Consider the following 48,779-nt stretch of genomic DNA (forward strand, 5'->3'; position numbering starts at 1 on the left):
TGATTTGGATCAATCAAATCAAATCTTCCGGATGAAAACAATGGGCCATGAGCTACTACCGCCTGCTTGCACTCCCTCAGTTCCCCCGCAACCGGGTAAGTCCGGAGTTGGCCCTTGCCTGCAAATAGCTTGATTGTCAGTGTCTGGTCTTCCGGGTCCGCCCTGGAGATGGACGCAATCCTTGACGGCTTTGCCAAGGCCTCGGGGCAACGTTATGGGCAATTGGCTATCGTTTGTCCAGTTTAAAAGACAATTTCACGCACCATGGCATCCACCAGCCGACGTGCAGCGCCCTGATGGGATTGCGCAAAGCGCTTGGCGGACTGGCGGGCAGTTGCCAAGGTGTCGTCACAGAGTAACTCACCCAGGCCGGCAACCGCCTGGCCCAGGTCTGACACCCGCAGCGCCGCACCGGCTGCAAGCGCCTGCTCGGCCGCCTCCAAAAAGTTAAAGGTGTGCGGCCCCATCACCACCGGGCAGCCGCAGGCAGCGGCTTCGATCAGGTTTTGCCCGCCCAGCGGCTCGAAGCTGCCGCCCAGCAGTGCCACATCAGCCAGGCCGTAATACAGCGCCATTTCCCCCAGCGAGTCGCCGAGCCAGAACAACGGCTTCCCGGCGGCCGCTGCAACCGGCCCGCCCTGCCCCCAGCCGCTGCGCCGCTGCACGGCAAATCCATGCGACTCGATGAGCGCGGCCACTTCGTCAAAGCGCTGCGGGTGGCGCGGCACGATCAGCCACTGCACTTCTTCCGTGTCAGACATGGCGAGACCATCAGGCCATCGCGGCGAGGGCGCCGCTCCCGCAGACTCCCCAACCTTTGCAGGTGGCCCGCCCGCGGGCTGATCGCGCCTGGCTTGTCTCAAAATCTCCAGCAACGCCTGCTCTTCGCCTTCGCGCGAACTGGCAAACATGACCACGGGCTTGACCAGTTGCGCCCGCCAGGCTTTGCCGGCGGCGAGTTGGCCCGCGTCAGGGGCAGCATCAAATTTGAGGTTGCCCATCACACCCTGAACCCTGGCACCCAATGACTGCAGCCGCTGCGCGTCCAGCGCAGTTTGCGCCCAGACCGCGCGGAGCGCAGCGAAAGTCGGTCGCGCCAGCCAGCCCAGGCGCTGTGCCCGCCTCAATGATTTTTCGCTGAGCCGCGCATTGACCAGCACCAGCGGAACCCCCATTTGCTGGCAACCCGCCACCAGATTGGGCCACACCTCGGTTTCCACCAAAATGCCAAGGTTGGGCTTGAAATGGCTCAGAAAGCGCTGCACAACCGCCGGTGTGTCCCACGGCTGCCAGGCCTGCAGGTCGCCCTCTTTCAAAAGCGTCAAACCCTCTGCTCGGCCGGTTGCCGTGCCATGGGTGAGCAACAGGCGCATTTGCGGCAACTGTTCACGCAATGCGGCAAGCAGCACCGCTGCGGCGCGGGTCTCGCCCAGTGACACCGCGTGAAGCCAGACCGTGGGACCATCATGCGTTGGCACTGGATGGGTGTAGCGGCCAAAGCGCTCGTCAATGAAGTGACCGTAAACCGGTTCCAGCACGCTGCGCCGCCGCAATTTGCGTTTGAGCAGCGGCTGCACCAGCCACATCAGGCAGGAATAAAGCCAGCGCGTCATGCCTTGGCCGCGTTTGACAGCACGCTCAGCCAGGCCTGCCAGACAGCCTCGACCCCTGGGTAGGGATGGGCAAAGACGCTGCACTGGCGTGGGGAATGTCGGGATGTTGTGGGGGCTGCCCCACAAACATCAAGGCCTGACTCTGCCAGCGGGCCGGTGCGCCAGGAGGTGTCAAAGTTGTAAACCTGCACATGCGGCAAATCCAGCGCCACGGCGATATGGCTCAGCCCGCTGTCCACGCCGACCACACCGGTGCAAGTGGCCAGCGCATCGGTGAGCGCATCCAGTGACATGGCGGGCCAGACACGGGCGTGCGCCAGGCCCTGGGCAATGTGTTGCGCGGCTTGCAGTTCAGCCGGGCTGCCGTGCGGCAAGGCCACGCCAAAACCGGCATTGTTGAGCCGCTGCGCCAGCGCGCGCCAGTGCGCCAGCGGCCATTCTTTGTCTGCGCGTGAGGTGCCGTGCACCAGCGCCACCACGCCATGCAGATTCCGCTCAAGAGCCGGCGCTTTCACGGCCATTTGATCTTGCTGCGGCACGAGACCAAAAACCAGTTCATCGGGCAGTTGGTAGTGCAGCGCCTGGGCACACAGCTCGCGCGAGCGCGTCACGGCATGGATGTGCGCCGGCAGCGTGATGGCGACATCGGCCACCCAGCGGGCAGGCGCTTCAAAGCTGGAGCCTTCGGTCTGGTTGGCCAGGCCAAACCGCTTGCCGCCCGGGCTTAAACGGGCCAGCCAGCAGACCAGCGCCGATTTGGTCAGGCCCTGCAAATCAATCACCGCGTCGTATGGCTCCTGCTGAAGTTCGGCCTTGAACACGCTCCATGCATGACGCGTTGGCGGACTCAATGGGGATTTGCGCCAGCGCCGAAGCTCACAGGCAATCACACGACGCACCCCGGTGCAGCGCCGCACCAGTGGCGCAAAGCCGCGCTCCACCACCCAATCAATCTGTGCCTCTGGCAACGCGCGCAAAATGTCTTGCACAGCCGGCATGGCGTGCACCACGTCGCCAAGCGATGACAGCTTGACGATCAAAATCTTCAATGCGTGGCCTCGTCGGTCACAGCACCGGGCAGCACCTGGCGCAACAGCGCCATCATGTCGGCCTGGATGCGCGTCAAGGCTTCAGGGGTGTGGCCCTCAAAGCGCAGCACCAGCACCGGCGTGGTGTTGGACGCGCGAATCAGCCCGAAACCATCGGGCCAGTCCACCCGCAAACCGTCGATGGTGTTGAGCGTGGCCGGCGCGGCAAAGTTGACCGCGGCCACCAACTGCGCCACCAACAGCGGGGGCTGGCCCTCGGCGCATTTCACGTTGAGTTCGGGCGTGGAGAAGCTGGTGGGCAAGGCGTTGAGCACCGCGTTGGCATCGGGGGATTGGCTCAAAATTTCGAGCAGGCGGCAACCGGCGTAGGTGCCATCGTCAAAGCCATACCAGCGCTCCTTGAAGAAAATGTGGCCGCTCATCTCGCCCCCCAGCGGCGAGTTGATTTCTTTCATCTTGGCCTTGATCAGCGAATGGCCAGTCTTGAACATCATCGGCACGCCACCGGCCGCCTCGATCGTCGGGGCCAGTTGCTGCGAACATTTCACGTCAAACACAATCGTGCCGCCCGGCGCGCGCTGCAACACATCTCGGGCAAACAGCATCATCTGGCGATCCGGGTAGATGGTGTTGCCCTCTTTGGTGACAATGCCAAGCCGGTCACCGTCGCCGTCAAAAGCCAGGCCGAGTTCGGCATCGCCTTGTTCAAGCGCGGCCATGAGGTCGCGCAGGTTTTCGGGTTTGCTTGGGTCGGGGTGGTGATTGGGGAAATTGCCGTCGACCTCGCTGAACAGTTCAGTCACCTCGCAGCCGATGGCGCGCAGAATGCCCGGCGCCGACGCACCCGCAATACCGTTGCCGCAATCGACCACAATTTTCAGCGGCCGCGCCAGCTTGATGTCGCCCACAATCCGCGCCTGGTAAGCCGCCAGCACGTCGACGCTGCGAATCTGGCCACCGGCTCGCAGTTCCCAGCTTTCGGATTCCATCATGCGACGCAGCGCCTGAATCTCGTCACCGTAAATGGCGCGACCGGCCAGCACCATCTTGAAGCCGTTGTAGTCTTTGGGGTTATGGCTGCCGGTGACCTGAATCCCGCTGGCGCACAAGGTGTTGGCGGCAAAGTAGAGCATGGGCGTGGTGGCCAGACCAATATCGATCACCTCCACACCAGCAGCCGCCAAGCCACGCATCAGGGCGGCGCTCAGGCTAGGGCCGCTCAAGCGGCCATCACGCCCCACGGCCACCGCCATTTGACCTTCGCGCAACGCCACCGTGCCAAAGGCTTTGCCCAGCGCTTCGGCCACCGCCACATCAATGGTGTCGGGCACCACGCCACGAATGTCATAGGCTTTGAAAATGGAAGGTGTGAGTTGCATGGCGTTCGCCTGTGTGGGTCATTGGGCCTGGAGTGGCGTGAATTGTAGGCGGCCTCAGGCGGGAGGCTGCGACTGCAGCGTGTTCCCGGCCAGGCATGGGCGACCCGTTTGAAAGCGCTTCTAGGCTTATCATTCGGGACTGTTTTAAAGCCCGAGACCCATGGGCAAGGAGCTTGAATCATGATGAAATATCCGACCGCGGCTGTGACTGCAGCGCTCGACAGCCCGCTGGGCAGCATCCGCCTGGCAGCCGGGCCCAACGGCCTCTTTGGTGTGTGGTTCGAGGAGCAGGACGATAGTCCGGACGCCAGCCACTGGGCGCACGACCCTGACCATGCTGTGCTGGCGCAAGCTGCGCGCCAATTGAACGACTATTTCGCCGGAAAACGCAGTCAGTTTGACCTGCCGCTGGACCTCAGCGCAGGCACCTCGCTTCAGCAAGCGGTGTGGCGAGCGCTGCTTGACATCCCGTTTGGGCAAACCTGCAGCTATGGGAAGGTGAGTACAGCAATCGGCAAACCGTCGGCGGTGCGCGCGGTGGGTGGTGCCATAGGGCGCAACCCCTTGAGCATCGTGGTGCCCTGCCACCGGGTGATCGGCGCCAAGGGTGCACTCACAGGCTATTCGGGCGGCATGCAACGAAAAGTGGCCCTGCTGCAGCTTGAAGGCGCGCTTTGAATTCACCTCACCCGACAAAATCCTGGCTGCCTGAGTTTGTGCTGCTGGGGGCACTGTGGGGCGCCTCATTTTTATTCATGCGTTTGGGCGCAGCCGAATTTGGCGCGCTGCCCACCGCCGGCATGCGTGTCGCCATTGCCGCGCTGTTCTTGTTGCCCTTGCTGCTGCTTCGCGGCCAATGGCAGGCCTTGTCAAAGCACTGGAAAAAGATCTTTGTGCTGGGCATGCTTAATTCAGGCATCCCGTTTGCCCTTTATTCCTATGCCTTGCTGTCAATCACCACCGGCCTGTCGTCGCTGCTAAACGCCACTGTGCCGCTGTTTGGCGCCCTGATTGCCTGGCTCTGGCTAAAGGACCGGCCCCAGGGCATGAAGGTACTGGGCTTGCTGGTGGGCTTTGCCGGTGTCGCCATGCTGGCTTGGGGCAAGGCCAGTTTCAAGCCCGATGCCTCTGGCCAGGTGACCGGCTGGGCGGTGCTGGCCTGCCTGGGAGCCTGCCTGTGTTATGGCATATCGGCCAGTTTCACCAAACGCTATTTGAGCGGCGTGCCGTCGCTGGTGATTGCCGCCGGCAGCCAGATGGGGGCCACCCTGGGGCTGGCGCTGCCCACCCTGTGGTTGTGGCCAAGCCAGGCGCCCAGCGCCACCGCCTGGCTGGCACTGCTGGCCGTGGGCGTGTTGTGCACCGGCGTGGCCTATGTGCTGTTTTTCCGCCTGATCGACAAGGTTGGCGCGGCAGGCTCGCTGACGGTCACATTTTTGATTCCGGTCTTCGCGGTGCTTTACGGCGTGGTGTTTCTGGGCGAGTCCGTCACTGCCTGGATGCTTATCTGCGGCACCATCATTTTGTGCGGCACGGCTCTGTCGATGGGATTGCTGAAACACCTCTTTCAGAAGGTGCCAGCGGTTTGACCATGGGGCAGCCCACAAAGCAAAAAGCCCTGCAACTCATTGAATTGCAAGGCTTTTAAACTGGCGGAGCGGACGGGACTCGAACCCGCGACCCCCGGCGTGACAGGCCGGTATTCTAACCAACTGAACTACCACTCCTGGTAGCTAACGTTTACTCTTGCGAGCCAAGTCGTCTGTCTTTGCAGACAAACCGTTACCGACTTGCGCCATTCTACTTTTCAGTAAACTGGCGACCCCACGGGGATTCGAACCCCGGTACCTACCGTGAAAGGGTAGTGTCCTAGGCCTCTAGACGATGGGGTCATAACCTTTGGACTTCCGTCATTCTTGAAAACTTTGGTGGAGGTAAGCGGGATCGAACCGCTGACCTCTTGCATGCCATGCAAGCGCTCTCCCAGCTGAGCTATACCCCCGAATCCACAACTGCTTTGTTAAGAGCAGCGTTTGTTCCCAAGCCACAAATTATAGCGTTATTTTTAGGCCCGTTTTAAGCGGCTGATGACTTTTTCACGATCAAAAAGTGCCAGCAGCAGATCCAGTGATGGTGTATGCGCGTTACCGACCACCAACACCCGCACCGGCATGGCCAACTGCGGCATTTTCAGGCCGCAAGCTGTCAGCACTTCCTTGATGGCGGCACCAATGCCTGCCTTGTCCCAGGCACAAGTGGCCAGCTTGTCGGCCAGCATCGCCAGCGCAGGCTTGGCCGCCTCGGTCACATGCAAGGCCAGGTCGGATTCTGCGGCCTGCACGTCGGCATAAAAAACTGCCGCCCAGTCAGCCAGAGCCACGGTGGTGTCGCAGCGGTCCTTGAACAGCGCACAGATCCCGGTCAAGCGCGCATCGGCTTCGATACCGCGCTTTTGCAGTTGCGCCTGCACCAGCGGCGCCAGCACCTCGTCGGCGGTGATCTTGATGTGTTGGGCGTTGACCCAGCGCAACTTGGCTTCGTCAAACTGCGCGGCGCTCTTGCCCAGGTGGTCCAGGTTGAACCATTCCAGAAACTGGGCACGGCTGAAAATTTCGTCGTCGCCATGGCTCCAACCCAGGCGCGCCAGGTAATTCACCATGGCGTCGGGCAGGTAACCTTCTTCGCGGTACTGCGTCACCGGCTTGGCGCCGTTGCGCTTGCTCATTTTTTCGCCCTGTTCATTGAGCACGGTGGGCAAATGGGCGTACACCGGCGGCTCTTTGCCCAGGGCCTTGAAGATGTTGATCTGGCGCGGCGTGTTGTTGACGTGGTCATCGCCGCGAATCACATGGGTAATGGCCATGTCGATGTCGTCCACCACCACGCAGAAGTTGTAGGTGGGCGTGCCGTCCGGGCGCGCAATGACCAGGTCGTCGAGTTCGTCGTTGCTGATCTCGATGCGGCCCTTGACCTTGTCGTCCCAAACCACCGAGCCGCCTTGCGGGTTTTTGAAACGCAGCACCGGTTGCACGCCCTCGGGAACCGGTGGCAGGGTCTTGCCCGGCGCGGGCCGCCAGGTGCCGTCGTAGCGCGGTTTTTCCTTGGCGGCCGTCTGGGCCTCCCGCAGGGCATCAAGTTCGGCCATGCTCATGTAACACGGGTAAACATGGCCTGCGGCCACCATGTCGGCCAGCACCGCCTTGTAGCGGTCCATGCGCAGCATCTGGTAGAACGGGCCTTCGTCGTAAGTCAAGCCGAGCCAACTCATGCTCTCGATGATCACATCGACGGCGGCCTGGGTGGAACGCTCCAGGTCGGTGTCCTCGATGCGCAAGATGAAGTCGCCCCCGGTCGAGCGGGCAAAGGCCCACGGGTACAAGGCCGAGCGGATGTTGCCCAGGTGAATGAAGCCGGTGGGCGACGGGGCGAAGCGGGTGCGGGTTTTGGTCATGAAAGGGTGTCGAGTTGTTGCAGGCCGCGTGTCAGGTCAGCTTTGATGTCGTCAAGATATTCCAGACCGACAGCGATGCGGATCAGGCCCTGGCCAATGCCGGCCGCCTGGCGCTGCACTTCGGTCAGGCGGCCATGCGATGTGGTGGCGGGGTGGGCGATGGTGGTTTTGGTGTCACCCAAATTGGTGGTGACCGAGCACACCAGCGTGCTGTCGATCACATGAAACGCGCGCCTGCGGCCTTGCTCGGCGTCGCGGGCGCGCACGTCAAACGACACCACGGCGCCGCCCAGGCCGCTTTGCTGGCGCATCGCCAGTTCGTGTTGCGGGTGCGAGGCCAGGCCGGGGTAATAGACCTGCGCCACGTTGGGTTGCTGTTGCAGCCATTGGGCCAGGATGAGCGCGCTGTCGCACTGGGCGCGCATGCGAATCGCCAGTGTCTCCATGCCCTTGGTGACCACCCACGCGTTAAAGGGCGACAGCACCATGCCGGCGGTGCGGTTGATCGGCCAGAACACGTCGTTGACATACTTGTGCGAGCAGCAAATGGCACCGGCCACCACCCTGCCCTGGCCGTCCAGGTATTTGGTGCCGGAGTGAATCACAAAGTCGGCGCCGAATTCAATCGGGCGCTGCAGCGCGGGGGTGCAAAAACAGTTGTCCACCGCCAGCAGCGCACCAGCCGCATGCGCCAGCTCGGCCAGCGCGGCGATGTCGCAAATGTCGGTGAGCGGGTTGGTGGGGGTTTCGGCAAAGAAAAGCTTGGTATTGGGCTTGAGCGCCGCGCGCCATTGCGCCACATCTGTTTGGGAAACAAATGTGGTTTCCACGCCAAACTTGGCAAACTCAATCGCAAAAAGGCGCAGCGTTGAGCCAAACACCGACTGCGAGCACACCACATGGTCACCGGCACGCAACAGGCCCATGCCCAGCAAGAGCACGGCGGACATGCCGCTCGAGGTGGCCATCGCGGCTTCGGTGCCCTCAAGCGCCGCCAGCCGCTGCTCCATGCCGGTCACCGTGGGATTGCCAACGCGGGTGTAGGTGTAGCCGTCTTCCTCGTTGGCAAACCGCTTGCGGGCGGTCTCGGCGTCGGGCTGCACAAAGCTGCTGGTGAGGTAAAGCGCTTCCGAGTTTTCACCGTACTGACTGGGTTCAATGCCGGCACGCACTGCCAGCGTGTCGCGGTGCAGGTTATCAGGGAGTTGTCTAGCGGTCATGGTCAGTCTTCATGGTTGGGCAGGGCCAGCCGGGAGGTGTCCTCCTGGTTTTCATCACCACCGACACGGCTGGCGTTGAGCCGCTCGATGTCTTCCAGCGTGATGTCCCCGGTTACGTAAACGCCATCAAAGCAGGACGCATCAAAATCCTTGATGTCGGGATTGAGCGAACCAATGGCTTTTTTCATGCCATCCACATCCTGGTAGATCAGGGCATCACAACCAATGATCTGGCGGATTTGCTCCACCGTGCGGTTGTGCGCCACCAGCTCGTCCGAGGTGGGCATGTCGATGCCATAGACATTGGGATAGCGCACGGGCGGCGCCGCGCTGGCCATGTAAACCTTGTTGGCACCGGCATCGCGCGCCATTTGCACGATTTCCTTGGACGTGGTGCCGCGCACGATGGAATCGTCCACCAGCAGCACGTTGCGGCCCTTGAACTCGCTGGCGATCACGTTGAGCTTTTGACGCACCGACTTTTTGCGCACCGACTGTCCCGGCATGATGAAGGTGCGCCCCACATAGCGGTTTTTGACAAAACCCTCGCGGTAGGGCAGGCCCAGCAACTGGGCCAGTTGAGCCGCACTGGGGCGGCTGGACTCGGGAATTGGAATGACCACGTCGATCTCGTTGGGCGGCACCGTCGAGATCACGCGCTTGGCCAGGGTTTCGCCCAGATTCAAGCGGGCCTGGTAAACCGAAATGTTATCCATCACCGAGTCGGGACGCGCCAGATAGACGAACTCAAAAATACAGGGGTTCAGCACCGGATGATCGGCGCATTGCCGGGCGTGCACCTGGCCTTGCAAATCTATGAACACCGCCTCGCCCGGCTGGATATTGCGATCAAACTTGTGGTTGGTGCCCTCCATGGCGACTGATTCGCTGGCCAGCATCACGGTGCCGTCAGACACGCCCATGCACAGCGGGCGAATGCCAAACGGATCGCGAAACGCCAGCACGCCATGGCCCGCAATCATGGCGATCACGGCGTACGAGCCCTTGATGCGCCGATGCACCTTGCGCACCGCCTCAAACACATCGTTCGGGCTCAAAGGCAGACCCCGGGTGGTCTCGCCAATTTCGTGCGCCAGCACATTGAGCAGCACCTCGGAGTCGCTCTCGGTGTTGATGTGTCGATGGTCGGTGCTGAACAGCTCCGCCTTGAGGGCGTGGGCGTTGGTCAGGTTGCCGTTGTGCACCAGCACGATGCCAAACGGCGCGTTGACATAAAAAGGTTGCGCCTCCTCTTCGCTGAAGGCGTTGCCCGCCGTCGGGTAGCGCACCTGGCCCAGGCCGCAATTGCCCGGCAGGGAGCGCATGTTGCGGGTGCGAAACGCGTCGCGCACCATGCCCTTGGCCTTGTGCATGAAGAACTTGCGCTCCTGCTGCGTCACGATGCCCGCGGCGTCCTGGCCGCGGTGCTGCAACAGCAGCAACGCGTCGTAAATCAGCTGATTGACCGGCGCGTTACTGACCACACCAACGATTCCACACATAGAGTTATCCTAACTTTTCAACGACTCGCTCAAGCGGGCAAATACTTCACCAATTCACTTGGCAAGGCGGGCTTTATGTTCTGCATGACGCTCAGGGACAGGGCCACGCCGACGGACTCATGCCAGGCGGGGCTGGACTTGAAGGGTGTCATGGCGGCCAGCACAGTGCCCAACAGCAGCAGCAAGACGCCCCGAAGCGCGCCAAAACCCGCCCCCAACACCCGATCCACCGGCCGCAAACCCACCGACGACATCAGCTTCTTCAGCAGCGCGGCCAGCAGGCCGCCCAACATCACCGTGGCAATAAACACCAGCAAAAAACCAGCGCCGTAACGCACCATCTCGCTGGAGCCGCTCATTGGGAGATAGTTCGCCACATCCAGCGCCAGCCACTGCGCCAGCACAAAGGCAGCAATCCAGCTCAGCACGGACAAAACCTCAAAGACCAGGCCACGCCAGGCACCCAGCAAGACCGAAAGCAACAATACTGTCGCAAAAATCCAGTCCAGCGCAGCCATGGTCATGCGCCACCGGTCACAGCGTCAGCAAGACGGCGGGCAAACTCAGCTTTTTGATTTTTTCTGCTGCTTTTTCAGCGTCTGCCCTGTCTGCGAATGGCCCGACCCGCACGCGAATGCGCTTGCCGTCTTTGGTCTCGGCCACGTGGGTATACGTCTTGAGACCGGCACGCTCAACCTTCAAACGCACTTCCTGCGCCCGCGCGGCGTCGGCAAAAGCGCCCACCTGCACCACAAAGCGGCCTTCGGTGGCGACCGGCTGCGCATCGGCCGCCTTGCCGTCGAGCAGCGCCCTGGCTTTGTCAGCGTCGCTGGGTTTCGCCGTGATGGCACTCGCCGCTGGCTTGACTGCTTGCGCACCCGCATTTTTGGCAGGCAACGGCGCGGACTCTGCCGGTGCCTGTGCACTGCCGAGATCAGGTTTTATTTCTGCTTTTGGCGGCTCTGCCGACTCTGTGATCACCACAGACTGTGGTGCCGACGCCGCCGGTGCGGGAGCCGCCGCACTGGGCGCAGGCGAGTCTGACAACACCATTGGCGGCGCTTTGTTTTTGTCGGGAATGTCAATCGGGGTGTCCACCGCGATGGGGCGGGGTTGCTTGTCAAACAACAGCGGAAAGCCAATAACACCAATCAACACCAGCACGCTGGCCCCGATCAGGCGATGTTTGGCGCGCTGGCGCATGCGCTCCACAGTCTCAGGCTGAACCGACGCGCTCGGGGCGGGATCGCCTTTTTTGCGAAACTTGAAAAAGTCCATGCAGATAAGTGTGTGAATCAGGAGTTGGGCAAATGCTTGGCCTGCAATTGGGGCACGCCGTCTTTGAGCACACCGCCCACAGTCAAGAACGATCCGAAAACCACAATTCTATCAGCGGGGTCTGCCACGGCGAGCGCGGCCTGCAGGGCCGACTCGGGATCGACACAGACCTCGGCAGAACAGTCCTTGCGCGTGTTTGCGGCTTGCCATTGCGCCATCAAATCGGTGGCGCGGGCGGCCCGCTCGGTTGGCAAATTGGTGAAATACCACTTGTCCACAATCGGATTGAGACGCGCCAGCACTGCGGCAATGTCCTTGTCCGCCATGGCACCAAACACCGCGTGCGTGGTCGGAAAAAACCCCATGGCGTCCAGGTTGGCGGCCAGCGCCGCCGCCGCATGCGGGTTGTGCGCCACATCAAGCACCAGGTTCGGCTGGCCCGGCACAATCTGAAAGCGCCCTGGCAAATCGACAAAGGCAAAGCCGTTGCGCACGGCCTGGGCGGTGATCGGCAGGCGCTCGCGCAAGGCCGTCAGCGCCGCCAGCACACCAGCCGCGTTGACCAACTGGTTGGCGCCACGCAGCGCCGGGTAGGCCATGCCGCTGTAGCGCCGCCCACGTCCGGCCCAGCCCCACTGCTGCTTGTCGCCGGTCACATTGAAGTCGACCCCCACGCGCCACAGGTCGGCACCCACTTCCAGCGCACGGTCAAGCACGGTCTGAGGCGGCAGCGGGTCGCTCACCACCACCGGTTTGCCGGTGCGCATGATGCCGGCCTTCTCATAACCAATGGCCTCGCGGGTTTTGCCAAGCAGCGCCGTGTGGTCCAGATCAATGCTGGTAATGATGGCGCAGTCAGCATCAATGATGTTGACCGCGTCGAGCCGGCCACCCAGACCGACTTCCAGGATCACGACTTCCAGCTTGCTGTTACGCATCACATCCAGAATGGCCAGCGTGGTGAATTCAAAATAGGTCAATGAGATGACATCATGGTCCTGCACCCGGGCAATTTCCACCCGACTCAGCGCAGCCACCAGGTCGGCCGCCTTGACCGCCTCGCCATTCAAACGCAGGCGCTCCTCAAAGTTCACCAGATGTGGCGAGGTGTAGGTCCCGGTGCGGTAGCCCGCCTGCATCAGTATGGACTCCAGCATGGCACAGGTCGAACCCTTGCCGTTGGTTCCCGCCACGGTGATCACCGGGCAATTGAAAGCAATACCCATGCGCCGGGCCACAGTGTGGACGCGGTCCAGACCCATGTCGATGGTGGAGGGATGCAGGCGTTCGCAGTGGTCGAGCCAGTCTTGCAGGGTTTGAGGCGTTGATGTCGTCATGCGCCGAATTGTCCACCAGACACACCACAGCAGGCACACGCCGCCGCTTTAATTCCCGCCAATGGCATGATAGGGGCCATGAATACCCCCATCATCACTGTTTATGGCATTGCAAACTGCGACTCGGTCAAAAAAGCGCGCAGCTGGCTCACCGAGCATGGCCTGGCCCATGCGTTCCATGATTTCAAGAAGCAAGGCGTTCCCACCGCGCAATTGCCGGGTTGGCTGAGCGCTGCAGGCTGGGAACTGTTGCTCAACCGCAAGGGCACCACCTGGCGCAAACTCGACGAAGCCGCGCGACTGGCCGTCGTGGACGCGCCTTCGGCCACGACGCTGATGCTGGCCCAGCCCAGCGTGATCAAACGACCCGTCGTGGTGTGGCCCAACGGCCAGGTCAGCGTGGGCTTTGATGCGGCGGTATTTGCCGCCCGCGCGGTGCCTTAAAACCCAAAATGCGGTCATGGTGAGCAATGCGCGGCGAGCCGTGCCCTTGGCAACATGACCACTCCCCTAAAATCGTTGTTTTTCACCGATCAAAAGCACCTTCAGCATGACCACCACTCAAATTGACGGCGTGTCCGTCACCGCGCAAGCGAGCGTTTACTTCGACGGCAAGTGCGTCAGCCACAGCATCACGTTTGCCGATGGCACAAAAAAAACAGTCGGCGTGATTTTGCCCGCCACCCTGACCTTCAACACCGGCGCCCCCGAGGTCATGGAATGTGTGGCCGGCAGCTGCGAATACAGGCTGGCTGGCACCGAGGCGTGGATCACATCCGGCCCCGGTGAAAACTTCAGCATTCCCGGCAATGCCCAATTCGACATTCGCGTCACCGAGCCCTACCACTACATCTGCCACTTCGGTTGAACCCCATGAGCGCCACCATCCTTCAAAACATTCCCGCCGGCCAAAAGGTCGGCATCGCCTTCTCCGGCGGCCTCGACACCAGCGCCGCGCTGCACTGGATGAAACTCAAGGGCGCCCTGCCCTACGCCTACACCGCCAACCTGGGCCAGCCCGACGAGACCGATTACGACGAGATTCCGCGCAAGGCGATGGAATACGGCGCAGAAAAGGCCCGCCTGATCGACTGCCGTAGCCAACTGGCAGCCGAGGGCCTGGCGGCGCTGCAAAGCGGCGCCTTTCACATCAGCACCGCCGGCGTGACCTACTTCAACACCACGCCCATCGGCCGCGCCGTGACCGGCACCATGCTGGTGGCGGCGATGAAAGAAGACGACGTCAACATCTGGGGCGACGGCAGCACCTTCAAGGGCAACGACATCGAGCGCTTTTACCGCTACGGCCTGCTCACCAACCCGTCTCTCAAGATTTACAAGCCCTGGCTGGACCAAGCCTTCATTGACGAACTCGGCGGCCGCGCGGAAATGTCGGCGTTCATGACCGAGCATGGTTTTGGCTACAAGATGAGTGCCGAAAAAGCCTACAGCACTGATTCCAACATGCTCGGCGCCACGCACGAGGCCAAGGACCTGGAAAACCTGAACTGCGGCATGCGCATCGTCAACCCGATCATGGGCGTGCCGTTCTGGCGTGACGACTGCGTCGTGAAAGCCGAAGAGGTAACGGTGCGCTTTGAAGAAGGCCGCCCGGTGGCCTTGAACGGCATCGAATACCCCGACCTGGTCAGCCTGATCCTGGAAGCCAACCGCATTGGCGGGCGCCACGGCCTGGGCATGAGCGACCAGATCGAGAACCGCATCATCGAGGCCAAGAGCCGGGGCATCTACGAGGCTCCCGGGCTGGCGCTGCTGTTCATCGCCTACGAGCGCTTGGTGACCGGCATCCACAACGAAGACACCATCGAGCAGTACCGCGACAACGGCCGCAAACTGGGCCGCCTGCTGTACCAGGGCCGCTGGTTCGATTCACAAGCCATCATGCTGAGGGAGACCGCACAGCGCTGGGTGGCGCGCGCCGTGACTGGCGAAGTGACGCTGGAACTGCGCCGCGGCAATGATTATTCGCTGCTCAACACCGAGTCAAGCAACCTGACCTATGCGCCCGAGCGCCTGAGCATGGAAAAGGTGGAAGACGCGCCGTTTTCTCCCGCTGACCGCATTGGCCAGCTGACCATGCGCAACCTCGACATCGTGGACACCCGCGCCAAACTGGGCATTTATGCCAAGTCCGGCCTGCTGTCACTGGGCGGCGGTGGCGACCTGCTCAGCCTTACCAGCGAGAGCAAACGCTGATAAGTCAGGCGTTTTCCCCGCGGACGAAAGCCCATCGCGGCGAGGGCGCCGCTCCTACAACGGGTCAGGTACATCTTGCAGGAGGCCCGCCTCGGGCCGATGGCTGCCTAACGCCCGAGGTATTGCCGGGCAATGGGGCGCACGGCCGATGCCTTGATGCCGAGCGAATCGAGGCCCGGGTGCTTGCCAGTGGCGACGTTGTCGACCTTCATTGATTCCAGGTTGTCCAGGCTCATCATTGGCTCGCCCGGGGCCATGCCCATCACGGTGGCCTGAAGCCGCGCTGCCCACGCCGGCAGCGGAATCACCAACCGGCCCATGCCGCCGCCCGTACCGCTGAGTTGTGCGGATATCTGTACCAACTGCTTCAGGGTCAGCACCTCCGGGCCAAAGGCCTCGATCACGCGCGGCGACGGCTGCGCGCTGGCACCGGACAGGCAGCGCACCACAGCCATAGCCAAGTCTTCCACCCACACTGGCTGAAATTTGGCATCGGCGCCCGCCAGCGGCACCATCGGCAGCACCTTTTGCAGCTTGGCAAACATGTTCAAAAATTTGTCACCTTCACCAAAAACCACGCTGGGTCGCAGGATGCTTAGATCGAACCCGGCCTGCGCTGCGTCCCCGGCGCTGCCGCCCATGGCCGCCTGCACCAGCACCGCCTCGCCCTCCCCCTTGCTGCGCAGGTACATGGACGGCGCCAGCGTGGGCTGCAGAGAATCTGCGCCCAGGGCACTGATGTGCACCACCTGACCAACACCCGCGGCCAGACAGGCGTGCGCAATTTTTCGCGGCAAGGCCACGTGCGCGTGCTCGAAAGCCGCCTGCGTGCCGTGCAATATGGCAACCAGATTCACCAGCGCGTCATGCCCGGCCACTGCCTGCGTCAGGGCGGCCTCGTCATGCACGTCAATCTGCCGCACCGTGAGGCGGGGCAAATGCATGACGGCTTTGGCATTGATGGCCCGCCGCGTTGGTACGGTTACCTGCCAGCCCTCGCGCGCCAATTTTTCACACAGATGGGTACCAACAAAGCCGGTACCGCCTAAAACAATGATTTTTTTCATAAATTGATGATGCGTTAAAAGTGAAAAAGCGCTGCCCTGGGACCGATTAAATGATAACCGGCTCGGTTTGAAGCAGAATGCCAAAGCGTTCGTACACGCTGGTCTGGATCGCTTTGGCCAGTGTCATGACCTCACCGCCCGTGGCACCCGAGCCATCCACGCCACTGCCACGATTAACCAGCACCAGCGCCTGTTTTTCATAAACTCCGGCCTGCCCGACCGACTTGCCACGCCAGCCGCAGGCATCGATCAGCCAGCCCGCAGCCAGTTTGACCGATCCATCGGCCAGCACATAGTGCACCACCTTGGGGTCGCGGGCAATGATGTCGGCACATTGCTCGGGGCTTACGGTGGGATTCTTGAAGAAACTGCCGGCGTTGCCGGTCACGTCGGGGTCGGGCAGTTTGGCGCGGCGAATGGCGCACACCCAGTCATACAACTGGCGGGCTGTGGGCTGGGTGACACCTTGCTCAGCCATTTTCTTGTCAATGTCGGCATACCCCAGCACCGGCTTCCAGGGCTTGGGCAGGGCAAAACGCACGCGCAAAATCAGCGCCCGGTCCTTCAGACCCACGGCCTGATGACCCACCGTGGCGTCTGAAGCGCTGGTGTGCTTGAACACCGAGTCGCGGTAGCCAAACGCGCATTGCGCCGCATTCAGGGTGAATATCTGCCCGGTCTGCAGATCAATGGCATCCAGCGAATCAAAGCGGTCCTGCAGTTCAACCCCGTAGGCGCCAATGTTTTGCACCGGTGAGGCACCCACGGTGCCCGGAATCAGGGCCATGTTTTCCAGCCCGGGGTAGCCCGATTCCAGCGTCCAGGTGACAAAGTCATGCCAGTCTTCACCGGCGCCGGCCTCCACGATAAAGGCCTTTGCGGTTTCTTGTGCCAGGCGCCGGCCCATCACCTCGACTTTCAGCACCAGCGGCTTCACATCTCCGGTGAGCACGATGTTGCTGCCGCCACCGAGCACAAATTTCGGGCTCGCGGCCCATTTGGGATCTGCCAGCAAAGCCTGCACATCGGATTCACCGCTGATGCGCACCAGGGCATGGGCCTTGGCCACGATGTGGAAGGTGTTAAAAGGCTGAAGGGGAACGTTTTTCTGGACTAACATGGCGGGATTGTCGAACATTTAGCGAGAACCCCTATGCCCTCTTTTGATACCGTTTGCGAAGCCAGCATGGTCGATGTGAAACACGCCATTGAAAACACCACCAAGGAAATCACCACCCGCTTTGACTTCAAGGGCACGCCGGCTGCCATCGAGCTCAAGGACAAGGAGATCACGCTGATTGGCGACGCTGACTTCCAGCTCAGCCAGATCGAGGACATCCTGCGCAACAAGCTCACCAAACGCAACGTGGACGTGCGTTTTCTGGACAAGGGTGATGTGCAAAAAATGGGGGGTGACAAGGTCAAGCAGGTCATCAAGGTGCGTGACGGCATCGAGACCGAGTTGGGCAAGAAAATCCAGCGCATCATCAAGGACAGCAAGATCAAGGTGCAGGCCGCCATCCAGGACGGCAAATTGCGTGTGAGCGGCACCAAGCGCGACGACCTGCAGGCCGCCATGGCGCTGATGCGCAAGGAAATCACCGACATTCCGCTGAGCTTTGACAACTTTCGCGATTGAGCACGCCTGCCTTGCCTGCGCGGCCCGTTCACCATGAGTTTTATCCTCAAGTCTGAAGACGAATACGAAGACCTGCTGGGCCTTTGGTCCGACCTTGAGTCAGGCCTGGCCATGCTTCTGAGCTACCCGTTCAAGGTGCAGGAGTTTTCAGCCCGCGTTGAGCAATACGACCGCTGGATGCAAAACCTGATCCAGTACGACACCGACGTTGCGCTGTACCTGCTGTTCCAGTTGGCCTCACACTCGCCCGCGGGCTACAGCCCTTCCCACGCGCTGGTGTGCGCCGTGTTGTGCCATCTGGTCGCGCAGGAGGTTCAACTGCCGCAGCACGAGCGCGACAGCCTGGTGCACGCCGCGCTGACCATGAACATTGCCATGACCAAACTGCAGGACCAGTTGGCCATCCAGAGCGGTCGGCCAACCCCTGAGCAGGAGGTCGCCTTGCAGGCCCACGAGGCAGCCGGGGCTCAGTTGTTGCGCGACCTGGACGTGCAAAATGCGCTCTGGCTGCAAACGGTGCAAGAGCATCACCAGGTTCAGCCCTTCAGCCAGAATTTGTTGAGCCTGCCGCCGCCCCGGCGCCTGGCACACATGCTGAATGTGGTTGACCGCTATGCCGCCATGATCAGCCCCCGGCTGTCACGCGAGGGTCGCAGCGCATCCGAGTCGGCCAAAAGCATCCTGAAAATTGGCAATACCCAGAACAACCAGGTGGGCGAAACACTGGTGCATGTCGTCGGCCTGTTTCCACCGGGCACATTTGTGCAGCTTGACGACGCCAGCATTGGCGTGGTGCTGCGCCGCAGCCAGCAGGACAACCGTCCCGACGTGGCCATTGTGCTCAGCGACAAAGGCTTGCTGATGCGCCCGCCCGCCCTGCATTCAAGCGCCAGCGGCAAACCGGTCATCAGCGCCGCCCTGCCCGCGTCAATGGTTCAGGAGCGTGTCAACCACCACCTGATCCTGCAACTGGGCACACGATCCATCTGAACATGCATGAACCGCGTCTGAATCGCGCCCTGCGCGACATGCTCAGGCGCCAGCGCGTGGCCAGCCTGGGCACCCTCAGCGCCAAGGGCGAGCCATTTGTGTCGATGGTGCCATTTGCCATTGACCCCAAGGCTGCCTGCCTGGTCATTCACGTGAGCCTGCTGGCGCCGCACACGCGCAACTTGCTCACCAACCCCGCGGTATCGCTGATGGTGATGCAGCCCGAAACCGCGGATGAGCCGGTGCACGCCCTGCCGCGCGTTTCCATGGATGGCACAGCCGCGCGGCTGCAGCCCGAGAGCCCCGGCTGGCAGGACGCGCGCCAAGCCTATCTGGCGCGCTTTCCGGAGGCCGAGGCCATGACGCAGCTGGGTGATTTCAGCTTTGTCGCCATCTACCCCAAGGCGGCGCGCCAGGTGGCTGGCTTTGGCGCAGCCCGGCCGCTGGAAGCCGACGAACTGGCCAGTCTGCTAAGGCCTTTGTGAAGGGGCCGCGGGCTTTTCCTGGCCGTTGTTGATGAACGCCACCATCATGCGCGCCACCGCCACGCCGTCGTGCCCCAGGGCCAGTCCCTGGGTGCAGGACTGGTACTTTTCCTCACCCAATTGGGTGCGACGCTTGTTGAGCAAAAAAGCGCTGTAGTCTTCGACAAACTCGGGGTGAGGCTGCACGCAAAACACGTGGTCATCCACCGCAAAGGCCGCCACCGGGCAAAAGTCGCTGGTGGCCAGCAGCCTGGCGCCACTGGGCAAGTCAAACACCTGGTCCTGATGGCTGGCCAGCAAGGCCACCTCGTGGCGGCCCTGCGCCTGCGGTAAATCAGCTGCCAGCCATTGGTACTGCATGCGTCCAGCGCCCCAACCCTGCGGCGCGCGCGCCACTTTCGAACCCAGGCAGAGGGCAATCAACTGGTGGCCAAAACAAACGCCAATGAGTTTCTTTTTGGTCCTCAACAGCGCCTCCACCTGTTCCCTGAGCTTGAGCACCCAGGGCTCCTGAGAGAAAGAATCAGCCTTGCTGCCGGTGAGCAGCACTGCGTCGTAGCCATCAAACGAGTCCGGGTACTCGCCCCTGACGGTGTTGAAAATGTCAAATGTGCCCTCGGCCCCGGCCTGGCGCAACAGGCGCTCGAACATGGCGCCATAGCCGATGTAGGTTGACTCAACCGCGGGGTCCAGAAAATCATTATCAAGAATACAGAGCTTCATGGCTGGTCACCTTTGGGGTGAGATTTTTGATCGGACCGAGGCGGGTGCCGGTGGCCGTGCTTGGCGGGCCCATGCGCTGGCGCGTGCGTAACCAAGCCAGCGTCCGCCTTTTTACCCAGCCTCGATTCAGTTCCCTTGATTAGCCGGTTGATGTTCTCGGCATGCCGGTAGAGCAAAAACAGCGACATCACCGCCACACTCAATGCCACACTCTTGCTCATCATCCACAGCCCGCCATTGCCCAGCACGTACACCACCGGGGCCAACAGTGCTGCCGTGATGGAAGCCAGCGAAGAAAAACGAAAGACAGCCGCCATCAGCAGCCAGATCAGGGCCACGGCCAGCCCCAGCCAGCCGCTGAAACCCAGCAACACGCCCAATGCCGTCGCCACGCCCTTGCCACCGGCAAATTTGAAAAACACCGGAAACACATGGCCCAAAAATGCGGCCAGGCCCACCAGCGCCATGGTTCCGTCGCCCAGCCCGTAAGCCGAGCCGTACCACTTGACCAGCATCACCGGCAACCAGCCCTTGGCCGCATCGAGCAACAGCGTGAGGATGGCGGCCGCCTTGCTGCCAGAACGCAGCACATTGGTGGCGCCCGGATTTTTACTGCCAAAAGTGCGCGGGTCACTCAAGCCCATGGCGCGGCTGACAATGACCGCAAAAGACAGCGACCCGACCAGGTAGCCGGCCAACACCGCCAACAGCGGCAAAAAACTCTGCATGGATTCCAAATCAACTCCTGGATGCCCAAAGGCTTGGGCGCAATGGCGCTATTTTGCCAGTGTCAGGTCAACACCTCGGCCAGCGCGCACTGCACCGGTTTGGCAGCCAGCAAGGTCACGCACACTTGCGGATCAATTCCCACCAAATAACCGCGCCGTCCGCCGTTGATCAAGATTTTGGGCAACGCCAAAATGGTGGACTCAACATACACCGCCATGGCGCGCCGTGTGCCAAATGGCGATGTGCCACCCACCAGATAGCCGCTGTGCCGGTTGGCCACCTCGGGCGCGCAGGGCTCCACCGACTTGGCGCCGATCTGGCGCGCCAGGTTTTTAGTCGACACTTTCCGGTTGCCGTGCATCAACACCACCAGCGGCTTGGCGTCCTGGTCTTGCATGATGAGGGTTTTGACCACATGAAAAGGATCCCAGCCCAGTTCGGCCGAGCTGTGCAGCGCACCGCCATGCTCCAGATACTCGTAAGGGTGCTCGCTGAAGGCGACCTGATGGCGCTTTAAAAGCTGGGTTGCCGGGGTTTCGCTGACGTGCTCTTTTTTGGCCATACGTTTTTTCCAGCCAGGTGACTGGGTTTACTTCAACTCGTACTCAAAGGTACTCACCACCCGCAACCGCTTCAGGCGCGAGCTGCCGTTGTCAAAATCATTGCCATCGTCGCCGGTGATGCGAATCACGCCTTGATTGGCATTTTTCAGCGGACCAAGTTCGGCGCCCGCTTCGGCAGCAAACTTGGTCGCCTGCTCACGGGCGTTGCGTGTGGCCTCAGCCAGCAGCGGCGCCTTGACGTCGTTAAAGCCGCGCAACTGAAAGCGCGGACCGCTTTGCCCGTTGCCCTCGCCGCCCAACTGCACGCCAGCCTGAATCAATGGATCAACCGCGCGCGCCGCAGCTTCGACATCGGTCACCCGCGCCGACTTCACCAGCACCTGGCCGGTGCCGTTGAAGCGCAACGGCTGATTGCCCTGCGCGTACTCGCGCGCAAAGAGGTCTTGCACCTGCAGCGGCCTGGCCTCCACCTCTGCATCGGCGAAACCGCGGGTTTTCAGGAACGCCATCACCTTGTCGCGGTCTGCCGACAGCGCCTGCTGCACGCCGCCAAAGTCGCTGCCCGCGCGGCGAAAGGACAGTGTCCAGACCGCAAAGTCGCTCTGTACTTCCATTTCGGCCAAGCCCTTGACCGTGACCGAACGGTCCGACATGCGAAAGCGCTCCAGGCCATGACCCACGGCAAAACCGGCGATGGCAATGCCCAGGCCCACCAAAAATGCGGCCATCAGCCGAGGGAAAAATTGGTTCATGAGGTGCTTCCTATTCAGGTCATTCACGCGCGAAGGCCCGCCCTACTGCGCCGGGTCGCGCAATTCCCAGCGAATGGCGTCAATCTGGGCCAACAGGTCTTTTGAAAGCAGCGTGCCCCAGGCGTTCAGACACTCGTCAAGCTGCGCCACCGATGTGACACCAATGATGGTGCTGGCCACTTGCCACTTGGTGTAGCAAAAGGCCAGTGCCAACTGCAGCGGTGTCAGGCCGTGCGCTCGGGCCAATGCACTGTAGCGTTTGGCCGCAGCCAGCGCCTCTGGGCGACCCCAGCGCTGCTTGCGTGAAGACTCAAACTTGGTCAACCGGGCCTGTGCCGGTGCGCCGTGGCCGGTCAAACCTGTGCTGTCATATTTTCCCGTCAGCAAACCAAACGACAACGGCGAATAAGCCAGCAGCGACACGCCCAAGTGATGCAAGGTTTCATCCAACGCGTTTTCGACACTGCGGTTGAGCAAGCTGTAGCAGTTTTGCACCGTGGCAACGCGCGGCAGACCATACTGCTCAGCCAGCCGCACAAATTCGTGCACCCCATACGGCGTCTCGTTCGACAAGCCCACGGCGCGCACCTTGCCGGCTTGAACCAGCTTGTGCAAAGCCTCCAGCTGGGCGTGAATGGATGTGCCTTCGTCCGCTTTGGGTTGGTAATAAATGCCGCCAAACGCGGGCACGCTACGCACCGGCCAATGAATCTGGTACAGGTCAATCACATCGATCTGCAAACGCTTCAAGCTGCCGTCACAGGCTTGCAGAATGTCGTCGACGGTCAAATCCGGGCTGCCACCGCGAATCCACGGCATGTTGCGCGACGGGCCCGCCACCTTGGTCGCCAGCACCAGTTTTTGCCGGGCGCCCGGGCGCTTGCTGAGCCACTTGCCAATGATTTTCTCAGTGGCGTTGAAGGTTTCGGCACGCGGTGGTACCGCATACATTTCGGCGGTGTCGATAAAGTTGACACCACGCTCGAGCGAACGGTCCAGGATGTCAAAGGCCGTGGCCTCGTCGACCTGCTCGCCAAAGGTCATGGTGCCCAGGCAAATTGGGGTCACTTGCAGGTCGCTCTGACCCAGTTGAATGCTTTTCATGTTGCTTCGATTGCGATCAGGCAGCCGCCTTGGCAGCACGGCGCACAGAGGAGCCAACCTTGACCTGTGCCGTGCCCTCAATCACCGCTGCCCCATTGACGCTGCAAATGGTTTGCAGCAGCACGCGGCAGCGCGCCTCGTTAATTTCAAGCACCTGCACGGTGGCATTAACCGTGTCACCAGGGCGCACCGGGTTAAGAAACTTCAAGCTTTGCTCCAGGTAAACCGTGCCCGGCCCTGGCAGGCGGTTGGCCAATACCGCCGAAATCAGGCTGGCAGACAACATGCCGTGGGCAATGCGGCCCTTGAAAGGCGTGCTGGCAGCATATTCTTCATTCAGGTGAACCGCGTTGACGTCGCCCGAGACGCCCGCAAAAATCAGAATGTCGGCCTCCGTGATGGTCTTGGCAAAGGTGCCGGTCATGCCGACTTGCAGGTCTTCGATGTCGTAGCCGCTTTGTTCATTCATGGTGTTTTCTATCTTTTCATGCCGTGTAAATTTGGGTCAAAAGCTTGGCTGCGCGCATCAGTATCGGCCAGGTGTCAAGCAACGTGGCCAGTGGCAAGCGCCTGAGCCCGCGCCTCTTCCTGCAAGCGCAGCACGCGGCGCTGCACCTTGCCGGTGGTGGTCATGGGCAGGGCATCCAGAAACTCGATCTCCTTGGGGTATTCATAGGGCGCCAGTTTGTCCCTGACGTGGGTTTGCAGTTGCTCCACGAGTTCAGCCTCAAATTGCGCCTGCGTTCCCGGGTAGCTCGCGCGGGCAGCCAGAAAATCTGGCGCCAGCACCACAAAGGCCTTGACCACCGCGCCGCGTGCGGCGTCGGGCTTGGGCACCACTGCCACGTTGGCCACGGCCGGGTGCTTGACCAGGCAGTTCTCGATCTCACCCGGGCCGATGCGGTAACCCGCTGACTTGAACACGTCGTCACTGCGGCCCTGGTACCAAAGATAACCCTGGGCATCCCGGCTGGCCAGGTCGCCGGTGCGGCACCAGTCCCCGGTGAACTTGGCCAGCGTGGAGGCTGCGTTCTTCCAGTAGCCCAGAAAGAAAATGGGGTCGGGCTGACCGTGGATGTCATGGCGATTGACCGCCACGTCACCCGCCACGCCCTCGGCACACTCGTTGCCGTAATCATCGATCACCGCCAGCCGGTGGCCGGGGTAGCCCATGCCCATGCTGCCGGGCTTGGGTGGCCATAGGGCAGCGCAGTTGCCCACGATGTAGTTGATCTCGGTCTGGCCAAACATTTCATTGACCGTCACGCCCAATTGCGCCTGGCAGTAGTCAAACACCGCGTCCCCCACCTCCTCGCCGGCGCTCATGATGGCTTGCAGCTTCAGGTCAAACTGCTGATTGACCGTCTGGCTGGCGCTGCCCGGGAAGGCCTTCATCATGGCCTTGAGCGCGGTCGGGAACAAAAAGGTGTGCGTGACACGGCAGTCGCGCAGCAGTTCCAGCGCGGCTTGCGGGCTGAAGCGGCCATTGAACGCCACGATCGGGCGGCCAAAATAAAGAGAGGGCAACAGCGCGTCCATCAGACCGCCGGTCCAGGCCCAGTCAGCCGGACTCCAGAAGATGGCTTGCGAGCCAGTTGGCACAAGGTCGGGGTTGGTCAACCCGCGCAAGCGCTCAACGGGTTCGGCTTGCGCGGCCATCTCAAAGCCGAACCAGTTCTGGCTGCATAGAAAACCGGTCAGGTTGCCGATCAGCGCCTGGTGCGGTAGCAACGCACCCTTGGGGTTTCCGGTGGTGCCGCTGGTGTAAATCAAGATTGCCGGGGCGTCGGAGCGTGTGGCCACCATGGCAAACTTGTTGCTGGCAGCCCCAAGCGCCTTGGCATAGGTTGTATCAGCCAGGTGTTGCGTCGCCATGTCGAGCCCCACCCCCAACACCTTGCGCAAAGCCGGGCATTGGGTACGAACTGCCTGCACATTGGCCAGCGTCTGTGCGTCGCCAATGGCCACCACCGCGGCGCTGTCCTGCAGCCGAAACGCCAGCGCCTCCGGGCCGAATAATTGCGACAGCGGCATCGCGACGGCGCCCATTTGCAGCACTGCGATGTAGGCCACGGCGGTTTCGAATCGCTGCGGCATCACGATGGCAACCCGGTCACCCGGCTGCACGCCCATGCCGACCAGCGCGTTGGACAGGCGATTGGCCCGCTCTTGCAGTTTGGAAAAAGAGTGGGATGTGCTTTCAGCCCCGGGCTGGCAGGTCTGGACAGCGATGTTGTTTGCGGTGTTTGGCTGCGCTGCCCAGCGCGCGCAACAGGCTTGCGCCATGTTGAAATGCACCGGCACCTGCCAGGCAAACGCGCCGTGCAATCTGGCGTAGGTGTTTGGGAAATCCCAGGCGCACACCACGCCACCGGACTTTGGCCCAGCTGCTTTGTCGCTGTATTGACTGACTGTCATGGCGATGACTCCTTATGATCCGTCAAATGTACCCAATCCAGAGAATTTCCCATAGCGAGTTTGCCCCTATTCGCGGTCTCAATTACCACGTGCGGCGCTGGGGCCATCCCGCTGCAGGCAAAACGCCGCTGGTGCTGCTGCACGGCTGGATGGACGTGGCAGCCAGCTTCCAGTTTGTGGTCGATGCCCTGGCCGGCCAGCACTTTATCATCGCCCCGGACTGGCGCGGCTTTGGCCTGACCCGGTCTGGCGGCGCCGACGCGTTCTGGTTCCCCGATTACCTGGCCGACCTTGACGCGCTGCTGGACCACTACGCACCGGGCCAGGGCGTTGATCTGGTCGGCCACAGCATGGGCGGCAACGTGGCCATGATCTACGCCGGGGTGCGGCCCGAGCGGGTGCGCCGGCTGGTCAATCTGGAAGGCTTTGGCATGCCAGCCACCCGGCCGGAACACGCGCCTGGCCGGTATGCGCAGTGGATGGACGAGGTCAGGCGGCTGCGCGGCGGTGCGCTGCACCTGAAAACCTACGATTCCCGCGAGGCTGTGGCGCGCCGTCTGATGAAAACCAACGCCCGCCTGGGCGCCGACAAGGCACACTGGCTGGCCGGCCACTGGGCGGCCGAGTTGACTCCCGGCCAGTGGTCCATTCTGGGCGAAGCGGCCCACAAGGTCACCAGTGCCCAGCTTTACCGGGTTGATGAGGTGCTGGCCATCTTCCGCAATATCAAGGCCCCGACGTTGATGGTGGAGGCCGAGGACGACAGCATGGCACATTGGTGGAAGGGGAAATTCACCCATGCAGAGCACCGCGAGCGCATGAACTCGGTGGCCAATCTTGAGATTGTGCAAGTGCCTGACTGCGGCCACATGCTGCACCATGACCAGCCGCAGGCCGTGGCCGCCTTGATTGAAGGCTTTCTTTAACCCAGCCAGACTGGCTCAGCCATAAAAATCAGTGGCGTTTAAGTTTTGGCAGTGGTAGGCTATTTGCCGGGAACATATTCCAGTCATTACCCGAGGAGGTCATACATGAAGAATGCATTGACATCACGCCCCTGTCACCCCCCAAACACTTGGGCCAGACCTTTGGCTGCGGCGGCCGTGCTTGCGTGCTGCGGGGTAGCATCAGCCCAAAACCAGGTGGTCAAGCCGCCTGTGGCGCAGTATTGGATGGATGTGGCAACGATCTCCATGGCAGGCATGGACGACCTGCCCGACATGGGCGCCCTGGGCGGATTGCTGGGTGGCATGGCCGGTATGCCTGGCTTGGGCGGCGTCAGTTTTGGCGCCACCCGCGGCATGATGCCCGGCCGCTGGCTGGACCTGGCGGTTCAATCACAACGCAAGCCTGCCGGGCCCGAGGCTGTTCAGGCCATTCCGAGCGGTCAGGGCATGGGCCCGAGCCTGACGCTATTGCCCGTCAAGGCGCAAGCCGAGCGGCCAGGCCAGCGCGGTGGCAGCGTGGACGAAGTGCCTGAGCAACCCAAAGGCCGCATTCTGTTTTACTGGGGCTGCAGCGACAGCGTGCGCCCCGGCCAGCCGCGCATTCTGGACTTTGCCAAAGCTGGCGTTGAGGATTACGGTAAGTTCATGATGGGCCGCGCCACGCGCGACACCGGCGCCAAGGCCATTCCCGGGCACGCGGTCTGGCCCAACGAGACACACCGCCAGAAAGTACCGCCGCAAGCCTCCCTGGTTGGACAGCACGCACTGACCGGCGACGGGTTGCCTGCCAGCCTGCAATTTGCCGTTGGCCAGCAGCAGGATTTCATGCCCAAACTGGCCCTGATCAGCCAGGGTGGCGGGGCTGGCGCCACGAGGCTCAGCTGGCAAAGTCTGCCCACCGCGCAAGCCTATTTTTTGAACGCCATGAGCGGCAGCGACAACGCGGGCGCCACCGAGATGGTGATCTGGAGTTCATCCGAGGTGCCTGAGCCGGGCTGGGGCCTGATGGACTACGCCAGCAACGCCAATGTGGACAAGTGGCTCAGGGAAAAGGTCCTGCTGCCCGCCAACAAGACCGATTGCGCCATTCCAGCCGGAATTTTTGCCAAAGCCGAAGGCGCCATGTTGCGCGGCATTGCCTATGGCCAGGAACTCAACCTGGCGCATCCACCCCGCCCCGCCGACAAGCGCATTGCCTGGGAACCGGAGTGGGCGGCCAAGATTCGCGTCAAAGCCATGACCATGGTCATGCTGGGTGAAGAAGCTGCCGCAGCGGGATCTGGCAGGCCTGCCCGCAGCCAGACAGAAGAGGCGGCACCCGCTGACTCGGGCAACAAACCGCCCATCGGCATTCCCGGCCTGCCAGACGTGGGCAAAGCCCTCAAAGGCCTGTTTGGGGGCTGAGTTGGCCCAATGATGAAGGAGATGCTGACGACGTGAGAAAATGCCGGGTTATTTGACAATTCATCAAAATCAGGACCCGCATCATGGAAGCAGAACGCATCAACGCCCTTGGCACCCAATTGGCCGATTTGACCGCCCGTACCCTTGAATTACGGGGGTATCTTTGACTACGATGCCAAGTTTGAACGCCTGAGAACCGTCAACGCCTCGCTCGAAGACCCCAGCGTCTGGAACGACCCCAAGCGCGCCCAGGAGTTGGGCCGGGAGAAAAAAGCGCTCGACGGCGTGGTGGTGACCATCAGCGAATTAGAGAGCGAACTCGCGGACAACACCGAACTGTTCGAGATGAGCAAGGAAGAAGGCGATGAGGCCGGCCTGCATCACATTGAAGAAGAAGTCGCCAAGCTCGAAGACATCGTCAAGGGCCTGGAGTTCCGCCGCATGTTCAACAACCCGGCCGATCCGCTGAACTGTTTTGTTGACATCCAGTCTGGCGCGGGCGGCACCGAGGCCTGCGACTGGGCCAGCATGCTGCTGCGCCAGTACCTGCGCTACTGCGAGCGCAAGGGCTTCAAGACCGAGATCGAAGACGAAACGCCGGGCGACACCGCCGGCATCAAGGGCGCGTCGTTCAAGGTGGAGGGCGAATATGCCTTTGGCCTGCTGCGCACCGAGACTGGCGTACACCGGCTGGTGCGCAAAAGCCCGTTTGACTCGTCGGGTGGCCGCCACACCAGCTTTGCCAGCGTGTTTGTCTACCCCGAGATTGACGACTCGATCGAGATCAATATCAACCCCTCCGACGTGCGCACCGACACCTACCGTGCCAGCGGCGCCGGTGGCCAGCACATCAACAAGACCGACTCGGCGGTGCGCCTGACCCATCTGCCCACCGGCATTGTGGTGCAGTGCCAGGACGGTCGCAGCCAGCACGGCAACCGCGACATCGCCTGGAAGCGCCTGCGCTCCAAGCTGTACGACTTCGAATTGCGCAAGCAGCAAGAAGAGCAGCAAAAGCTCGAAGACGGCAAAACCGACGTGGGTTGGGGCCACCAGATTCGCAGCTATGTGCTCGACAACAGCCGCATCAAGGACCTGCGAACCAACTACGAGACCTCAGCCACGCAGAAGGTGCTGGACGGTGATTTGGACCAATTCATTGAAGCCTCCTTGAAGCAGGGCGTTTGATGGCTGCTGCCAAAATCCCGGGCCGTGTCGAAGCCCTGATCTTCGACATGGACGGCACCATGATCGACTCGATGGGTTACCACGCCCAAAGCTGGGAGATCTTTGCCCGCCAGCACGGCCTGAGCATTGAGATTGACGACCTGATGCGCCGCACCACCGGGCGCACCGGGGCCGAGTGCATGCGCGAACTGTTTCAGCGCGACCTGGCCAACGACGAGGCCTGGGCCCTGATAGCCAAAAAAGAGCAGATTTACCGCGAGCTGTTCGGCCCGGTGTTTGCCGAGGTGGCGGGCTTCAAGGCGTTTTATGCGCAAGCCCTGGCTCTCAACTTGAAGCTGGGCGTGGGCACAGCCGGTGACCAGCACAACATTGCTTTCGCCATGTCGCACCTGGAATTGACACCTGCGCCGCAGGCGATTGTGGGTGGTGATGAAGGGCTGCCGGGCAAACCCGAACCTGCCATTTTTCTCGAAGTCGCCCGCCGGATGAACGCCAGGGCTGCGGGCTGCATCGTTTTTGAAGACGCCCCGTTTGGCATTGAAGCGGCGCGTCGCGCCGGCATGCAGGCGGTCGCCATCTGCAGCGCCCATTCAGCCGACCAACTGGCAGGCCCCCACGTGATCGCCGCAGCGCGCGATTACCATGAACTCTTAAATTCGAATTTCCTGGAGACTCTGCATGTTGCCACTTCGTGACGCAAACGCCCCCGCCGCGGTCATTCGCCGCGCCGACTACACCCCTCCGGCCTATTGGATCGATACCGTTCATCTGAACTTTGACCTTGATCCCGTCAAGACGCGCGTGCTCAACAAAATGACACTGCGCCGCAACCCCGACGTGCCGGCCCAGGCGCTGCGCCTGGACGGCGACGAGCTGAATCTGGCGCGCGTGCTCGTCAATGGCGCAGGCACCTCGTTCAAGATGGACGCAGGCCAGCTGGTGCTGGAAAACCTGCCCGATTCCGAAAGCTTTGAACTCGAGATTTTCACCACCTGCGCTCCCGCCAAGAACACCAAACTGATGGGCTTGTACGTCAGCAACGAGTCGTTTTTTACCCAATGCGAGGCCGAGGGTTTCCGGCGCATCACTTATTTTCTGGACCGCCCCGACGTGATGGCCAGCTTTACCGTGACGCTGCGTGCCGACAAAGCCAAGTACCCGGTCTTGCTCTCCAACGGCAACCTGCTTGAGAGCGGCCTGCTGGACGACGGGCGCCACTTTGCCACCTGGGTCGACCCGCACAAAAAGCCCTGCTACCTGTTCGCACTGGTGGCGGGCACGCTGGTGTGCCGCGAGCAGCGCATCACCTCGCGCGCCGGCACAGACCACCTGCTGCAGGTCTACGTGCGCCCCGGCGACATGGACAAGACCGAGCACGCCATGAACTCGCTGGTCAACTCGGTCATTTGGGACGAAGCCCGCTTTGGCCTGCCGCTGGACCTGGAGCGTTTCATGATTGTGGCCACCAGCGACTTCAACATGGGCGCCATGGAAAACAAGGGCCTCAACGTCTTCAACACCAAGTACGTGCTGGCCAACCAGGCCACCGCCACCGATGTCGACTTTGCCAACATCGAGAGCGTGGTCGGCCATGAGTATTTTCACAACTGGACCGGCAACCGCATCACCTGCCGCGACTGGTTCCAGCTCAGCCTGAAGGAAGGCTTGACGGTGTTCCGCGACCAGGAATTCAGCATGGACCTGTGTGCTGACGCGTCAGCCCGCGCCGTCAAGCGCATTGAAGACGTGCGCGTGCTGCGCACGGCGCAGTTCCCCGAAGACGCCGGCCCGATGGCGCACCCGGTGCGGCCCGACAGCTACATCGAGATCAACAACTTCTACACCGTCACCATCTACGAAAAAGGCGCCGAGGTGGTGCGCATGATGCAAACCCTGGTCGGGCGCGAAGGTTTTGCCTTGGGGCTGACGCTGTACTTTGCCCGCCACGATGGCAGCGCCGTGACCTGTGATGACTTTGCGCAGGCCATTGCCGATGCCAACCCCGAATCTTCGCTTGCCAAACTGTTGCCACAATTCAAGCGCTGGTACAGCCAGGCCGGCACGCCCCGACTGGCAGCCACCACACACTATGACGCTGCCGCACACACCTATACCCTGAACTTTGTTCAAAGCTGCCCCGCCTCGCCGGGCCAGGATGCGAAGGAGCCGTTTGTGATTCCGGTCAGCTTGGGGTTGGTTGGCGCCCATGGCGGTGCCGCCCTGCCCATGAAATTGCAAGGCAGTTCAGTTGCTGCCGGTGGCAGCCACCTGTTCGTCATGACGCAGGCCAAGGAGTCGATCACGTTTGAGGACGTCACGGAAGAACCGGTGCCATCGATCCTGCGCGGTTTCAGCGCCCCGGTGATCATCGACTTTGACTACACCGACGCCCAGTTGCTCACGCTGCTGGCCAACGACCCCGATCCGTTCAACCGCTGGGAAGCCGGCCAGCGCCTGGCCTTGCGCAGCGCCATCCAATCCGTCAAGGCGGCAGGGCCTGCGGCGAGCAGCCTCGATGCGGCTTTGGTTTCGGCCATGCGATCGGTGCTGCGCCACCCCACGCTGGACGCCGCGTTCAAGGAACTGGTGCTGACACTACCGTCAGAGACCTACATCGCCGAGCAGCTCGACGTGGTTGATCCGCAGCGCATCCACGCGGTGCGTGAAGCCATGCGTGAGCAACTGGCGAGCGCGCTTTTGACCGACTGGCAGTGGGCCTATGAGGCGCATTGCCAAAACGGCGGCTACCGCCCCGACACCCTGTCCAGCGGCCGCCGCGCGCTGGCGGGCCTGGCCTTGTCGATGCTGTGCCTGGCAGCCCGCGCGTCAGCCGATGCAGTGTGGCCCGGCAAAGCCTACCAGCGCTTCAAGGATGCCGACAACATGACCGACCGCTTCAATGCCCTGAGCGCCCTGGTGCACACCGGCCATGCGCTGGCCACACCCGCGCTGGCACGTTTTCACAGCCTGTTCAAGTCAGAAGAACTGGTGCTGGACAAATGGTTTGCGCTGCAGGCGGGCTGCACCGACCGCGGCGGCCAGGTGCTGCCGGCAGTGCGCCAGTTGCTCAAGCACCCAGACTTCCACATTCGCAACCCGAATCGCGCGCGCAGCGTGATCTTCAGCTATTGCAGTGCCAACCCGGGCGCGTTTCACCGTGCCGACGCAGCGGGTTATGTATTTTGGGCTGACCAGGTGCTGGCGCTTGATGCCATCAACCCGCAAGTGGCCGCGCGCCTGGCACGCGCGCTGGACCGCTGGAAGAAATTGGTCGAGCCCTACCGCAACGCCGCCTGCGAAGCCCTCAAGCGCGTCGCGGCCAAATCTGACTTGAGCAACGACGTGCGCGAAGTGGTCAACCGCGCTTTGGCAGATTAACATCGGCCTGTTGTTGCAGGCCACGGTCCGAAATCCACGCAACCAACCATTATTGGAAATTTTGTCATGCCGAAAAGAATATTCCTGACACGCTACCTGGTCGAACAGCAACGCCTGGAAGGCCATATTCCGCCCGAGTTGCGCCTGCTGCTTGAGGTGGTGGCGCGCGCCTGCAAACGCATCAGCCAGGCCGTCAACAAGGGCGCTCTGGGCGACGTGATGGGTAGCGCCGAGAGTGAAAACGTGCAGGGCGAAATGCAGAAAAAGCTCGACATCATCGCCAATGAGGTGCTGATCGAAGCCAACGAGTGGGGTGGTCACCTGGCCGCCATGGCCAGCGAGGAAATGGAGGGCATCTACGTGGTGCCCAACCGCTACCCGCAAGGTGAATACCTGCTGATGTTTGACCCGCTGGACGGCTCCAGCAACATTGATGTCAACGTCAGCATTGGCACCATCTTCAGCGTGCTGGTCAAACCCGAAGGCGCGGGCGTGTCGGAGCAGGACTTCTTGCAGCCCGGCACCAAGCAGGTTGCCGCCGGCTACTGCGTGTATGGGCCGCAAACCACGCTGGTGCTTACCGTGGGCGATGGTGTGGCGGTGTTCACACTGGACCGCGAGCAGGGCTCTTTCATCCTGACCGAAGAAGACCTGCGCGTGCCCGAAGACACCAAAGAATTTGCCATCAACATGAGCAATGAGCGCCACTGGGCCACACCCGTGACGCGCTACATTGACGAATGCCTGCAAGGCAAGGACGGCGTGCGGGGCAAAGACTTCAACATGCGCTGGGTCGGCAGCATGGTGGCCGACGTGCACCGCATCCTGACCCGCGGAGGCGTCTTTTTGTACCCATGGGACAAGCGCGAACCCGACAAAGCCGGCAAGCTGCGCCTGATGTACGAAGCCAACCCCATGAGCTGGCTGATCGAGCAGGCCGGCGGCATGGCTACCAACGGCAAGCAGCGCATCATGGAGATCACCCCCACCAAACTGCACGAGCGTGTGAGCGTTTTCATGGGCTCCAAAAACGAGGTGGAACGCGTCACCCGCTACCACAGCGAGCCCTAAGCCGACCGCTATAATCGCGGTCTTTCCAAGCCGGTGTAGCTCAGTCGGTAGAGCAGCTCATTCGTAATGAGAAGGTCGGGTGTTCGATTCATCTCTCCGGCACCAAATGCAGCATTGAAAGCCCGCTATTTAAACGATAGTGGGCTTTTTCTTTGGTGTCGCCATGGCGCCACTGTGCAGCCAGCGCCGGCAGACAGGCAAAAAAGCCCTGCGGGTAGCGCTACAACGTGGCGCCTGGCTTGTTTACCGCGACCGTAGCACCATCTGGTTCTTGTTGATGGTGATGTCGAATTTCGACAGGAACGACTGGCCCAGCAAAACGTCATTTTCGTCACCGCCGCTGATGCCCACGCCCACCCTGACGTTGGTCAGGCTCACCGGGCCAATGGACACATCTACACCGTCCACCACGCGCCCGCGCCGGTCGCCATTGGCTGTTTTGAAGGTGGTTGGCACACCGCCACGGATGAGGGCTTTGTGGGCGAAGGTTTCGCTCACGCTGACCAGCGAAGCCCCGGTATCGACCATGAATTTGGCTTCCCGGCCGTTGATGGCTCCGGTTGTGTAGAAATGTCCGTCATGCGACCGACTGATCACCAGATCGCCGTTGGCGAGCACCTGGACTTGCCTGGGCTTGAGGTAATGCGTCATGCCCATGTAGAGCAGGCCCATCACAACAAACCAAAATACCATCATCGGGATCAGCCCGGTTTTGGTCGGCGACACGGCTTTCGCACCCAGGTTTTGGCGCGAGAAACCAGCAAATTTGCCGCGTGTTTCGTCTATCTGGCGCTGCTTTTCCCGCTCCCGCTGTGCTTCGCGATACCAGTCCCTGTCTTCAACGCCCATGATTCAGTCGATTCCGATAAGTAGTGTGTCCGAACTTTTTTGACTATAGTGGATTTCACACTGCAAATGTCCTGTGGGGTTGAGGTAACAAATGGCAACACGGCCGGCGTCACGGCGCCGGGCGCTCCGGCCCCTGCCTGCCATCAGCGCGCGCCGACAGGTAGGCATACAGGTCCAGAATGTGGGCATTCACGCGGGGCTCGCCTTGCCACACGGGCATGGTGAGCGCCCCCTGCTTGCGCTGCAGGATTTGCTCAATCAGTTCGGCGCGCTCGGCGCTGTCGCCGCCAGCCTTGGCCACCGGAAGACTCCAGTCGTAGCGCGTCAGCACCAGGTTTATGAACTGACGCGCGCTGATCTCGCGCACTCTGGGCAACAGGTCGGGAGCGGCCACCGTGCCAGACGCAGCGGGGCCATGGCAGCCCGAGCACCGGTCCTGAAAGACACGCCAGCCGGTATAGACCGAACCAGGAGGTTGTGACTGCCGTGCCAGTTCTTCGGCGGCCCTCGTGTTTTCCACCTCCAAAGCGCAACCGCCCAGCAGCGAGGCCGACGCGAAGGCCACGCCGCACAACAGGTTCGTTGAAATCATTTTCATGGCCATCACCTTTTTTGTCTGTTCAAGATCGGGTCGATTTTGTGCCGCCTACCTTCTGCTCAATTGAGATTTCTCATTCCTGGCGCAATTGGTCCGGCCTAGCATGTGCCGAAACCCTTCATGAAGGCACACACCATGAACCCAAAACAACTGCTGTTCCACGACGATGCCCGCGCCAAAATTCGCAGCGGCGTGGAGGCGCTGGCCGAGGCCGTCAAGGTGACGCTGGGGCCGCGCGGGCGCACCGTGATTCTGGAGCGCGACTTTGGCCCGCCACAAATCGTGAACTCGGGCGTGCTGGTGGCCAAGTCGATCGAGCTTGAAGACCGCTTTGAGAACATGGGCGCGCAGTTGCTGCGCGAGGTGGCGGCGCGCACCAGCGAGATGGCGGGCGACGGCACCACCACCGCCACGGTGCTGGCCCACGGCATGATCCAGGAAGGTCTGCGCTACCTGGCCGGCGGCATGAACCCGATGGACCTCAAGCGCGGCATCGAATTGGCCATCAGCACCGTGGTGGCCGAGCTCAAAACCATGTCCCGGCCCTGCGCCACGTCGCAGGAAATAGCCCATGTGGCCGCCATATCGGCCAACAATGACAACTCCATTGGCGACCTGCTTGCCAGTGCCATCGACAAGGTGGGGCGCGACGGCGCCATCACCATCGAAGACGGCTCCGGCCTGGAAAGCGTGCTGGAGGTGGTGGAGGGCATGCAGTTCGACCGCGGCTTTTTGTCGCCCTACTTCATCAACGACGCCGAGCGCCAAAGCGCGGTGCTGGAAGACGTGGCGATTTTGTTGTGCGAAGGCCGGCTGTCGTCGCTGAAAGACCTGTTGCCGTTGCTCGAAGAAATCGTCAAGGCCGGCCGGCCCATGCTGGTGATTGCCGAAGACGTGGACAACGACTCGCTGGCAGCGCTGGTCATCAACACCATTCGCGGCACCCTGAAAACCTGCGCCGTCAAGGCGCCTGGCTTTGGCGACCGGCGCAAGGCCATGGTGCAGGACATTGCGGTGCTGACCGGCGGCACCGTGGTGAGCGACGAAGTGGGGCTGACGCTGGCCAAGGTCAAGCTGTCTGACCTGGGACGCGCCACCCGTGCCGAGATCACCAAGGAAGCCACCACGTTGATCGGCGGCGCCGGCAACCCGAAGGCCATCAAGGAGCGCATTGCCACCATTCGCAAGGAACGCGAACTCGCCAGCAGCGACTACGACCGTGAAAAGCTCGACGAGCGAGCCGCCAAGCTGGCCGGCGGTGTGGCCCTGATCAAGGTTGGCGCCGCCACCGAAACCGAGCTGAAAGAGCGCAAGGTGCGGGTGGAAGACGCCCTGCACGCCACCCGCGCGGCGGTTGAAGAAGGCATTGTTCCGGGCGGCGGCGTGGCTTTGCTGCGGGCGCGCCGGGCGCTGGTTAATCTAACCGGCAAGACCCTTGACGAGACCTCGGGCATACGGCTGGTGGCACGCGCGCTGGAAGAACCCTTGCGGCGCATTGTGAGCAATGCCGGTGACGAGCCGTCAGTGGTTCTGAACCGGGTCGACGAGTCTGCCGACCTGGCCTTTGGCTTTAACGCGGCCACGCGCACCTATGGCGACCTGCTGCAGATGGGCGTGATCGACCCGGCCAAGGTGACGCGGCTGGCACTGCAAAACGCGGCGTCAATTGCCAGCCTGATCCTGACCACCGATTGCTTGATTGCCACAGCGCCCAAGCCAGCGCCTGAAATGGGCCAGCCAGGCATGGCGGCTGGCGCTGGCCCCATGTTTTGACATTCACCAAGAAAGGGGAACATCATGGAAAAGAACTGGATTTTGATCGCCAATGGCGAACGGGCACGCTGCTTCGAGCGCGCGCCGGACCACGCACTCACCGAGCTGACCGACTTTGTCTTTCCCCGCGCCAGCCTGTCTGGCCAGGCGGGTGGCGGCGACCTGACAGGCGCGGCCGGCAAGGGGCATGGTCGCACAGGGCACGCCGGCACCCAGTTTGAGCCTCACACCGGCGCGCAAGACAAGGCGCACGGCAGCTTCGCCCGGCAACTGGCCGATTACCTCAACAATGCGGTGGCCACGCAGCGCTGCAGCGCGCTGGTGCTGATTGCCAGCAACCAGATGCTGGGCGAGCTCAAGCCGTGTTTGAGCATTGCGGCGCAAAAAGCAGTGAAACGCAGCCTGGCCAGCGACCTGACCCAGTTCACCGGACCCGAGTTGAAGAAGCGCGTCGATCAGGCGCTGACGCTGCCCTCGCGGTAAACCGCAAATCCCTTGAGCCCAAGCTCCCAGGCCTGTAGCGCGGCGAGTTCAAGCTCCTGCGCGCTGGTGCTTGCGGGCAGACGCACAGTCTTGGAGATGGCGTGGTCCACGCAGGACTGCACCATCGCCATCATGCGCAATTGTTCTTCGGCACTGAAGTCGGCCGCTGTCACCATCTGCGCCGGCAAGACGGCTTTGGCGCCGTGCAATTGCCGGTACTGGCGCACGGCGTCGTCTTCGACCTCGAAGCTGACAGGCTGGCCGTCAGCCCCGCGCACGCTGCGCGTGGCCCTGGCGGCAAAGATGGGCTCGATGCCGCTCGACACATTGTTGGCCAGCAGGCTCATAGTGCCGCTGGGTGCCACCGCCAGCAGGTGGCTGTTGCGAATGCCATGCTCGGCAATGCCGTCCTGCAGCTCATGTGACAGCCCCAGCACGAACGGGCTGGCGCCATATTTGATTTTGTCGAAACCGGGGAAAGCGCCCTTCTCCCTGGCAATCTCGATGGACGTGAGGTAGGCCGTGCCGCGGATCGTGGTCATGATGGCGCGCGCCACAACCACCTGCTCAAGGACGGCGGCCTGGTGTTGAACCACGGCGTCACCTCGACCGACCCGGGCAGCGGAGTGACGCCGCTGGGGGCGGCGAGCTTCATCCAAAGAATATGTTTTTCCCAAAGGCGAGTTGCCGCACAACGAGGCCATTAGCGCACTGGTCAGCGAGAACACCTACCGCGTCTGGCGCATCGACCTGGCGGGCTGCGCCCATGCCTTTGCGCAAAACTGGGTGTCGCTGTACCAGGTGCTGACCTGCAAGGCGGGCAATCAGGAAGCGCTCAACCCGACTCCCTGGTCACGCGCCTACATGTACGCCTGAGGTCTCATGGCCATCCTCTGACCTCTGCGGCGTTCACTTTCGCAAGTTGGTTTGCCTCACTTCGGGCGGTTTGACAAAGGCAATTGACATTTCGCATGCGTGCTGCCGACAAAGAGCCGCCATGGTGAATGGCGTCTTGCACAGGCCGGGCAAGGCTGGCGTTAGCGGTAGCGGCGAATCACCTGGTAGCGTGGCGCCTTGAGGCCGGTCGAGACGACCAGCGCAAAGCCCCGTACCTGCCACCGCACCGGCGCACGCGTGGCGGGTGGCACCGCCGCATCGGCATGGCGCGCCAGCGTGACATGGGGAACAAAGGGCCGGGGGTCAAGTGCCAGCTCAAGCCCGCGCAAAGCCTGCCCGAGCCGGGCACGCAAGTCGCGCAGCGCCGCGGGTGCTTCTGAGGCGCACAGCACCGCCATGCCGTGCGGCCAGAGCCGTGGCTGGTCCAAGACCAGATCAAACGGCTGCAACGGCACGGCCGCGCAGGCGGCAATCGCTTCGACCTGTTCGGTGGCCACATCGCCGATGAAATGCAGCGTGACATGCCAGTCTCCCGGTGCGTATCGGGCGCAGCCCGGCGGCCAGATCCATTGATTTGCATGCGCGACCACCTGCCCGCGGGTGGCATCATCAGGCCAGAGCGCCAAAAAAAGTCGTTGGGTTCGGACGACAACAGGTTGGCCGGATGTCATGGTTTCATTTTGGTCATTCGGGGACATTACAGTATCAGCATTCGCATTTCAAGCAATGCATCCATTCAACCTATCGCGCACGCATGAAACCCCACACCCTCGGCACCTTGCTTGTTTCTCTTCAGTTCGGCACGCTGGGAGCGCTCTGTCTGATGGCCGCCCCTGCACTCATGCGGCAGCCGTTCCAGCCATGGGTCTGGCTGCTGCTTGGCTTGAGCGGGGTGCTTGGCTTGTGGGCGCTGTTGGCCAACCGGCCCGGCAACTTCAACATCAGGCCCACGCCGCACGCCAGCGGCAAGCTGATCGCGCATGGGCCCTACCGCTGGATTCGCCACCCCATGTACACGGCGGTGATGCTGCTTGGCCTGGCCTGCGTCCTGACGCGCGCAGATGTGCTGACCTGGCTACTCTGGGGTGTTTTGTGTCTGGTGCTGGCTACCAAGGCCGTGCTCGAAGAACGCTGGATGATGGCGCTGCATCCGTCCTATGCGCACTACCAGTCGCGCACGCACTGGTTTATTCCGTATCTGTTGTGACAGGCATCAGACTGGCCAGCACCTTGTCCACGCGCTTGCCGTCCAGGTCCACCACTTCGAACAGCCAGCCCTCGCAGGGAATTTGCTCGCCTGTCACCGGCATGTGGCCGCTCACCGCCATCAGCAAGCCGGCCAGGGTGTTGTAGCGGCCGCGCTCCTCCAGCGGCAGATCGTCCATGTCGAGGCGGGCCTTGAGTTCGCTCACCGGCATCATGCCGTCCAGAAGCCAGCTGCCGTCGTCGCGCTGCACCGCCCAGGCTTCGGTCTTGGCGCTGGGTTGCAGTTCGCCGGTGATGGCTTCCAGCAAGTCATGCGGCGTGAGCAGGCCCTGCACCACGCCGTATTCGTCGACAACCAGCACCAGGCGACCCACCTTGGCGCGAAACTGCTCCAGCAGGGTCATGGCACTGAGGGTTTCGGGCACGAAGACGGCCACACTCGCATAGTCCTCCAGCGTGCCCGGCGCAGCCGCCCCCAGTTCGAGCATGTGCGCCACACTGATCTTGCCGACCACATCGTCCAACGAGCCCCGGCACACCGGATACCAGGAATGGGCACGCTGGGCACCGTCGGCACCCACTTTTAGCAGACCCTGCGCCACACTGATGCCGGCATCAAGCCAGTCGATCTCGGCGCGCGGCACCATCAGCGAGGTGAGCTGGCGGTCATCGAGTCCGAACACGTTTTGCACCATCTGATGCTCGTGTTCCTCAATCACGCCGGCGTCGACACCTTCCTCCAAGCTGGCGGTGATTTCTTCTTCGGTCATGGTGCGCGCGGCGTTGGTGTCGATGCGCAGCAGCCTGAGCATGGCGGCGGTCGAGCCCGACAGCAGCTTGACAAACGGACCCGCCGCACGGGCCAGCCACAGCATGGGCCGCGAGACCCAACGCGAGACCTGTTCAGGGTAGAGCTGGCCGATGCGCTTGGGCACCAGTTCGCCAAAAATGATGGTGGTGTACGTGATGATGGTCACCACCAGCGCCGTGGCCGTGATGGCCGCCGCCTTGTCCGACAGGCCCCAGCCCTGCAACCAGGCAGCCAGGCCACCGCTGAACGCCGCCTCGCCCACGATGCCGTTGAGCACCCCAATCGAGGTGATGCCGACCTGCACGGTGGATAAAAACTGGTTCGGGTTGCCAAGCAGCGTGAGGGCGGCCTGCGCGCCTTTGTCACCCTCGTCGGCCATGCCGTTAAGGCGCGATTTGCGGCTGGCGGCCAGCGCAAGTTCCGACATGGCAAAGACACCATTGAGCAGCGTTAAAAAGACAATCAGCAAAAATTCCATAGACCTCAGACGACAATATCGACCATGGCACTTTACCTGATTGGCGACGTGCAAGGCTGCGACAGCGCTTTGCAGGGTTTGTTGGACAAAATTTCTTTCTCACCCAGCAGGGACACACTTTACCTTTTGGGGGATCTGGTCAACCGTGGGCCGGACTCGGCGGGCGTGCTGCGCCGCCTGATGGGTTTTGGCGCCTCGGCGCAATGCCTGCTGGGCAACCATGACTTGCACCTGCTGGCGGCGGCGGTGGGTGCGCGCCGGCCCAGCCGCAAAGACACTTTGGGCGGCGTGCTGCAAGCGCCCGACCGCGAGGCCATGCTGGCCTGGCTGCGCCAGCAACACATGGCATTTTTGCTGGAACACCAAAACCATTCGTACCTGCTGGTGCATGCTGGCGTGCTGCCAACGTGGACAGCAACGCAAACCATGGCGCTGGCGGCTGAGTTTGAGGCCGTGCTGCGCGGCCCCGACCTGGGCGACTTTCTGCATCAGATGTACGGCAACACACCCACCCAATGGCATGACAGCCTGACCGGCATCGAACGCTTGCGAATGATTGTGAACGCCTTGACGCGGCTGCGTTTTTGCACCGCAGAGGGGGTGATGGAATTCGAGACCAATGATGGCGCCCACGCCGCACCAGTCGGTTACCTGCCCTGGTATGACGTGCCAGAGCGCAAAACCCGCGATGTCACGGTGGCATTTGGCCACTGGTCCACCTTGGGCTGGCTGGGACGCGACGACGTGTTCGCACTGGATTCTGGTTGTGTCTGGGGCGGACAGTTAAGCGCGCTGAAACTGGGCACGGGCACGGCAGCGCATGAACTGATTCAGGTGAAGTGCGAGCAGGCACAACGGCCAGAATAATCAGTTGGGGTCAGAGCACGTCGCTGCGCGAGTGGTCTGACCCGCAAGGTTTCAAGTTAAAAATCAGGCCGCCTGAAACAGCGCGGCGACCTTGCGTTTGGTCTTGATGTTGCTGGAAATGGTGCGCACACCCGGGCGTGCAGCAGCGGCTTCCCAGGGGGGTGCAGCTTCTGGCGGCAAGGACGGCTCGTAGGGCTTCTCAAAAAATGGATCCTGCTGCTGCGGGCGGCTGCGGCGGGGTTCAGAGCGTGAGCCACGCGCAAAGTCTTCGGGGCGACGCTGGTCGCTGCCGTCTTCACGGTAAAGCCGGCGGCCGTCATTGATGTGACCCTGCTTGCGAATGTCGGGCAGGTTTTCTTCAAACGCAATGGGCTCCAGCTCGATTTTGGTCTTGAGCAGCTTCTCGATCTCGGTCACCAGGCGCTGGTCGCTCTTGGCGACAAACGTCACCGCCAGCCCGGTGGCGCCAGCACGTCCGGTACGACCAATGCGGTGCACATAATCTTCGGCGTGGAACGGAATGTCAAAATTGAACACAGCCGGCACGTCCTTGATGTCGAGCCCGCGGGCGGCCACATCGGTGCAGACCAGCAGGTCAACTTCGCCGCTCTTGAATGCATCAAGCGCCTTCAGGCGTTCGTCCTGGCTCTTGTCGCCATGCAGCGCCGTGGTCTTGAGGCCCTCATGCTCCAGGGAGCGCGCCAGCTTGGCACAACCCAGCTTGCTGTTGACAAAGACAAAGGCCTGCTTCAAGCCGCGCTGGCGCAGAATCTGGTGCAGGGCGTGGCGCTTGTCCTCACCCTCGACACTGTAAAAATGTTGCTCCACGGTTGACGCGGCTGCGTTGGAGCGCGCCACCTCGATCGTCACCGGGTCTTGCAAATAGCTGCTGGCCAGGCGCTTGATCTCGGGCGAGAACGTGGCCGAGAACAGCAGTGTGGTGCGCTGCTTGGGCAGGTAACTCAAGATGCGCTGCAAATCGGGCAAAAAGCCGATGTCAAGCATGCGGTCGGCTTCATCGAGCACGACGTACTCGACCTGATTGAGCACACAGTTTTTGGCCTCGATGTGGTCCAGCAGGCGACCTGGCGTGGCCACCAACACTTCGACGCCTTTTTTGAGCTCAAGGGTTTGCGGCTTCATGTCCATGCCGCCGAACACCACGGCACTGCGCAGGTTGGTGTACTTGCCGTACAGCTCAACCTGCTCGGCCACCTGCACCGCCAGTTCGCGGGTAGGCAGCAGCACCAGGGCGCGCACCGGGTGGCGCGCAGGCGAGGTCGAGGCGTTTTCGTGCTGGAGCATGCGTTGCATCAGCGGCAAGGCGAAGGCCGCTGTTTTGCCGGTGCCAGTCTGGGCGGCACCCATCACGTCGCGGCCCTGCAGCACCACGGGGATGGCTTGGGCCTGGATCGGGGTCATCGTCTCGTAACCCATCTCGGCCACCGCGCGGGCCAGAGGTGCGGCCAATTGCAACTGGGCAAAGGCCATGGTGGGGGTGTCAGAGTTCAGTTCAGCGGAAAATTCAGGGGTCAGATCGGTCATTCAATGCCAGGTTCAGATGCTATCGATCCGATAGCTGGGACTGCCCCCAAGGCAGGGGACAAAACCCTTATTATCCTACAACCCTCACAATTGACGCGCAGAGAAGGTATCACAACCCTTGACACTGCCGTTTTTAAGACCCGTGTCGAACCAGCGCTGACGCTGCGCGCTGGTGCCATGGGTAAAACTGTCGGGCACCACCTGCCCGGCACCGGCGCGCTGCAAGGCGTCATCGCCAATCTTGGCGGCGGCGTTCATGGCCTCTTCCACATCGCCCTGCTCCAGCAACTGGCGCGCCGCCTGTGCATGGTTGGCCCAGACACCAGAAAAGCAGTCTGCCTGCAGTTCCAGCCGCACGCTCAAGGCGTTGTACTCGGTTTGGCTGACGCGGCCACGCATCTGCTCCATCTTGGTGGTGATACCCATCAGGTTTTGCACATGGTGGCCCACCTCGTGCGCAATCACATAAGCCTGGGCAAAGTCGCCGGGCGCGCCCAACTGGTTTTTAAGGGTTTCGTAGAAGTCAAGGTCAATGTAGACACTCTGGTCGGCCGGGCAGTAAAACGGCCCCATCGCGGCCTGCCCCTGCCCGCAGGCCGTAGACGTCATGCCGCGAAAAAGCACCAGCTTGGGCTCCCGGTAAGTTGCCCCGCCCCGGGTGAAAACGTCTTTCCAGACGTCCTCGGTGTCGGCCAGCACCGTGGACACAAACGCCGCCATGCGGTCATCTGCCGGGGGTTTCTGCGCCGGCGCCGACTGGGTCTGCGATTCCGGACTGCCGCCGGTGAGCACATTGAGCACCGTGACAGGACTGATCCCAAGAAAATACGACACCACCAGCGCAATGGCCACGGAGCCCAGGCCAATACTGCGACCACCCACTCTGCCACCACCCCCGCCGCTGCGGCGATCCTCGACATTGTCCGACTGACGGTTGCCTTCCCATTTCATGGCTGCGCTCCTTGAGGGCTCATGCCTTGGGCAGCGTCACGCCGCGCTGGCCCTGGTACTTGCCGCCACGATCCTTGTAGCTGGTCTCGCACTCTTCATCGCTCTCAAAAAACAAAACCTGGGCGCAGCCTTCCCCAGCGTAGATCTTGGCCGGCAAAGGGGTGGTGTTGCTGAATTCAAGCGTCACATAACCCTCCCACTCGGGCTCGAACGGGGTCACGTTGACGATGATGCCGCAGCGCGCATAGGTGCTTTTTCCCAGGCAGATGGTGAGCACATTGCGCGGAATCCGGAAATACTCAAGGGTGCGCGCCAAGGCAAAACTGTTGGGAGGGATGATGCAAACATCAGAATTGAAGTCAACAAAGCTCTTTTCGTCAAAGTTCTTTGGGTCCACCACGGTGCTGTGGATGTTGGTGAAGACCTTGAACTCGGGCGCGCAGCGGATGTCGTAACCGTAGCTGCTGGTGCCGTAACTGACGATTTTGTTGCCGACCGCATCCTGGCGAATCTGGCCGGGCTCAAAGGGCTCGATCATGCCGTGCTGCTCGGCCATGCGGCGGATCCATTTATCGCTTTTAATCGTCATTGGGGTCAACTCCTGGGGTTGGCGCGATTGTAAGCAGGCGAAATCGGCCTACTCTTTTCGCACCCGCACCGGCTGCCCGTCGCCGATCATGCTGCCGGGATAAAGCAGCACGATCTCGCCCTCGCGCAGGCCATCTTTCAGCCAGGCCACATCGGCATTGCGGTCATTGAGCTGCACCGCCCGGGTGCGGGCGCGCCCTGCTTCCATCACAAACACGCGCCACTGCGCAGCGTCGCGCACCAGCGCGGCAGTGGGCACCAGCAAGGCATTGGCCTGCCTGAACAGCGTGATGCGGGCATCCACCCGAAAACCGTCGCCGAGGCGCTGCGCCTCGGGCGCGGCCGATTCCAGGCTCACCAGCACATTCACGCGCTGCTCCTCGATGCCCAGGGCCGACACCTTGGTGAACGCCACCGGCTCGACACGTGTGACCTGCCCCGCCAGCGCCGGCGCGCCACTGCCTGGCGACAGTGCCACCTGCGCGCCCGGCTGAATCTGCCGCGCCTCGCCCGACAGCACATCGATCACCGCCTCCAGGGCTGCGGTGTTGCCAATGTCCAGCAACGGCTGGCCGGCCGTCACCGTGACGGCGCTGTCGTGGTGCAGCTTGATCACCTGCCCGTCCACCGGGCTTTTCAGTTCCCAGCGGCCTCTTGAGCGCCCGGCCTCGTTTGGCTCGGCGCGGGCCAGGGCGGCGCGTGCCTCGGCCAGCGCATAGTCGGCCATGCCCTGCTCGGCCTGCGCGGCGCTTAGCGCCTGCTGCGCCGCCTGGCGGGCCAGCACGGCCTGGTCGCGTGCCGACGCGGAGATGAAATTGTCTTGCGCCAGTTTGGCCGCCCGCTCGGCTTCGAGCGCGGCCTGCGCCAGCGCGGTCTGCGCCCTTTGCACCTGCGCGCCAGCCGCTCGGCGCGCGGCGTCAAAGCTGCCCACACGCTGCTGCAGCACGGTGCGCGTGCGCGCGTCGATCATCTGCGGTGCCGCCGGCTCCAGGATGGCCACCACGTCACCTGAGCGCACGGCATCACCCACCTTGAGCGTGGGCCGCAGCAAGGCGGCCTGCGTGGGCGCGGTGATGATGTAGCGATTTTTCAGGCGCAGGCGGCCATCTTCTTCGATGACCTGCTCAAAGGTGCCGGTGGCCACGGTGGCCACCTCCACCAGCAGCGCGCGCGGCCGGTAAACCGCATAGACCAGCGCGGCGGCCGCTGCCAGCAGCAGCGCCGCAGCGATCCAGCGCGCGTATTTTTTGCGTGGAGTTTTCTCGTTCATTCGCGTACCTTTAAAACAGCAACCAGGTCCAGCCGGTCAATCTGCCGGCGCACCAGCAGCGCGCTGGCAATGCCGGCCCCCAGCACAATGAGCGCCGCCGACGCGTAGGTGGACGGCTCGATGATGACCGGGAAGTCGATGCTGTCGGACGACATCAGCTGCATCATCAGCGACGCCAGCCCCCAGCCCGCCAGCAGGCCGATGGGCAGGGCCAGCAGCAGCTCGGCACCCAGCTCGGCCAGCAGCAGCACCGACACCTCGGCGCGCGTCATGCCCAGCACGCGCAGGCTCGCCAGCTCCCAGGCGCGCTCCGACAGCGAAATGCGCGCCGCGTTGTAGATGATGCCCACCGCCATGGCGACCGCAAACAGCGTCAGGATGCCGCTGAAAATGCCCATGTTGCGCGAGGTGGTCTTGTTGAAGTTGGCCATCGAGCCGGCCTTGTCGAACACCGAATTGATCACCGGGGCGGCCTTGACCGCCTCCCAGAACGCGCCCATGGCCAGCGGGTCAACCCGCAGCGCGGCGTCGGCCACGCCGTCGCCATCACGCGCCAGCCGGTTCATGGCGTCCAGGTTCATGTAGAGCAGCTTGCCAAACATGGTCTGAACGATATCAACCACCTCGACCTCGGTTTGCCTCTGGTTCCAGAGTCGGAATTCAAGCGCGATGCGGTTGCCCACGCGCGCGCCAAGCTGACGCGCCAGCATGGCCGACAGCACCACGCCGTGCGCCGGCAGGTCGACCGCGCCGCGCTGCTCGTCGACCACGCGCATCAGTTGGGCGCCGGCGCGGAAACCCATGAGCGCCGTGTCTTCACTGCGGCCGCCAAAACGCACGCGCACCGGCTCGGTTCGGTAGGGTTCGGCACTGATCACGCCGGGCAGGCGCCGCAGGTCTTGCACCACGCCCGGCGGCACCGGCCGGTGAAAGTTGACCAGCACATCGCCCTGCTGCACCTGGCGAAATTGCACGTCCACGATATGGGCAATGGCGTCGAGCCAGAACGCGCCCGAGATCTGCAGCGCCACCGCCAGCGCAATGCCGGTCACGGTGAAGGCGGCGCGCAGCGGGCGGCGCTCAAAATTCCGGATCACCATCATGGCCCCGGTGCTGACAAAGCGGCCCAAGCCCAGATGCTCGATCAGCGTGGGCCGGTAGGCCGGCGGCGACGGCGGCTGCATGGCCTGCGCCGGGCGCAGGCGCACCACCGCGCGAATTGCCGTCCAGGTGCCAAGGGCAGCGGCCACGCCGGCGATCAGGGCCGACGCAAAAATCAGCCAGGGACGGGTCACGTAGGCCAGCTGGTTGAAGCGGAACACCTCGTCGTACAAGCCCAGCATGCCCTGCCCGATCAGCACGCTCAAAGCCAGCCCGGCCGCCACGCCCAGGCCGGCGATGGCAAAGGCAAGCTGGATGTAGTGCCAGGCGATGGCGCCGTCGGTGTAGCCCAGCGCCTTGAGGGCGGCAATCTGGCTGCGCTGCGTGGCCACCTGGCGACTCAGCACCACGTTGAGGATGAACATCGCCACGGCCAGAAAGATCGACGGCAGCACGGTGCCCATCACCTTGAGCTGCGACAACTCGTCGGCCACGATCTTGTAAGACAACTGCTTGTCGCGCCCGACCGCGCCAATCGCGCCGTAGGCTTCGAGCAGCTGGTCGACACGCTCCAGCACCGGCGCCAAAGCCACCCCGGCGTCCAGCCGCAGCGATGCCTGGTTGAAGGCGCCCTGCATGTCAAAGGCCTCCGTCATGCGCGCAGCGTCGATCCACCAGATGCCAAACTGCTGGTCGTCCGGCGCGCCGCCTTGCGATGCAAAGACGTACTCGGGCGATGCCACCGTGCCCACCAGAAAGATGCGCTCGCGTTTGCCGTTCAGGATGGCGTGCACGGTGTCGCCGGGGTTCAGGCCGCGCGCTGCGGCAAAACGGTCGCTGACCAATGCCTCCAGCGCGTCGCCCTGCTCGGGCCAGCGCCCGCGCTTGAGCGTGAGCGCATTGAGCCCCTGGCGGTTGGCATGCAGACGCGCTAGATCAACACCGATGAAGCGCCCGGTGACGGGTGGCGCCACGCTGGGCAGACCGATCTGCGCGTCGAACACCACGTCGAGCTTGACCTCGGCCACCCCGTCCAGCGCGGCGAGGCGCTCGCGCAGGTGCACCGGCGCGCGCTTGACGCTGGCAAACACGTCGGCCAACCGGTTGTCGCGGTAGAACGCGTCACGCGAGCCCTTGAGCGATTCGTGCACCGACAACATGCCGACAAAACCGGCCACGCCAATTGCCACCACCAGCGCAATGGTTGCCGCCTGCGCGCGCAGCCGGGTGAGGTCGCGCCAGAGCTTGATGTGGAGGGCTTTCATTTCGCGCTCACCAGTTCAGGCTGGACGCCGCCACCTTGTGCGTGTTGACGCGGGTCTCGACAATGCGGCCGTCGGCCAGCCGCAACACGCGGTCGGCCATGTCGGCAATCGGGGCGTTGTGGGTGATCACGATGGTGGTGGTGCCCAGCGTGCGGTTCACCTGCTCAATGGCCTGCAACACCATGACACCGGTGGCGCAGTCGAGCGCGCCGGTGGGCTCATCGCACAACAACACCTCGGGCTGCTTGGCAATGGCGCGCGCGATCGCCACGCGCTGCTGCTCGCCGCCCGAGAGCTGCGACACAAAGTGGTTCTGGCGCACCGCCAGGCCCACCAGCGCCAGCGCGTCTTCGGGTTTCATCGGGTCGTCGGCCAGGTCGGTCACCAGCGCCACGTTTTCACGCGCCGTCAGGCTCGGGATCAGGTTGTAGAACTGGAACACAAAACCCACATGCTCGCGCCGGTAACGCGTCAGCTCGGCATCATCGGCGCCAATGAGTTCGTGCGAATGACCCGCATAATTCCAGCACGCCGAACCGCTGGTGGCCGAGTCCAGGCCGCCCAGAATGTTGAGCAGGGTCGACTTGCCGCAG

Annotated in this window: 48 protein-coding genes and 4 tRNA genes; 20 read left to right on the plus strand and 32 right to left on the minus strand. The window is 62.3% G+C overall.

Annotated features, from left to right (window positions below; all coding sequences use genetic code 11):
- Window positions 1-242: 242 nt before the first annotated feature.
- The 3 genes from GPS82_RS01360 to GPS82_RS01370 are packed head-to-tail and all read right to left on the minus strand — an operon-like array spanning window position 243 to window position 4,041.
- On the minus strand, window positions 243-1,613 hold the full coding sequence (locus tag GPS82_RS01360) for a 3-deoxy-D-manno-octulosonic acid transferase (RefSeq protein ID WP_296490311.1): 1,371 nt from the start codon (window positions 1,611-1,613) through the stop codon (window positions 243-245).
- The gene (waaC, locus tag GPS82_RS01365) at window positions 1,610-2,662 is read right to left on the minus strand and encodes a lipopolysaccharide heptosyltransferase I (RefSeq protein ID WP_296490312.1); all 1,053 of its coding nucleotides are present in this window, start codon (window positions 2,660-2,662) and stop codon (window positions 1,610-1,612) included. Before waaC ends, GPS82_RS01360 begins: the two co-directional genes overlap by 4 nt.
- Complete coding sequence (locus GPS82_RS01370; protein WP_296490313.1) at window positions 2,659-4,041, minus strand: phosphomannomutase/phosphoglucomutase; 1,383 nt, start codon at window positions 4,039-4,041, stop codon at window positions 2,659-2,661. Before GPS82_RS01370 ends, waaC begins: the two co-directional genes overlap by 4 nt.
- Window positions 4,042-4,224: 183 nt before the next feature.
- Between GPS82_RS01370 and GPS82_RS01375 the strand changes: the two genes are divergently transcribed.
- Window positions 4,225-4,719 carry a methylated-DNA--[protein]-cysteine S-methyltransferase gene (locus tag GPS82_RS01375; RefSeq protein WP_296490314.1) on the plus strand — a complete coding sequence of 165 codons (495 nt, stop codon included), beginning with the start codon at window positions 4,225-4,227 and terminating at the stop codon, window positions 4,717-4,719.
- On the plus strand, window positions 4,716-5,630 hold the full coding sequence (locus tag GPS82_RS01380) for a DMT family transporter (protein ID WP_296490316.1): 915 nt from the start codon (window positions 4,716-4,718) through the stop codon (window positions 5,628-5,630). The genes GPS82_RS01375 and GPS82_RS01380 overlap by 4 nt, the downstream gene beginning before the upstream one ends.
- A gap of 61 nt (window positions 5,631-5,691) precedes the next feature.
- Here GPS82_RS01380 and GPS82_RS01385 read toward each other — a convergent pair.
- The 9 genes from GPS82_RS01385 to folC all read right to left on the minus strand — a co-directional run bounded on the left by GPS82_RS01385 (window position 5,692) and on the right by folC (window position 12,829).
- A tRNA-Asp gene (locus GPS82_RS01385) sits at window positions 5,692-5,768 on the minus strand.
- Window positions 5,769-5,857: 89 nt separating this feature from the next.
- Window positions 5,858-5,933: transfer RNA gene (locus tag GPS82_RS01390), tRNA-Glu, on the minus strand.
- Between the two features lie 34 nt (window positions 5,934-5,967).
- A tRNA-Ala gene (locus tag GPS82_RS01395) sits at window positions 5,968-6,043 on the minus strand.
- Between the two features lie 63 nt (window positions 6,044-6,106).
- Window positions 6,107-7,492: a glutamate--tRNA ligase gene (gltX, locus tag GPS82_RS01400; protein WP_296490318.1), complete on the minus strand. Its 1,386-nt coding sequence runs from the start codon at window positions 7,490-7,492 to the stop codon at window positions 6,107-6,109.
- Window positions 7,489-8,712, minus strand: coding sequence for an O-succinylhomoserine sulfhydrylase (locus GPS82_RS01405; RefSeq protein ID WP_296490320.1), 1,224 nt, complete (start codon window positions 8,710-8,712; stop codon window positions 7,489-7,491). Before GPS82_RS01405 ends, gltX begins: the two co-directional genes overlap by 4 nt.
- 2 nt (window positions 8,713-8,714) lie before the next feature.
- Window positions 8,715-10,214 carry an amidophosphoribosyltransferase gene (gene purF, locus GPS82_RS01410; RefSeq protein ID WP_296490322.1) on the minus strand — a complete coding sequence of 500 codons (1,500 nt, stop codon included), beginning with the start codon at window positions 10,212-10,214 and terminating at the stop codon, window positions 8,715-8,717.
- A gap of 29 nt (window positions 10,215-10,243) precedes the next feature.
- On the minus strand, window positions 10,244-10,732 hold the full coding sequence (locus GPS82_RS01415) for a CvpA family protein (protein WP_296490323.1): 489 nt from the start codon (window positions 10,730-10,732) through the stop codon (window positions 10,244-10,246).
- Between the two features lie 16 nt (window positions 10,733-10,748).
- Window positions 10,749-11,492, minus strand: a complete 744-nt coding sequence (locus GPS82_RS01420) for an SPOR domain-containing protein (RefSeq protein WP_296490325.1) — start codon at window positions 11,490-11,492, stop codon at window positions 10,749-10,751.
- 17 nt (window positions 11,493-11,509) lie between these two features.
- On the minus strand, window positions 11,510-12,829 hold the full coding sequence (gene folC / locus GPS82_RS01425; protein WP_296490327.1) for a bifunctional tetrahydrofolate synthase/dihydrofolate synthase: 1,320 nt from the start codon (window positions 12,827-12,829) through the stop codon (window positions 11,510-11,512).
- Window positions 12,830-12,907: 78 nt separating this feature from the next.
- Here folC and GPS82_RS01430 point away from each other — a divergent pair, with 78 nt between their 5' ends.
- The 3 genes from GPS82_RS01430 (at window position 12,908) to argG (ending at window position 15,046) form a co-directional block, all read left to right on the plus strand.
- Window positions 12,908-13,273, plus strand: coding sequence for an ArsC family reductase (locus GPS82_RS01430; RefSeq protein ID WP_296490329.1), 366 nt, complete (start codon window positions 12,908-12,910; stop codon window positions 13,271-13,273).
- A gap of 106 nt (window positions 13,274-13,379) precedes the next feature.
- Window positions 13,380-13,697 (plus strand): pyrimidine/purine nucleoside phosphorylase, encoded by a 318-nt coding sequence (locus GPS82_RS01435; protein ID WP_296490331.1) that lies wholly within the window; start codon window positions 13,380-13,382, stop codon window positions 13,695-13,697.
- A gap of 5 nt (window positions 13,698-13,702) precedes the next feature.
- Complete coding sequence (argG, locus tag GPS82_RS01440) at window positions 13,703-15,046, plus strand: argininosuccinate synthase (protein WP_296490333.1); 1,344 nt, start codon at window positions 13,703-13,705, stop codon at window positions 15,044-15,046.
- Between the two features lie 107 nt (window positions 15,047-15,153).
- Here argG and GPS82_RS01445 read toward each other — a convergent pair whose 3' ends face one another.
- Both GPS82_RS01445 and murB read right to left on the minus strand, forming a co-directional pair.
- Window positions 15,154-16,113 (minus strand): complex I NDUFA9 subunit family protein, encoded by a 960-nt coding sequence (locus tag GPS82_RS01445; protein ID WP_296490342.1) that lies wholly within the window; start codon window positions 16,111-16,113, stop codon window positions 15,154-15,156.
- Between the two features lie 46 nt (window positions 16,114-16,159).
- Entirely contained in the window at window positions 16,160-17,233 is a 1,074-nt protein-coding gene (gene murB, locus GPS82_RS01450) for a UDP-N-acetylmuramate dehydrogenase (protein ID WP_296490343.1), read from the minus strand.
- A gap of 33 nt (window positions 17,234-17,266) precedes the next feature.
- Here murB and GPS82_RS01455 point away from each other — a divergent pair, with 33 nt between their 5' ends.
- From GPS82_RS01455 to GPS82_RS01465, 3 genes are read left to right on the plus strand one after another with little or no spacing between them, the layout of a single operon-like run.
- Entirely contained in the window at window positions 17,267-17,752 is a 486-nt protein-coding gene (locus tag GPS82_RS01455; protein ID WP_296490344.1) for a YajQ family cyclic di-GMP-binding protein, read from the plus strand.
- A gap of 33 nt (window positions 17,753-17,785) precedes the next feature.
- On the plus strand, window positions 17,786-18,742 hold the full coding sequence (locus GPS82_RS01460; protein ID WP_296490345.1) for a phosphodiesterase: 957 nt from the start codon (window positions 17,786-17,788) through the stop codon (window positions 18,740-18,742).
- 2 nt (window positions 18,743-18,744) lie between these two features.
- Window positions 18,745-19,227, plus strand: a complete 483-nt coding sequence (locus GPS82_RS01465; protein WP_296490346.1) for a pyridoxamine 5'-phosphate oxidase family protein — start codon at window positions 18,745-18,747, stop codon at window positions 19,225-19,227.
- Here GPS82_RS01465 and GPS82_RS01470 read toward each other — a convergent pair.
- The 7 genes from GPS82_RS01470 to GPS82_RS01500 all read right to left on the minus strand — a co-directional run bounded on the left by GPS82_RS01470 (window position 19,213) and on the right by GPS82_RS01500 (window position 25,516).
- Complete coding sequence (locus tag GPS82_RS01470; RefSeq protein ID WP_296490347.1) at window positions 19,213-19,950, minus strand: amidotransferase; 738 nt, start codon at window positions 19,948-19,950, stop codon at window positions 19,213-19,215. The two genes, GPS82_RS01465 and GPS82_RS01470, sit on opposite strands and share 15 nt — an antisense overlap.
- Window positions 19,947-20,678, minus strand: a complete 732-nt coding sequence (gene plsY / locus GPS82_RS01475; protein WP_296490348.1) for a glycerol-3-phosphate 1-O-acyltransferase PlsY — start codon at window positions 20,676-20,678, stop codon at window positions 19,947-19,949. Before plsY ends, GPS82_RS01470 begins: the two co-directional genes overlap by 4 nt.
- Window positions 20,679-20,740: 62 nt before the next feature.
- Window positions 20,741-21,241, minus strand: coding sequence for an aminoacyl-tRNA deacylase (locus GPS82_RS01480; RefSeq protein WP_296490349.1), 501 nt, complete (start codon window positions 21,239-21,241; stop codon window positions 20,741-20,743).
- Window positions 21,242-21,268: 27 nt separating this feature from the next.
- A complete protein-coding gene (locus tag GPS82_RS01485) occupies window positions 21,269-21,994 on the minus strand; it encodes an SIMPL domain-containing protein (RefSeq protein WP_296490351.1) in 726 nt (241 codons plus the stop codon).
- A gap of 42 nt (window positions 21,995-22,036) precedes the next feature.
- Window positions 22,037-23,098 (minus strand): aldo/keto reductase, encoded by a 1,062-nt coding sequence (locus tag GPS82_RS01490; protein WP_296490353.1) that lies wholly within the window; start codon window positions 23,096-23,098, stop codon window positions 22,037-22,039.
- 16 nt (window positions 23,099-23,114) lie between these two features.
- Window positions 23,115-23,567: a MaoC family dehydratase gene (locus GPS82_RS01495; RefSeq protein ID WP_296490355.1), complete on the minus strand. Its 453-nt coding sequence runs from the start codon at window positions 23,565-23,567 to the stop codon at window positions 23,115-23,117.
- A gap of 74 nt (window positions 23,568-23,641) precedes the next feature.
- Window positions 23,642-25,516, minus strand: coding sequence for an AMP-binding protein (locus GPS82_RS01500; RefSeq protein ID WP_296490357.1), 1,875 nt, complete (start codon window positions 25,514-25,516; stop codon window positions 23,642-23,644).
- Window positions 25,517-25,542: 26 nt separating this feature from the next.
- Between GPS82_RS01500 and GPS82_RS01505 the strand changes: the two genes are divergently transcribed.
- From GPS82_RS01505 to GPS82_RS01535, 7 genes are all read left to right on the plus strand, one after another.
- Window positions 25,543-26,442: an alpha/beta hydrolase gene (locus GPS82_RS01505; protein WP_296490359.1), complete on the plus strand. Its 900-nt coding sequence runs from the start codon at window positions 25,543-25,545 to the stop codon at window positions 26,440-26,442.
- Between the two features lie 105 nt (window positions 26,443-26,547).
- The gene (locus tag GPS82_RS01510; RefSeq protein WP_296490361.1) at window positions 26,548-27,867 is read left to right on the plus strand and encodes a hypothetical protein; all 1,320 of its coding nucleotides are present in this window, start codon (window positions 26,548-26,550) and stop codon (window positions 27,865-27,867) included.
- A gap of 83 nt (window positions 27,868-27,950) precedes the next feature.
- A protein-coding gene (gene prfB / locus GPS82_RS01515) for a peptide chain release factor 2 (RefSeq protein ID WP_296490362.1) occupies window positions 27,951-29,055 on the plus strand; the annotation gives its coding sequence in 2 pieces (ribosomal slippage) (window positions 27,951-28,031 and window positions 28,033-29,055; 1,104 coding nt in all).
- Window positions 29,055-29,750 (plus strand): HAD family phosphatase, encoded by a 696-nt coding sequence (locus GPS82_RS01520; RefSeq protein ID WP_296490363.1) that lies wholly within the window; start codon window positions 29,055-29,057, stop codon window positions 29,748-29,750. Before prfB ends, GPS82_RS01520 begins: the two co-directional genes overlap by 1 nt.
- Window positions 29,734-32,433, plus strand: a complete 2,700-nt coding sequence (gene pepN / locus GPS82_RS01525; RefSeq protein WP_296490364.1) for an aminopeptidase N — start codon at window positions 29,734-29,736, stop codon at window positions 32,431-32,433. Before GPS82_RS01520 ends, pepN begins: the two co-directional genes overlap by 17 nt.
- A gap of 66 nt (window positions 32,434-32,499) precedes the next feature.
- Window positions 32,500-33,504, plus strand: coding sequence for a class 1 fructose-bisphosphatase (locus GPS82_RS01530; protein ID WP_296490365.1), 1,005 nt, complete (start codon window positions 32,500-32,502; stop codon window positions 33,502-33,504).
- 29 nt (window positions 33,505-33,533) lie between these two features.
- Window positions 33,534-33,609 (plus strand) — tRNA-Thr (locus GPS82_RS01535).
- A gap of 138 nt (window positions 33,610-33,747) precedes the next feature.
- Here the strand turns inward: GPS82_RS01535 and GPS82_RS01540 are convergent.
- On the minus strand, window positions 33,748-34,353 hold the full coding sequence (locus tag GPS82_RS01540) for a TIGR02281 family clan AA aspartic protease (protein ID WP_296490366.1): 606 nt from the start codon (window positions 34,351-34,353) through the stop codon (window positions 33,748-33,750).
- A gap of 109 nt (window positions 34,354-34,462) precedes the next feature.
- Window positions 34,463-34,951, minus strand: coding sequence for a hypothetical protein (locus GPS82_RS01545; RefSeq protein WP_296490367.1), 489 nt, complete (start codon window positions 34,949-34,951; stop codon window positions 34,463-34,465).
- A gap of 135 nt (window positions 34,952-35,086) precedes the next feature.
- Here GPS82_RS01545 and groL point away from each other — a divergent pair, with 135 nt between their 5' ends.
- Both groL and GPS82_RS01555 read left to right on the plus strand, forming a co-directional pair.
- A complete protein-coding gene (gene groL, locus GPS82_RS01550) occupies window positions 35,087-36,724 on the plus strand; it encodes a chaperonin GroEL (protein WP_296490368.1) in 1,638 nt (545 codons plus the stop codon).
- Between the two features lie 24 nt (window positions 36,725-36,748).
- A complete protein-coding gene (locus tag GPS82_RS01555) occupies window positions 36,749-37,207 on the plus strand; it encodes a host attachment protein (RefSeq protein ID WP_296490369.1) in 459 nt (152 codons plus the stop codon).
- On the opposite strand, the gene GPS82_RS01560 is transcribed toward GPS82_RS01555, so the two are convergent.
- Window positions 37,180-37,803, minus strand: coding sequence for a hypothetical protein (locus GPS82_RS01560; RefSeq protein WP_296490370.1), 624 nt, complete (start codon window positions 37,801-37,803; stop codon window positions 37,180-37,182). The genes GPS82_RS01555 and GPS82_RS01560 overlap by 28 nt on opposite strands.
- Before the next feature lie 88 nt (window positions 37,804-37,891).
- On the opposite strand from GPS82_RS01560, the gene GPS82_RS01565 reads away from it, so the two are divergent.
- On the plus strand, window positions 37,892-38,083 hold the full coding sequence (locus tag GPS82_RS01565) for a class I SAM-dependent methyltransferase (RefSeq protein ID WP_296490371.1): 192 nt from the start codon (window positions 37,892-37,894) through the stop codon (window positions 38,081-38,083).
- Between the two features lie 161 nt (window positions 38,084-38,244).
- On the opposite strand, the gene thpR is transcribed toward GPS82_RS01565, so the two are convergent.
- On the minus strand, window positions 38,245-38,775 hold the full coding sequence (gene thpR, locus GPS82_RS01570) for an RNA 2',3'-cyclic phosphodiesterase (RefSeq protein ID WP_296490373.1): 531 nt from the start codon (window positions 38,773-38,775) through the stop codon (window positions 38,245-38,247).
- An 83-nt stretch (window positions 38,776-38,858) separates the two neighbouring features.
- Between thpR and GPS82_RS01575 the strand changes: the two genes are divergently transcribed.
- Window positions 38,859-39,311, plus strand: a complete 453-nt coding sequence (locus GPS82_RS01575; protein WP_296490374.1) for a methyltransferase — start codon at window positions 38,859-38,861, stop codon at window positions 39,309-39,311.
- Here the strand turns inward: GPS82_RS01575 and GPS82_RS01580 are convergent.
- Window positions 39,292-40,599 (minus strand): hemolysin family protein, encoded by a 1,308-nt coding sequence (locus tag GPS82_RS01580; protein WP_296490375.1) that lies wholly within the window; start codon window positions 40,597-40,599, stop codon window positions 39,292-39,294. The two genes, GPS82_RS01575 and GPS82_RS01580, sit on opposite strands and share 20 nt — an antisense overlap.
- A 24-nt stretch (window positions 40,600-40,623) precedes the next feature.
- Between GPS82_RS01580 and GPS82_RS01585 the strand changes: the two genes are divergently transcribed.
- Complete coding sequence (locus tag GPS82_RS01585) at window positions 40,624-41,466, plus strand: symmetrical bis(5'-nucleosyl)-tetraphosphatase (RefSeq protein ID WP_296490376.1); 843 nt, start codon at window positions 40,624-40,626, stop codon at window positions 41,464-41,466.
- Between the two features lie 63 nt (window positions 41,467-41,529).
- On the opposite strand, the gene GPS82_RS01590 is transcribed toward GPS82_RS01585, so the two are convergent.
- The 6 genes from GPS82_RS01590 to GPS82_RS01615 form a co-directional block, all read right to left on the minus strand.
- Window positions 41,530-43,011 carry a DEAD/DEAH box helicase gene (locus tag GPS82_RS01590; RefSeq protein ID WP_296490377.1) on the minus strand — a complete coding sequence of 494 codons (1,482 nt, stop codon included), beginning with the start codon at window positions 43,009-43,011 and terminating at the stop codon, window positions 41,530-41,532.
- An 84-nt stretch (window positions 43,012-43,095) separates the two neighbouring features.
- The gene (locus GPS82_RS01595; protein WP_296490378.1) at window positions 43,096-43,962 is read right to left on the minus strand and encodes a neutral zinc metallopeptidase; all 867 of its coding nucleotides are present in this window, start codon (window positions 43,960-43,962) and stop codon (window positions 43,096-43,098) included.
- Between the two features lie 19 nt (window positions 43,963-43,981).
- A complete protein-coding gene (gene dcd / locus GPS82_RS01600; RefSeq protein WP_296490380.1) occupies window positions 43,982-44,551 on the minus strand; it encodes a dCTP deaminase in 570 nt (189 codons plus the stop codon).
- Window positions 44,552-44,599: 48 nt separating this feature from the next.
- Window positions 44,600-45,820, minus strand: a complete 1,221-nt coding sequence (locus GPS82_RS01605; RefSeq protein ID WP_296490382.1) for an HlyD family efflux transporter periplasmic adaptor subunit — start codon at window positions 45,818-45,820, stop codon at window positions 44,600-44,602.
- Complete coding sequence (locus tag GPS82_RS01610; RefSeq protein WP_296490384.1) at window positions 45,817-48,186, minus strand: FtsX-like permease family protein; 2,370 nt, start codon at window positions 48,184-48,186, stop codon at window positions 45,817-45,819. Before GPS82_RS01610 ends, GPS82_RS01605 begins: the two co-directional genes overlap by 4 nt.
- 7 nt (window positions 48,187-48,193) lie before the next feature.
- The coding region (locus tag GPS82_RS01615; RefSeq protein WP_296490386.1) for an ABC transporter ATP-binding protein at window positions 48,194-48,779 on the minus strand (586 nt) is incomplete at its 5' end.

The sequence above is a fragment of the Rhodoferax sp. genome (assembly GCF_011391645.1).
Lineage (GTDB): Bacteria > Pseudomonadota > Gammaproteobacteria > Burkholderiales > Burkholderiaceae_C > Rhodoferax.

Excerpts from the sequence above, each read along its gene's own strand:
- GPS82_RS01360 (WP_296490311.1), bottom strand. The coding sequence starts at position 1,613 with ATGACGCGCTGGCTTTATTCCTGCCTGATGTGGCTGGTGCAGCCGCTG.
- GPS82_RS01540 (WP_296490366.1), bottom strand. The coding sequence starts at position 34,353 with ATGGGCGTTGAAGACAGGGACTGGTATCGCGAAGCACAGCGGGAGCGG.
- GPS82_RS01375 (WP_296490314.1), top strand. The coding sequence starts at position 4,225 with ATGAAATATCCGACCGCGGCTGTGACTGCAGCGCTCGACAGCCCGCTG.
- GPS82_RS01405 (WP_296490320.1), bottom strand. The coding sequence starts at position 8,712 with ATGACCGCTAGACAACTCCCTGATAACCTGCACCGCGACACGCTGGCA.
- GPS82_RS01510 (WP_296490361.1), top strand. The coding sequence starts at position 26,548 with ATGAAGAATGCATTGACATCACGCCCCTGTCACCCCCCAAACACTTGG.
- groL (WP_296490368.1), top strand. The coding sequence starts at position 35,087 with ATGAACCCAAAACAACTGCTGTTCCACGACGATGCCCGCGCCAAAATT.
- dcd (WP_296490380.1), bottom strand. The coding sequence starts at position 44,551 with ATGACGATTAAAAGCGATAAATGGATCCGCCGCATGGCCGAGCAGCAC.
- purF (WP_296490322.1), bottom strand. The coding sequence starts at position 10,214 with ATGTGTGGAATCGTTGGTGTGGTCAGTAACGCGCCGGTCAATCAGCTG.
- murB (WP_296490343.1), bottom strand. The coding sequence starts at position 17,233 with ATGTTAGTCCAGAAAAACGTTCCCCTTCAGCCTTTTAACACCTTCCAC.
- GPS82_RS01455 (WP_296490344.1), top strand. The coding sequence starts at position 17,267 with ATGCCCTCTTTTGATACCGTTTGCGAAGCCAGCATGGTCGATGTGAAA.
- GPS82_RS01500 (WP_296490357.1), bottom strand. The coding sequence starts at position 25,516 with ATGACAGTCAGTCAATACAGCGACAAAGCAGCTGGGCCAAAGTCCGGT.
- argG (WP_296490333.1), top strand. The coding sequence starts at position 13,703 with ATGAGCGCCACCATCCTTCAAAACATTCCCGCCGGCCAAAAGGTCGGC.
- GPS82_RS01520 (WP_296490363.1), top strand. The coding sequence starts at position 29,055 with ATGGCTGCTGCCAAAATCCCGGGCCGTGTCGAAGCCCTGATCTTCGAC.
- GPS82_RS01435 (WP_296490331.1), top strand. The coding sequence starts at position 13,380 with ATGACCACCACTCAAATTGACGGCGTGTCCGTCACCGCGCAAGCGAGC.
- GPS82_RS01595 (WP_296490378.1), bottom strand. The coding sequence starts at position 43,962 with ATGAAATGGGAAGGCAACCGTCAGTCGGACAATGTCGAGGATCGCCGC.
- GPS82_RS01430 (WP_296490329.1), top strand. The coding sequence starts at position 12,908 with ATGAATACCCCCATCATCACTGTTTATGGCATTGCAAACTGCGACTCG.
- GPS82_RS01445 (WP_296490342.1), bottom strand. The coding sequence starts at position 16,113 with ATGAAAAAAATCATTGTTTTAGGCGGTACCGGCTTTGTTGGTACCCAT.
- GPS82_RS01415 (WP_296490323.1), bottom strand. The coding sequence starts at position 10,732 with ATGGCTGCGCTGGACTGGATTTTTGCGACAGTATTGTTGCTTTCGGTC.
- thpR (WP_296490373.1), bottom strand. The coding sequence starts at position 38,775 with ATGACATCCGGCCAACCTGTTGTCGTCCGAACCCAACGACTTTTTTTG.
- gltX (WP_296490318.1), bottom strand. The coding sequence starts at position 7,492 with ATGACCAAAACCCGCACCCGCTTCGCCCCGTCGCCCACCGGCTTCATT.
- GPS82_RS01545 (WP_296490367.1), bottom strand. The coding sequence starts at position 34,951 with ATGAAAATGATTTCAACGAACCTGTTGTGCGGCGTGGCCTTCGCGTCG.
- GPS82_RS01490 (WP_296490353.1), bottom strand. The coding sequence starts at position 23,098 with ATGAAAAGCATTCAACTGGGTCAGAGCGACCTGCAAGTGACCCCAATT.
- GPS82_RS01485 (WP_296490351.1), bottom strand. The coding sequence starts at position 21,994 with ATGAACCAATTTTTCCCTCGGCTGATGGCCGCATTTTTGGTGGGCCTG.
- GPS82_RS01480 (WP_296490349.1), bottom strand. The coding sequence starts at position 21,241 with ATGGCCAAAAAAGAGCACGTCAGCGAAACCCCGGCAACCCAGCTTTTA.
- GPS82_RS01465 (WP_296490346.1), top strand. The coding sequence starts at position 18,745 with ATGCATGAACCGCGTCTGAATCGCGCCCTGCGCGACATGCTCAGGCGC.
- GPS82_RS01610 (WP_296490384.1), bottom strand. The coding sequence starts at position 48,186 with ATGAAAGCCCTCCACATCAAGCTCTGGCGCGACCTCACCCGGCTGCGC.
- folC (WP_296490327.1), bottom strand. The coding sequence starts at position 12,829 with ATGACGACATCAACGCCTCAAACCCTGCAAGACTGGCTCGACCACTGC.
- GPS82_RS01575 (WP_296490374.1), top strand. The coding sequence starts at position 38,859 with ATGAAACCCCACACCCTCGGCACCTTGCTTGTTTCTCTTCAGTTCGGC.
- GPS82_RS01585 (WP_296490376.1), top strand. The coding sequence starts at position 40,624 with ATGGCACTTTACCTGATTGGCGACGTGCAAGGCTGCGACAGCGCTTTG.
- GPS82_RS01495 (WP_296490355.1), bottom strand. The coding sequence starts at position 23,567 with ATGAATGAACAAAGCGGCTACGACATCGAAGACCTGCAAGTCGGCATG.
- GPS82_RS01470 (WP_296490347.1), bottom strand. The coding sequence starts at position 19,950 with ATGAAGCTCTGTATTCTTGATAATGATTTTCTGGACCCCGCGGTTGAG.
- GPS82_RS01605 (WP_296490382.1), bottom strand. The coding sequence starts at position 45,820 with ATGAACGAGAAAACTCCACGCAAAAAATACGCGCGCTGGATCGCTGCG.
- GPS82_RS01460 (WP_296490345.1), top strand. The coding sequence starts at position 17,786 with ATGAGTTTTATCCTCAAGTCTGAAGACGAATACGAAGACCTGCTGGGC.
- GPS82_RS01505 (WP_296490359.1), top strand. The coding sequence starts at position 25,543 with ATGTACCCAATCCAGAGAATTTCCCATAGCGAGTTTGCCCCTATTCGC.
- GPS82_RS01530 (WP_296490365.1), top strand. The coding sequence starts at position 32,500 with ATGCCGAAAAGAATATTCCTGACACGCTACCTGGTCGAACAGCAACGC.
- GPS82_RS01590 (WP_296490377.1), bottom strand. The coding sequence starts at position 43,011 with ATGACCGATCTGACCCCTGAATTTTCCGCTGAACTGAACTCTGACACC.
- GPS82_RS01580 (WP_296490375.1), bottom strand. The coding sequence starts at position 40,599 with ATGGAATTTTTGCTGATTGTCTTTTTAACGCTGCTCAATGGTGTCTTT.
- GPS82_RS01420 (WP_296490325.1), bottom strand. The coding sequence starts at position 11,492 with ATGGACTTTTTCAAGTTTCGCAAAAAAGGCGATCCCGCCCCGAGCGCG.
- plsY (WP_296490348.1), bottom strand. The coding sequence starts at position 20,678 with ATGCAGAGTTTTTTGCCGCTGTTGGCGGTGTTGGCCGGCTACCTGGTC.
- GPS82_RS01370 (WP_296490313.1), bottom strand. The coding sequence starts at position 4,041 with ATGCAACTCACACCTTCCATTTTCAAAGCCTATGACATTCGTGGCGTG.
- pepN (WP_296490364.1), top strand. The coding sequence starts at position 29,734 with ATGTTGCCACTTCGTGACGCAAACGCCCCCGCCGCGGTCATTCGCCGC.
- GPS82_RS01555 (WP_296490369.1), top strand. The coding sequence starts at position 36,749 with ATGGAAAAGAACTGGATTTTGATCGCCAATGGCGAACGGGCACGCTGC.